Here is a 43234-nt window from a genome sequence, read left to right as displayed (position 1 = left end):
CCCCCGAGGTCGCGGCGACGGACCGCGCGACGACCTTCTCGTCAGGTCGCGGCAGCGCGTCGACGACCTGGACGACGTCGAGGGTCACGAGACCGCAGCACACGAGCACGCACCCATCCTGCCGTGCCGGGGCCCGGGACCGCGCCGCCGTCCACGGTCCGGGGTGTCGCGCTGCGGTTGGATCACGACCAGTTCACAAGACGGTCACGATGTCGCGCGCGGTGTCCGGTTCGCACGCTTGGCCCCCTACTCTCGCAGCATGCGGACCACTCGCCCCCTCGCCGTCGTCGCGACGCTCCTGCTCGGCGGCGCTCTCCTGGCGGGCTGCACCGCGTCCTCGGGCGACATGGCGTCCCTCTCCGAGGACGACGGCGGCGCGGTCTCGGAGGTCGCGGAGGGCGGCGGCACGGACGCCGCCGAGGACGTGGCCTCGGGGATCGCCCCGGGCGACGAGGACGCCGTCGCCGCGGCGGAGCGGGAGATCGTCACCACGGGGTCGGTCACGGTCGTGGCCGACGACCCGGCGGTCGCGGCCGACGCGGTCGCCGACCTCGCGGAGAGCGCGGGCGGCCGGGTCGAGAGCCGGCGGCAGTCCGAGCCCGAGGGCGACGCGCGCGCGTCCGCGGAGCTGACGATCCGGGTGCCGTCGACGCAGACGACCGCCACCGTCGACGCCCTCGACCAGGTGGGTGAGGTGCGCGACCTCTCGATCGAGGCCGTCGACGTGACCGGGACCGCACGCGACCTCGACGCCCGGGTCGACGCCCTGACGACGTCCGTGGAACGGCTGCGCACGCTCATGGGCGACGCCGCCACGACCGCGGACCTGCTCGCCGCGGAGCAGGAGCTGACGACACGACAGGCCGAGCTCGAGTCGCTCCAGTCGCAGCGAGCGGCGCTCACGGACCAGGTCTCGATGTCGACCCTGCACGTCACCGTCGTGGAGGTCGTGCCGACCGAGCGGCTCGCCCCCGGCGGCTTCCTCGGGGGCCTGCAGAACGGCTGGAACGCCCTGCTCTCCACGCTCAACGGGCTCGTCGTCGTCCTCGGTGCACTGCTGCCGTGGCTCGTGGTCGCCGGGGTGGTGCTGCTCGTCGTGCGCTGGGTCCTGCGGCGGTTCCGGCGGCGAGCCCAGGACGGTGGCACGCCGTCGGCCGACGCCGACCGTCCGGGGCCCGACGACGGACCCGACGCCCCCGCCGCGAGCCGCGGGCCGCTCGTCGGGGCATCCACCCATGACTGACCCGACGATCGCCGAGACCCCGTCGACCGGGCGCGTCGCGCGCCTCTGGCACGAGCCGGACGACGGCGAGCCGCGACCGGTCGGGCACCTCGTGACGCGCGTGTGCACGCACTGGGACACCGTCGGGCCGTCCGCCTTCCCGCGGCACGTGAACCCCGAGCCGCGCGTCCAGTGGCGTGCCCACCTGGACGACGCCGACGCGGCCCTGACGGAGGACCTGTACAGCGACGACCCCGAGGCGCCGCCGCTCCCGCGCGAGGACGGCGGCGGCCTCGTCGTGCGGGGGCGCCGGCTGCGGGTCGAGTGGCTCGACGGCGAGGAGGCGGCCGCCGCCTGGGCGCAGCACGGGTGGTGACGGGCGACCGTGTCGGATCACGACCACCTGCCGGGACGACGACGGCCCGCACCCTCGAGGGGTGCGGGCCGTCGCCGCAGGGGTGGAGGTGCGGGGAATCGAACCCCGGTCCGGTGACGCCGATCGAGGACTTCTCCGGGCGCAGTCTGCTGTCGTTTTTCTCGGCCCCCGCACTCACGCAGACAAGATGCGGACGGGCTCAGTCACCTGAAAGTCCCCGCAGCCCCGATGACGAGGACTGCGAGCAGTGGCTCTCTAGATGACGCCAGGATCCGAGTCGAGAGCTAGCTCGGGCTGACGGACTTCGGGGCTCGCTCAGGCGGCGAGGGCGAAGTCGGTGCGCTTGTTATCGGCACCTGTGTTTTGCAGACATCGTTAACGAGATAAGCCTGCATCCTCGGCCCGCTTCTCCTCGAAGCACGACCACCGTCGAAACCGATCACCCCCTGTGGAGTTGTCAATCACTGCGCGGCGCCCGGGCGGACCCGGTCCTCGCTCAGCAGGACAAGCCTACGGGATGAACGTCGGTCGCCGCACCGATATTTCCGCACCTCCCGGACGTGGCCCGGCTCGCGACGCCGACGACTACTTCTTGCGGCTCAGGGCGTCCACGAGCAGACCGCCCGCGATCCCGAGGAGGAACACGTCCTTCGCGAGCCCGGTGCCCTGCTCGGTCGGGCGCACCCCGTCCTCGCGCGTCATGCCCGGGGTCTTCAGGTACATGCCCACGAGCCCCGCCGAGAAGACGCCCAGGCCCACGGCCACGAGCCCGGTCGGGACGAAGGGGGCGACGAGCGCCGCGCCGAGCGCGATCTCCGTGGTCGAGAGCGCCTTGGTGAACTGCTTCGGCTCGACGTCCCCGAGGAACGAGTACGTCCCCGCCGCCATGCCGTGGATCCCCTGCGCGGTCGCCTCGTCCGCGCCGCGCTTGTTCAGGCCGGAGTTGAGGATGTACGCGCCCGCTGCGAGGCGCGGGATGTACTGACGGAGCTTGACCATGGGGCCTCCTGGTTCGTGGTCGTCGTCTCGCCCTCGACCGTACGTCGAGGGCGACGAGGTCACCAGCGGGTGGGCCGTCGTCGGCCCGGAGAGCCCCCGGGGGTCAACGCAGCTCGCGCTGCCGCATGGCGCGCTGCGCCTCGCGGTTGTCCTGCTTCTCGCGCAGGGCCTGCCGCTTGTCGTACTCCTTCTTGCCGCGGGCGAGCGCGATCTCGACCTTCGCCCGCCCGTCGAGGAAGTACAGCGCGAGGGGCACGATCGTGTGGCCCTTCTCGCGCGTCTTGGACTCGAGCCGCAGGATCTCCTCCTTGTGCAGGAGCAGCTTGCGCTTGCGACGCGGGGCGTGGTTGTTCCACGTGCCCTCGGTGTACTCGGGGATGTGGACGTTCTCGAGCCAGGCCTCGCCCCGGTCGACGGCGACGTAGCCGTCGACGAGCGAGGCCCGCCCCATCCGCAACGCCTTGACCTCGGTGCCCGACAGGACTATCCCCGCCTCGTACACGTCCTCGATCACGTAGTCGTGACGTGCCTTGCGGTTGCTGGCGACGACCTTGCGGCCGGTGTCCTTCGCCATCCGTGTCCTACCGTCCTTCGCTGTCGTGTCGTCGCCCGCGGCGCCAGACCTCCGGTCCCGCGCCGCTCGGAGCCAGGTGCCGTCGTCGTGCCGGCGCACCAGCGTACGGGTGCCCGACCACGCCCGGTACCGATTATCCCCCGCGACCGGACGTCGCGGGTCAGACTGCGGCGCGCGACAGGGCCGTGCGCGAGCGGACGCGGGTCAGCCCAGGACCGACATCGGGTCGATGGTGGACCCGTTGACGTACACCTCGAAGTGGAGGTGGCACGCTCCCGAGAGCCCGGTGTTGCCGGAGTAGCCGATGACCTTGCCCTTCTCGACCTTCTGCCCGGAGGAGACCGCGAAACGCGTGAGGTGGTTGTAGCTCGTCATGAGGTTCTTGCCGCCGACCGTGCCGTGGTTGATCAGCACCTGGTTGCCGAAGCCGTTGCGCCACTGGGCGTGGACCACCGTGCCCGGGCCGGCCGCCATGATCGGGGTACCGCAGTAGGCACGCAGGTCGGTCCCGGCGTGCATGCGGTAGTACCCGAGGATCGGGTGCAGCCGCATCCCGTAGCTCGACGTCACGTGCGGCACCGCGGTCGGGTACGACAGGAAGCTCGAGATGCTGCCCCGGTCGCCCCCCGAAGAGGACCCACCGCCCCCTCCGCCGCCACCGCCACCGCCGCCTGACGACCCGCCGCCGCCGGACGACTGCTGCTGCTGCTGGCGCCGCGCCTCCTCCTCGGCGGCCTTGCGGTCGCGCTCCGCCTGCTCGGCGATGATCCCCTTGATCTCCTGCTGAAGAGACTGCTGGGCCGCCTCGTTCTCGGCGACCTTCGCCTCGGCGGCGGCCTTGCGCTCCTCGATCGTCGCCTTCTTCGCCTGCTGGTCGACGATGAGCTGCTCGACCTCGGCCTTGCGGTCCGCCGCGGCCTTGCGCGCCGCCTCCGCGGCGACGAGGTTCTCGTCCGCCTGCTTCTTCAGGTCGGCGACCGTCTCGCGCACCGCCTGCAGGCGCGCCTCACGGTTGCGCGCGACCGACTCCGCCTCGAGGAGGTCCTGGAGCGACCGGGACTGGCTGCGCGCCGCCGTCGACGAGACCGCGTACTCCTCGATGAACTCCTCGGTGCTCTCCGCGCCCGTGACGATGCCGAGGCTGGACACGTCGCCCTGACCGCGGTACGCCTGACGCGCCATCTCCGCGATGCTGGACTTCGCGTCGGCGACCTCGGTCGCGCCGCGCTCGATCTCGGCGCTGATCGCGGCCTCCTGCCCCAGGGCGTCCTCGAGCCGTTGGGCGAGCAGCTCCGCCTCGCGCTGGGTCCGCTCGACCTCGGCCTCGGCTGCGTCCAGCTCGGCCTGGGCGACCGGCAGCCGCGCCTCGATCGCCTGGAGGTCGACGACCGCCTGCGCGAGCTCGGCGTCCGTGTCCTCGAGCTCCGACTGGAGCTGCTCGCGGTTGCCGAGGATCTCGGACTGCCGCCGTTCTGCTGCTGCGCGGCGGTCGTCGATGTCGTCGGCGGAGGCCGACGCGACACCTCCCACGAGGAGCATCGTCGTGGCGATCAGGGCCGCGGTCGCGCGGCGGAGGTCCCGGGTCATCTCACACCCTCGTGTGCCGGTTGAGCGTGACGACCGAGGACACGGCCGCCAGCAGGAACGCGATGCCGACGAGGACGGGCGCGATGCGGAGCACGTCCGACTCGTCGACGTAGGCCACCCACGTCACCGACTGCGACAACCAGTCGGTGACGAGGTACTTCACCCCCACCCACAACCCGCCGACCGCGAGGAGCGCGCCCAGCACGGCCGCGATCGCCCCCTCGAGGAGGAACGGGAGCTGGATGAACAGGTTCGACGCCCCGACGAGCCGCATGATGCCGGTCTCCCGCCGCCGGCTCAGCGCCGACAGCCGGATCGTCGTCGTGATGAGCAGCACCGCGGCGAGGAGCATGACCGCGGCGAGCCCGGCGGCGAGGAGCGACGCTCGGTTGAGCGCGAGGAAGAGCGAGTCGAAGATGCGCCGCTGGTCCTCGACGACCTCGACGCCCGGGCGCCCGGTGACGACGTCGTTGACGACCTCGTAGTTCTCCGGGTTGGTGAGCTTGAGGCGGAAGGACGCCTGCATGTCGTCGACGGTGAGCTGCGTGCCGAGGTAGCCGTCCGGGTACCGCTCCTGGAACGCCGCGAACGCGTCGTCCTTGGACTCGAAGTACACGGTCTGGATCTCGTCGGCGAGCTCGGACTCGAACACGTCCTCGAGCGCGGCGATCTGGTCCGGGGTCGCCTCGCCCGCCGCGCACGTCGGCGACGGAGAGCCGGTCGGGCACAGGAAGACGGACACCTCGACCTTGTCGTACCAGTCGTCCTTGAGCTTGCCGATCTGCGCCTGGAGCAGCATGGACGCGCCGACGAACGTCAGGGACACGAACGTCACGAGCACGACCGAGACGGTCATCGAGACGTTGCGCCGCAGGCCCTGGCCGAGCTCCGCGAGGATGAACTGGAGTCGCACGCCGATCACTCCCCCGCCGTCGCCTCGACGTGGCGGCGCACCGAGCGTCGCGACGGCGGCTCGACCTGCTCCTCCTCGGCGGCCGGCCGGGCCGCGGCCGGTTGCGCTCGCGGGACGGCCGTCGTCGGCGACGACTCCGGTGCGGTGCCCGTCGTGGGGCCGGCCGTGCTGCCGGTCTCGGCGACCGAGGGGTTGCGGTCCGGGTCGGGGATGACCTGTCCCCGGGCCCCGTACGCGCCGTGCGCCTGGTCGCGCACGAGCGTGCCGGTGTCGAGCTCGATGACCCGGCGCCGCATCTGGTTGACGATCTCCTCGTCGTGCGTCGCCATGACGACGGTGGTCCCGGTGCGGTTGATGCGGTCGAGCAGGCGCATGATCCCGAGCGACGTGGTGGGGTCGAGGTTCCCGGTGGGCTCGTCGGCGAGCAGGATCGGCGGCCGGTTCACCATGGCGCGCGCGATGGCGACGCGCTGCTGCTCACCGCCGGAGAGCTCGTGCGGGCGACGCTTCTCCTTGCCGGCGAGGCCCACCATCTCGAGCGTCTCCGGCACCGTGATCGCGATGGTGTGGCGCGGCTTGCCGATCACCTGGAGCGCGAACGCGACGTTCTCGAACACCGTCTTGTTGGGCAGGAGGCGGAAGTCCTGGAAGACGACGCCGATCTGGCGCCGCAGCTTGGGCACGTTCCAGCTCGACAGCGACCCGAGGTCGCGGCCCGCGACGAAGACCTTCCCCCTGGTCGGGCGCTCCTCGCGCAGGACGAGGTGCAGGCATGTCGACTTGCCGGAGCCCGACGCGCCGACGAGGAAGACGAACTCGCCGCGGCGAACCTCCATCGACACGTCGTCGACGGCCGGCCTCGCGCCGCGCGCGTAGACCTTGGTGACGTTCTCGAAGCGGATCACAGCGGCACGTTCCTCGGGTCGGGGGTCGATCCGTGGACGAACGAGGTTCGTCGCACGATCCCGAGGGTAGGCACGCGTCTCCGGCCCGGCGGGGCGGACACGCCGCGCCCGGGCGCATCGACCCGTTGCTCGGATCAACCGCCCGGGTGGGCTCGCGCGGGGTCAGGCGTCCTGCTGCGCCCCACGGCGCCAGCGGATCCCGGCCTCGATGAAGTCGTCGATGTCGCCGTCGAACACCGCCGACGGGTTGCCGACCTCGTGCTCGGTGCGCAGGTCCTTGACCATCTGGTACGGCTGGAGCACGTAGGAGCGCATCTGGTCGCCCCAGCTCGCCTTGATGTCGCCCGCGAGCTCCTTCTTCTTCGCGTTCTCCTCCTCCTGGCGCACGAGCAGCAGGCGGGACTGGAGGACGCGCAGCGCGGCGGCGCGGTTCTGGATCTGCGACTTCTCGTTCTGCATCGACACGACGATGCCGGTGGGGATGTGCGTCATGCGCACCGCGGAGTCCGTCGTGTTGACGGACTGCCCGCCCGGGCCCGAGGAGCGGAAGACGTCGACCTTGATCTCCGACTCCGGGATCTCGATCGAGTCCGTCTGCTCGATGAGCGGGATGACCTCGACGGCCGCGAACGACGTCTGGCGCCGGCCCTGGTTGTCGAACGGCGAGATGCGCACGAGGCGGTGCGTGCCCGCCTCGACCGAGAGGTGGCCGAACGCGTAGGGCGCCTTCACCTCGAACGTGGCCGACTTGAGTCCCGCCTCCTCGGCGTACGACGTGTCGAGCACGGTGGTCGAGTAGCCGTGCCGCTCCGCCCAGCGCAGGTACATGCGCAGGAGCATCTCCGCGAAGTCGGCCGCGTCCACGCCACCCGCGCCCGCGCGGATCGTCACGACGGCCTCACGGGCGTCGTACTCGCCGGCGAGGAGCGTGCGGACCTCGAGCTGGTCGAGGTCCTTGCGGATCGCGCCGACCTCGGTCTCCGCCTCGACGAGGGTGTCCTCGTCCTCCATCTCCTGACCCATCTCGACCAGGGTCTCGACGTCGTCGATGCGCTGGCCGAGCTTCTTGACCCGCTCCAGCTCGGACTGCGCGGCGGAGAGCGCCGACGTCACCTTCTGCGCGGCGTCCGGGTCGTCCCACAGGTCGGGGGCCGATGCCTTCTCCGAGAGGTCCGCGATCTTCGCGCGCAGCACCTCCGGGTCGCTCACGCTCTCGATGGACTCGAGCGTGCTGCGCAGCGCCTTGATCTCGGTCGGAAAGTCGATGGTGGCCACGAGGTTCAAGGTTACGCGACACCGCGCGCGCTCCGCGCCGTCGGGCCGGGAGGCCCGTGCCCGACGGCGCGGCGGCGGTCAGCCCTTCGGCTCGCCCTTCGCGGCGGGCGACCCCGTGCCCGACGGCGCGGGCTCGCCCCCGGCCGCCTGCTGGCGTCCCTCGTCGCGCGCCCTGGCGAGCATGGCCTCCAGGCGCTGGCGACGGCGACGGCGGTCGTCGCGGACGCCGACGATGAGGACCACGACGATCGCGACGAGCAGGAGCTGCGGCCACGGGACGGCCCAGGTCGTCACGGTGACCTCCACCGGCTCGAGCGGTGCGTCGATCTCGTCGTCGTCCACCGTCGTCGGCGTCACGGTGATCGTCGAGCGGACCGGTCCCAGCGGCCACACGTTCGACGTCTCGACACGCGTGCGCTGGGAGCCGCCGGGCAGGACCTCGGGGATCGCCGCGGCCGCGCGGTCCGCCGACACCGCACCGAAGAAGCCGCTCGTCGTGACGCCACCCTCGGCGCCGAGACGCACGTTGCCGTCGTTCACCACGTCGTAGGAGACCGTCAGGTCGCCCGCCGCGAACGGGTTCCACGACGGCGCGTAGGACGCCTTGACGTTCTCGACGGCGAGGAGCGGCTGCACCTCTCCCGTGACCCGCGTCGAGACGCGGAAGCCGACGCGGCTCTCCACGCCGACGCTCGTCCCGCCCTCGCCCTCGTCGGTGCTCTTCACCGTCGCGGCGATGCCGGCGACGTGGTCGCCGGGCGTGGCGTTGTCCGGCACGGTCACGGTGAACGGCACGACGACCGTCGCGTCGGGCGCCACCTCGACCGAGTCCTGGACCTCGATCCAGGTCCCGGCACCCGTCGACTCCCGGTCGGACGGCAGCATGTTGAACCTGCCCTTGGGGTTGATGTACCCGTCCGCCGCCTGGATCGAGAACGTCACGGCGACGTCGCTGAAGTTCGACACGGCGAGGTTCTCGGACGCCGACGCCCCGGGGTCGAGGACCAGCTCGACGCGGGTGCGACCGTCCGGTCCGTCCGCGTCGGCGGGCTTGACCCCCCACGTGATGACGTCCTCGGTGTCGAGCGGCAGGGTGCCGCTGGTCGCGGCGCCCGCCGGCAGCGCGGGCACGAGGGCCGCGACGAGGACTGCGCCGGCCGCGGCGAACCAGCGAGTAGACCGGCGCGGCCGGTGGCTCAGGTGTGGTGCAGGGTTCACGCAGGTGCTCTCTCCGTACGACGGCGGGCCGCCCACCCGATCCGACCTGAAGCCGGACGAGTGGAGCGGCCCGCCGTGGACTGCTCGGTCGACGGTCGACCGTGGCCGACCGTCAGGTCACGAGGACCGGGTGTGCTCAGTCCTCGAAGAGGGAGAGCGTGATCGTCGAGGAGTAGGCGCCCGCGGCGACGTCCTCGGCGGTGCGGAGCGTGAGGCCCGCGTTCGCGGTCCAGGAGCCCTCCGGGTTGACCTCGGCCGAGTCGAAGGCCGACACGAGGAGGTCCTGCTCGGCAAGACCCTCGCCGCCCTCGAGCGCGGGGTCGACGCCCTCGCCCGCCTCGACGAGGCCGCTCTCGCTCTCGCTGACGAGCGACGGCGCCCAGCCGAGGTTCGACGCCGCGATCGTGCCGGCGTCGCCGGTGAAGTCCGAGGCGCTGCCCACGACGTACCAGTACGCGCCCTCGGCAACCTCGGTGCGCGTGTCGGTGACGGTGACGTTCGGCAGGGTGCCCGTGAACTCACGGGTGCCGTCGACGGTCGAGTCCTGCTCGGTGAGCGAGGTCGCGTTCGAGGCGACCGAGAGGGCGAGGTTGCCCGGCTCGACGTTCGACTCGATCTCGACCGAGACGTCGACACCCTGGTCGTCGCCCACCTGGTCTGCGGAGGCAGCGGACGCGAGGGCGACCGTGCCGATGAGCATCGCACCGAGGGCACCCCCGGCGACGAGCTTCTTCGTTGCTCGTGCGTTCATGTTGTAGCTCTCCATCGTTGGAGTTGTTGTCGGACCGGATCACCATAGCGGCGAACCTGGGGTTTTGACAGGTCCCAACCAGAAGTGGCCATCCAAAGTTAAGAAAGTAAACAAAGGCGCGGGAGCATGCTCACGCGTCGTTGCGAACCGTCCCTTCCTGGATGCTCGTCGTCGAACAGCAACAGGTGCTCACCACGCTCTGGCACGTGACTCTGCACGCACGATGATGCCATCACTCCACGCCTGGGTCACCCAGCCGATCATCGCGGGTCGCGCCCGCGCAGCCAGACCGACCGTCGCGGTGCGCCCGTCCGCGGTCGACGCCTCGGTCACGACGACGTCGTGCAAGCCGTCGAGCGCCTCAGGATTGCGCGCGAGGTAGTCCTGGACGTCCGACCGGATCGACGAATCCGTGAGGGTCAGGGCGCCGCTCTCGACCGGCGCGGTCGCGGCACCCGTGTAGAAGGACTCGGGCTCCATCGAGTCCGCTGCGGTGAGGGCGAGCGCGTCCGCGAGCTCGTACAGCCGCTTGCGCTCGAGGTGCACCTGCGTCGCGCTCACCACGACCGTGACCAGCAGCAGCGCGAACGCGACGAAGGCCGCGGTGAGGAGCATGATCCGACCGTCCTCCGACCCGTCCGACGGAGCACGCCGCGGCGACGAGTCGCGACTCGCACGCGTCACGGCCGCCTCGCTGCGTACTCGTCGACGGACGCGACGTGCTGCGCCTCGACCGGGACCGCGAGAGGCACCGCGGCACGGACGAACGACGGGACGAGCGGCAGCGGGACCTCGAACTTCACCCGGGCGACCACCTCGGCCCCGGGCTCGAGACAGGGCGTGGCGGAGCACGAGATCGTCAGCACGTCCCCGCCGGGCCGAAAGCCCTGGTCGTCGAGCGCGAGCCTGACGGCCGCCTCGGCGAGCCGCGCGCCGTCGTCCCCGGACGGCGCGGTGACGAAGGCCCGCGCAGCCTCCCGCGAGGCACCCTCGACCGCGAACGTGGCGGCCTGGAGCCGCCCGGCGGTCAGCACGAGGTAGACCACCGGCACCAGCAGCACGAGCGCCACGCCCAGGAACTCCACGACCGCGCTCCCCTGCTCCGCCCGCGGCCCGCCCCCGGTGAGCCGGACGAGCAGCACCCGCAGCCGACGGATCACGGCGCCTCCTCGAGCGCGTGCCCGTCGACGGTCACCACACCCGCAGGACCGAGAAGACCCACCACGGGGAGGGGCGCCGCGACCGTGACCTCGACGACCGGGAGGCCCTCGACGACGGTCTGCCGCGCCACGACGTCCTGCGCGTAACGCGGCGAGAGCGCGGCCGTGATCAGCTCGCGCGTCCGGACGGCCCCGTCCTGCGGGCCGCGGTCGGCACGGCCGGCGACCCGAGCGCCCTCGGCGGCACAGTCCACCAGCGTCGCCCGCACGTGGACGGCGAGCGCCACCTGGACGACACCGAGGAACAGCACGAGCACCAGAAGGGACACGAGGGTGAAGTCGACGACCGCTGATCCGCGCTCGTGGGCGTCGGACACCGTGCCGGAAGCGTCGCCGTGCGCCACCTCAGGGCGCACCCACGCTCGAGATCGCGTTGCTGAAGGCCTGGGTCAACGCCGGCCCTGCGACGGCCCACAACGCGATGACGAGGCCCGCCGTCATCAGGGTGATGAGCACCCACCCCGGGACGTCGCCCCGTTCCCGGTCTCCGCGCAGCAGGCGTCCGACCGCCTCGCGCCCTGCTCGCCGCGCACCCTGCGTCCTGCTACCCCACCCCTGCATGGTTCCCCCTGGTTCGTCCGTCGTCGGTCGTGTCGTTCTCAAGCTGTGCGGGTGCCGAGAGCACCCCGGGGAGCCCCCCGCTCAGAATCCGAGCCGCAGTGTGGCGAGCGACGGATACACGGCAAAGACCACCGTCACGGGAAGGATGAGGAAGACGACCGGGATCATCATCGCCACCTCCTTCTTGCCACCCGCCTCCATCAGTGCGCGGCGCCCGGACTCGCGCACGTCCTGCGCCTGGGCGCGCAGGACGTCGGCGAGCGGGGTCCCGCGCTCCACCGCGACGGCGACGCCCTCCGCGAAACGGGTCAGGCTCGGCAGACCCGTCCGATCGGCGAGCTGCTCGAGCGCCCGCGCGAGCGGCGTGCCGGCGCGCACGGACGCGAGCGTCGCGCGCAGCTCTTCCGAGAGCTCTCCGTGGGCCGTCGTGGCGACCCGTTCGAGCGCCGCGACCGGGCCCTCGCCGGCGTTCACCGCGAGGGCGAGCAGCTCGGCGACGGTCGGGAACTCCGCGAGCATGCGTTGCTCCCGGCGTCGTACCGCGCGGGTCAGGGCGTGGTCACAGACGAGGACCCCTCCCACCCCGCACAGCAGCGCGAGGAGCGCGAGCAGCACGACGGACGAGCCCCGCGTCGCGGCGAGGACGATCGCGAACGACGTACCCAGGGCGAGCCCGACGACGCCCCACACGAGCTGGCGTGCACGGAACTGCTCGACGGTCTGACGACGGCCCGCGCGCTCGATCCGACGGCGGACGTCGGAGGACGTGGAGCCGAGCCGCTCGAGCGCCCGGCCGGCGTCGGCGAGCACCGGCGCGACCAAGCGCTCGACCGTCGGGAACGGCGTCCAGGTCGGCTGGTCGCGCAGGAGCACCGACGTCGTGTCGTGGGTCCGCAGGTAGGGCGCGAGGCGCTCGTCGAGCCGGATCGCACGACCGCGGACACCGGCCGCGACGAGGAGCACCCCCACCCCACCGAGCGCTCCGATCGCGGCCCCCGTCAGTGAGACGTCCAGCACGTTCATCGGAGCACCCGCTCCTCCTCGGGCAGGCGCCCGATCCGCAGCATGAGCTGGTACGCCGCGGCGGAGCAGGCGGCTCCGACGCCGAGGACGAGCGCCCCGGTCAGCGAGTTGTAGGCCGCCGCCGTCTCGGGCCGCGACGCCAGGAATCCGAGCACCACCCAGGGGCCCGCGACGGCGAGCCGCGCGCCGTTCACCGTCCAGGACTGGCGCGCCTCGAGCTCCCCGCGGGTCCGCGCGTCCTCCCGCAGGAACGCCGACAGGGTGCGCAGGAGTCGCCCCAGGTCCGTCCCGCCCACGTCGCGCGTCAGGCGCAACGACTCCACGATGCGGTCGGCCACGGGGTCCGCGAGCCGGTCCTTGAGCCGGTCCAGACAGTCCCCGAAGCGCCCCGACGCGCGGTAGTCCACCGCGAACCGGGCGAACGGCTCCCGCAGCTCCGCCGGGCCGCGCTCGCCCAGCTGGCCCACGGCCTCGGGCAGCGACAGGCCCGCGCGGACCCCGGAGGCGAGGTGGTCCAGCACCTCGGGCCACACGTCGCGCAGCCGCGCCCTCCGGCGTCGGGCACGAGAGCGCACGAGGAGCACCGGCAGCGACGCGGCGATCGCCCCGAAGCACGCGGCGATCGTCACCGACCCCGCGAGCACCGTCGCGACGAGGAGGACCACGAGCCCCACGCCCGCGCTCGTCGCCACCAGAGCGCCTGGCGTCACGGAGGGCGCACCCGCCTGCACGAGGAGGTCCTGGGTGCGGGCCGCCCAGCCGTCCGCGCGGCGCTCCCGGGGCGGGCCCGGCGTCCAGAAGGACCACCAGACGCAGAACAGGCCGGCACCGAGCAGGAATCCCGCGACCACGCCCACGTCAGCTCGCCCCCGACCACGCCGGGCCTGCCGCGGTGTCCGCGACGAGCGCGCGCCCGGGGTGCAGCACGGCAGCCAGGTCGATCCCCGCACGCGCGAACCGGTCCGCGCCGGGCGGGAACCCGTCCGCCCGCACCAGGCGGTCCCCGTTCCGGACGAAGATCTCCGCGGCCTCCACCACGCCCTGCTCGACCCGCCCCGTGACCCCCAGGACCTCGCGCACCACCCTCCGCCCGTCGACGTCGACGCCGAGGTGGACGACGAGGTCGATCGCGGACGCCACGGTGGGCACCACGAAGCGGTCGGAGACGTTCTCGCCGGCGAGCAGCGGCAGGGTGCACATCTTGGTGATCGCCTCGCGAGCCGAGTTCGCGTGCAGGGTGCACATCCCGGGGACGCCTGCGTTGAGGGCCACGAGGAGGTCGAAGCTCTCCGCCTCACGGACCTCCCCGATGACGATGCGGTCCGGCCGCATGCGCAGCGCCTCCTTGACGAGGCGCCGCAACGGGATCTCGCCGGTACCCTCGAGGCTCGGCTGGCGGCACTGCATGGACACGACGTCCCGCACGGCGAACCGGAGCTCGAACACCTCCTCGCACGTGACGACGCGCTGCGTGGGCGGGACCGAGCCCGCGAGGGCGTTGAGCATCGTCGTCTTGCCCGCCTGGGTCGCGCCCGCGACGAGGATGTTCAGCCCGGCGCGGACCGAGGCGTCGAGGAACGCCGCCGCCTGCGGGGTGAGCGAGCCGAGCCGCACGAGGTCGTCGAGGTGCGACGCACGGACCACGTGCTTGCGGATGTTGACCGCCCACGCGGTGCGCGTGACGTCGGGGATCACCACGTGGAGCCGCTCGCCGCCGGGCAGCGAGGCGTCGACGAACGGGCTCGACAGGTCCAGCCGACGTCCGGACGAGCGCAGCATCTGTTCGACGAGGTCGCGCACCTGCTCCGCGGTGAGGATCGTCGTCGTGAGCTCGGACCGGCCGCCCCGCGCGACGAACACCTGCGAGGGGGCGTTGATCCAGACCTCCTCGATCTCCGGGTCGTCGAGGTACGGCTGGAGCGGTCCGAGTCCGGCGACGGAGTCCACGACCGCCCGGCTCGCCGCCGCCGGGTCGGCGAGCGGTGCGACCGCCCCGAGGGCGCTGCGAGTCTCGTAGTCGGCGACCGCCTCACGCACGAGCTGGTCGACGGCCGCCCGGTCGCGCACGGGGTCCACCTCGCGCCGCCGGACGAGCTCGCGCACCTCGCCCTCGAGCACGCCGACGGCGTGCGTGTCCGTAGACATGTCGAGCATTCCCCCTGCTCTGCTGGCCGGCTGCCCCGCCGGACCGGAAAGACCTGACCGAGAGAGTAGGGCATCCGCGCGTCTCGCGGCAGGGCCCTGTGGACGACGGCGCCGCGCACCCGCGGATCGCGGCGCTCGCCGGGCGGGAACCCGACCGCGGCGTCCCACATCGTGGGCGTGGGCGCGACTAGGGTCGGTGTCCATGACGGCCACGAACGACCTCCCGCCCGGCCGATGGCAGGCCGCCGCCCGCGCTACCGGCCTCCTCGGAGCGGACGGCGCGGTGGCGGCGACGGTCTTCGCCGAGATGACCGCCCTCGCGCACCGCACGGGGGCGATCAACCTGGGGCAGGGCTTCCCGGACGTCGACGGACCGGCGACCGTCAAGCACGCGGCGGTCCGCGCGATCGAGGAGGGCCACAACCAGTACCCGCCGGGTCCGGGCATCCTCGAGCTGCGCAACGCGATCGCGAGCCACCAGTACCGGCACTACGGGCTGGACCCCGACCCGGAGACCGAGGTCCTGGTGACCACGGGCGCGACGGAGGCCCTCGCCGCGACGATCCTCGCGCTGGCCGGACCGGGGGACGACGTCGTCACGCTCGAGCCGTTCTACGACTCCCACGCCGCGTGCATCGCGCTCGCGGGGGCGAACCACGTGACCGTCCCCCTCGTGCCCGGCCCGGACCGCTTCCGCCTCGACCTCGACGCCCTGCGCGCGGCCGTCACCGACCGCACGCGCCTCGTCCTGGTGAACTCGCCCCACAACCCGACGGGCACGGTGCTCGACCTCGACGAGCTCGACGCGATCGCGGCCGTCGCGCGCCGCCACGACGTGGTCGTCGTCACGGACGAGGTCTACGAGCACCTGACGTTCGACGACGCCCGGCACGTGCCGATCGCGACCCTCCCCGGGATGCGGCAGCGCACGATCACGATCTCCTCGGCCGGCAAGACGTTCTCGTTCACCGGCTGGAAGATCGGCTGGCTCCACGGCCCGGAGCCGCTCGTCACCGCGGTGCGCACCGTCAAGCAGTTCCTCACCTACACGTCGGGCGCGCCGTTCCAGCCCGCGATCGCCGACGCGCTGTCCGACGACGAGACCCCGCGCGCGCTGGCCGACTCGCTCGCCGCGCGCCGCGACCTGTTGTGCGAGGGTCTGGTCCGGGCCGGGTTCGACGTCGTCGTGCCGCAGGGCACGTACTTCGTCATCGCCGACGGCGCCCCGCTCGGCTTCGAGGACGGCACCGCCCTGTGCCGCGAGCTGCCCTCCCTCGCGGGCGTCGTCGGCGTCCCCGTGAGCGCGTTCTGCACGCCGGGGTCGACGACGGCCCGCGCGCTGGCCTCTCGCGTGCGGTTCACGTTCGTCAAGCGCGAGGACGTGCTGCACGAGGCCGTCGGCCGACTGGCCCGTCTGGCCACGACGCGGCCGTGAACGGCCGCTGACCTGAACCGCTCCTGACCGCCGCCGGCGACAGCGAGCGCGGATCAGCCGCAGACGCCGGGCTGGAGCTCCTCCTCGACCGGGGCCTCGGGCGTCGTGCCCGGGTCGGTCGTGCCAGGATCCGTCGTACCCGGGTCGGTCGTCCCGGGGTCCGTCGTGCCCGGGTCCGCCCCGGTCGCCGGGTCGGTCGTGCCGTCCGCGGGCGCCGTCGCGTCGTCGCGCGGGTCGACTGGCTCGTGGCCCGGCGCGGGCGCGTCGTCGATGAGCCGCTGCCAGATCGCGTCCGCCTCCGACGTCCACTCGACGCGGTTGCGGTCGCTCGCCGCCTCGACGACGGGCACCTGGGTAAAGACGACCTCCGAGGGCTTGATCGCACGAAGGCTGAACGCGAGGCCCGCGAGCGCCGTCGGGTCGGCGATCGTGGGGTCGGCGCTGATCGAGCCGAGCACGGCCTCGATGACGCCGTAGAGCTGGGGCGAGTTGGTGATGATGTTCTGGGACAGCAGCTCGCGCACGGCCGAGTCGATGAACGCCTGCTGGCGCGTGATGCGCGTGAGGTCGGACCCCATCTCGAGGCCCATGCCCGTGCCGTGCCGGGCACGCAGGAACCCGATGGCCTCGTGGCCGGTGAGCGTGTGCTGGCCCGCCGGGAGGTTCAGCGTGCCGTAGTCCGGGTCCTCGACGACGGGCTCCGGGAAGCACATGGTCACGCCGTCGATCGCGTCGACCACGCCGATGACCCCGGTCATCTTGACGACGACGTGGTTGGTGATGGGCACACCCGTGAGGCTGTAGACGGACGAGATCGTGCAGCCGGCGGCGGCGTCCATGTCGTCGACGCCGCCCGAGCCGATCTGGAACGCCTCGTTGAACATCACGTTGCGCCGGGGCGAGGACATGGAGCCGTCCGGGAGCTTGCACTCCGGCAGGTCGACCAGCGAGTCGCGCGGGATCGAGACGACCTCCATGCGTGTGCGGTCACCGGACACGTGCACGATGAACGTGGTGTCCGACCGCATGCCCTCCTCCTTGCCGGCGATCGCCTCGTTCGCGGCGTCGCGGTAGTCGGTGCCCATGACGAGGATGTTGAGCGCCTTGCCCGCGAACGGGTCGGACGGGTCCTTCGGTGGTTCCTCGGTCGGCATGCCGACGACGTAGTCCGTCGCATCACTCACGGTGATCTTCGACTTGAGGTCGAGGTACACCGCGCCGGCGCCCACCGCGACGAAGACGAGGGCCCCGGTGAGGACGAGCCCGACCGCCCGCGCGACGCGGTGCGAGCGCAGCGCACGCGCGTGGTGCGGGCCGCCGGAGGGCTTGTCCTCCCCGCCCTTCCGGGAGTGCGTCGTCTGCGGCGCTCGGGGCCGCGAGCGCGGGGACGACGAGGCGGGGGCGGTCGTTGGCACGGTCTGAGGGTAAAGGGTGCGGCGTGGATGCGTGCGCTGAACCAGCAGGAGGACGTGTGAAAGGGCGGCGAAGGACGGACCTGCGGGGGCGTCAGCGGTCGTGCACGGCAGCGACCCCGAGGTCCGGCTGGTCGGTGAAGAACCCGTCCATGCCCGCGTCGAGGAAGACGCGGACCTCGCCAGCGAGGTCGCCGTACGCGGCCGGGTCGGCGCTCGAGCGGTGCTCCGCGGGCAGGAACTGGTTCTCCGCGCGGAAGGTCCACCCGTGGACCTCCAGACCCGCGCGGTGCGCGTCACGGATGACCGACGTCGGCGTGCCGAGCGTCCCGTCGGCGCGACGCGGGATCATGACGTTCTTCTCGAGCCCGACCCCGTCGGCGTACCGCGCGATCTCCCGCAGGCCGGTGCGCGTGACGAGGTCGGCGTACGTGCGCGGGTCGCCTGCGGCGACGAGGTCGTAGGGGGCGCCGGAGCTGCTGACGAGCTGCGCGAGGTCGACCTTCGTCAGGCGGTCGAGCTCGCGCAGGTTGCCCGTCTCGAACGACTGCACGGTGACGGGCGCCTTGCGTGAGTCGAGCCCGGCGTCGCGCAGCGCGGCGACGAGCGGCTCCTCGAGCGACAGCCCGACCGAGTCGAAGTAGGTCGGGTGCTTGGTCTCGGGGTACACCCCGACCTGCTTCCCGTCGCACGTCTCGGAGTGCCGGGCGAGGTCGAGGACCTCGGCGAGGGTCGGGACCGGGTAGAGGCCGTCGAACGCCGTGCTCTGCGGGCGGACGGCCGGGATCCGCTCCTTCGCGCGCAGGGTGCGCAGCTCGGCAAGCGTGAAGTCCTCCGTGAACCACCCGGTGACGGTTGTGCCGTCGATCGTCTTCGTCGTGCGGCGGTCGGCGAACTCCGGGTGCTGCGCGACGTTCGTCGTGCCCCCGATCTCGTTCTCGTGCCGGGCGACGAGCACGCCGTCCTGGGTGGCGACGACGTCGGGCTCGATGAAGTCGGCACACTGGAGGATCGCCTGCTCGTACGCGGCGAGCGTGTGCTCGGGGCGGTAGCCGCTCGCGCCGCGGTGCCCGACGACGGTCACGTCGTCGGTCGCGACGCGCTCGCGCCGCAGGTCGACGAGGACCATCTCGGTGTCGTCGGGGGTGCCGGGCACGCGCGCGTCGTTGCCCGGGTAGTTGTTGTCGTTCGCGAGCAGCAGACGGCCGTCGCGGAGCTGGACGACGGTCTCGAACGACTGCACGGGCAGCGAGAACGGGTCGCCGGTGCCGTAGCCGTCGCCCGCGCCGAGGCCATGAGGGTTCGCGATCTTCAGCGCGTCGAGCACGAGCTCCTTCTCAAGGTGCCCCGACCGGTCGCTCTCGCTCAGGTCGACCCGGTACACGCGCTTGGTCACGGACTGCTCGCCGTCGAAGTCGTCGCGCTCGACGAGCAGGAGCTCGTCGCCGCGGACCAGGAACGCGTCGCCCACGACGTTGGCGTCGGTGTCCACGCGGTAGGTCCAGGTGCGGTCGGTGTACCGGCCCGCGCGCGTGTCGAACTGGCGCACGACGCGGTCGCGCGGGTCGTCGCCGACGAGAGCGCCCTCGAGCACCGGGTACAGGTAGCGGCCGTCGCGCGACCCCGCGAGCGCCTCGAACCCGCGGCTCGACCCGACGCGCGGCGTCTCGCCCGGCGCGAGGTAGGGGTTGGCGGGCGACTTCCCGTCGGGGAACGGCACGGGCGGGGCGAGGAGCGCGCCCGTCGCGTCGACGTGCAGCAGGAAGGGCCCGAACTCCTCCCCGATCCAGAAGGTGCCGTCCTTCGCGCGCACGACGGACTCGATGTCGAAGTCGGCGCCCGTGAGGAGCCGCTCGTCGGTGTCCTCGTGGACGATCGGGAAGTCGACGTGGTGGTCCGGGTCGCGCAGCGAGAGGTGCTCGCCCACCTCGATCTCGCCGGCGCCGCCGCGCGCCGTCTCCCAGCGGGGCGTGACGCGGTAGAGGCGCAGGAGGAAGTCGGCCGAGTTGCCCTTCGCGCCGAACCCGTTGTCCGGCTGAGCCCAGAACGTCCCGTCGCCGTTGTCGATCATGGCCGAGAAACCCGGGATCACCTGGCCGTCGAACGGCCCCTGACGGCCGTTGGTGGGGGTCGCGAGCGCGCCGGACGGCGGCCCGTCCTCCAGGTGGTCGGCGGACAGCGTCGCGCGGGCGACGAGCGTGGGGACGACGGCGGTCGTGCGGCCGGGGCCGGCCCCCTCGCCGGGGCGGGCGGCGAGGCCGCTCGGTGCGGCGGCGAGCGCCGTCGCGGAGGGCGTCAGCGCGACGGCGACGGCGGCGGTGAGCGCGGCGGCGACCTTGAGCACGGCTGTGGGTCTCATGGGAACCAGCCAAGCGCCGCCCGGCGACGCGGGGGTTGCGGGCGGGCGACGGGTGGTCGACGAGCGCGTGGCGCGCCGGTGACCGTCAGACCGGCGTGTGCCAGCCGCCCCGACGGAACGCGGGCGTCGCGAGGGCGAGCACGAGGAGCGACGCGACGACCGCGCCGAGCATGACGGTCGCCATCGCGACGGCGTCGCCCCCGAGCACGCCGACGAGCGGGCTCACGAGCCCGGCGACCCCGGACTGGAACGCCCCGATGACGGCCGCGGCGGTGCCTGCGATCTCGCCGTGGCGGGTGAGCGCGAGCGCCGACGCGTTCGCCGGGATCATGCCCTGCATCGACAGGACGAGGAACAGTGCGGCGACGATGCCGACGATGCCGCCCGCGCCGGTCAGGGCGACCACGAGCAACCCCACCGTGAACACTCCTTGCACGACGAGCGCGACACGCAGCAGGCGCATGGGCGCCACGCGACGCACGAGCGCGGCGTTCGCCTGCGCGGAGAGCACGAGGCCGACGCCGTTGACCGCGAACAGCAGCGCGAACTGGCCGTGGCTGAGCCCGTACCCCTCCTGGAGCACGAACGGCGAGCCGACGACGTAGCTCATGAGCACGGCCTGGCCGAGCCCGGGCAGGACGGCGAGCGCGACGAAGTGGCGGTCGCGCAGGAGGCTCGCGTAGCCGCGCAGGACGGTGCGCGCCCCGGCGGGGCGCCGCCGCTCGACCGGGAGCGACTCCGGCATCCAGAGCAGGACGACGGCGGCGAGCGCGAGCCCGGCGGCCGCGAGCACCCAGAACACCGCGTGCCACGAGGCGTGCGCGCCGATGAACGACCCCAGCGACGGCGCGAGGAGGGGCGCGAGCCCGATGACGAGCATGAGCCGCGAGAGGATGCGCGCGGCGTCGGAGCCGGTGAAGCGGTCGCGGATGGCGGCGATCGCGACGACGGACGCGGAGGCGTTGAAGAAGCCCTGGAGTACGCGCAGCCCGATGAGGATCCCGATGTTGGGTGCCATCGCGCACAGGATCGAGGTCACGACGTGCAGCGACAGGCCGACGAGGACGGGCAGGCGGCGACCGTACCGGTCGGAGAGGGGACCGATGACGAGCTGCCCGACGGCCCCGCCGACCAGCATGGCGGAGAGCGTGAGCTGCGCGAGGGAGTCCGGGGCGCCGAGGTCGGCGCCGACCTCGGGCAGCAGCGGGAGGTACATGTCGACCGTGAGCGCGGGGAGCGTGGCGAGCGCGCCGAGGAGCAGCACCCAGCGGGCGGACGATCTCGGTCGGGGCACGGCGGGGTCGACCGAGGAAGAGGGCATGGCGTCCATCGTATCGATTCGATCGTGCGGGACGCGGCGCTCCGGGCGTGAGCCTGCTCTCCCTCACGGCCCGCGCGTGGGTGGCGTGCGGCAGGCTGGAGGCATGTGCGGACGCTATGCCTCCTTCCGGGACGCGCAGGATCTCGCGGACGAGTTCGCGATCGCGGACGTGGCCGACGACGCGCGGCTCCTGCCGCCGTCGTGGAACCTCGCGCCGACGGACCCCGTGCGGATCGTCGTCGAGCGCGCGGCCAAGGACACGGGCGAGGTCCGGCGCTCGCTGCGCCTCGCGCGCTGGGGCCTCGTGCCGTCGTGGTCCAAGGACCCCAAGGGCGGCGCGCGCATGATCAACGCGCGCGCGGAGTCGATCCTCGACAAGCCGGCGTTCGCCAAGCCGTTCGGCGTCCGTCGCTGCCTCGTGCCCGCGGACGGCTACTACGAGTGGCGCGTCCTGCCCGACGGCGCGTCCCCGGCCGGGTCCGCGGGCGCGCCCGCGCGCCGGGGCAAGGTGCCCAAGCAGCCGTACTGGATCGCGCCGGGCGACGGCGAGAGCGCCGCGTTCGCCGGGCTCTACGAGTTCTGGCGCGACCGGACCAAGGCGGACGACGACCCCGACCGCTGGCTCGTCTCGACGACGATCATCACGACGGACGCGGCGCCGTACCTCGCCGAGATCCACGACCGGATGCCGCTCGCCCTGCCCGCCGACGCGTGGGACGCGTGGCTCGACCCGGCGGTCGACGCTCGCGGGGCGGCCGACCTGCTCGGGCTCGGCGGCCCGCACGACGACGTCCCGATGGTCGCGCGCGAGATCTCGACCCTGGTCAACTCCGTGACCAACGACGGGCCCGGCCTGCTCGAGGCCGTCTGACCCGCTCGCTGCGCCGGCAGGCCGTCAGCCGCGGTAGGCCCACTGGAGGCGCACGGGCTCGATCGTGCCGAGCCCCTGCACCTCGGTCTCGGGCTGCGCCGTGAGCGCGAAGCGCTGGTCGCCCGCGAGCAGGCCGGCGGTGTCGCGGTCGACGAGGACCGTCGTCGGCTCGGCGATGTCCACCAGGCGGGCGGCGAGGTTGACGCTCGGACCGAACACGTCGCCGAACCGCGAGAGCACCCGGCCCCACACGAGGCTCACGCGGACGGGCGGGACGTCGACGTCCTCCTCCCGTCCGCCGGCCTCGGCGAGGCCGAGCGCGACGCGCGCCCCGGTGGCGACGTCGTCGGCGACGTAGAGCACCGCGTCGCCGATCGTCTTGACGACGCGACCTCCCGCGGCAGTGATGACGTCGCGCGCGCTCGTCTCGAAGAGCTGGACGAACTCCGCGAGCTCGCTCGACCCCAGCCCGCGCGTGCGCTGCGTGAAGGAGACGATGTCCGCGAACCCGACCGCGCGCGGGAGCGGGAGCTCGTGCTCGTCGACCGCGGTCGCGCGCGCGTCCGAGAACTCGACCGCGAACCTCCCGGCGACCGCCGCGAGCTGGCGGCGCCAGGCGTGCAGGAGCTGCTCCTCGAGGACGGGCGCGAGCTCGGGCAGCCGGTCGAGGACGAGCAGGCGCGCGCTCGTGTCGTCGAGGTCGAACCGGCGCGTCAGGTGCTCGACGAGCGCCTCGACCTGCCAGAGCACGAGCCGCTCGGTCGTGTGCCCGGTGGAGCGGATGAGGGTCGTCAGCGCGCGCTCGTCGAGCCGCTCCGTCTCGGCGAAGGCGAACACGTCCGCGAGCGCCTGCGCGTCCTTCTCGGTGAACGCGTGCTCCTCGCCCTCGGTGAGCGGCAGGCCCAGCGCCTGCCAGTAGGCGCGGACCCGGTCCTCGCCGACGCCGGCGCGCTCGGCGAGCCGCTCGACGGTGAGGGTGCGGGGGCCGCCCAGCAGCGCCTCGTCGAGCACCGCCTCCGTCGCCTCGGTGTCCGGGGCGGGCTCGCCGCCCTCCCCGCCGTTCGGGGACGGGGCGGTGGCGACGGGCTCGTTCTGCTCAGGGTCCACGGGCACCCGGCGATCCTATTCCTCGGCCCGGGCGAGCTCGGCGTTCGCGCGCGAGATCGGCGGTGGCGCGCGAGATCGGCGGTCGTGACCGCCGATGTCGTCCCGGACCGCCGATCTCGGACGCAGGCCGTCACTCGTGCGGGCGCAGGTGGTGGACGTCGCCGCTGTGGTGGACGCTCGTCGTCCCGTCGTCCTCGCGCACCACCAGGCCGCCGTCGGGCGCGAGCCCGGTCGCGAGCCCGACGACGTCGCCGCCCCCGACGCGCTCGACGCGCACGCGCGTCCCGAGCGTGGCGCTCACCTCGGCGCAGTCGGCGTCGAGCCCGGCCGCACGGGCGTCGCCCCCGGCGTCCTGCCAGCGCAGCAGGACCTCGCCGAACGCCTCGTGGAGGGCGACGAGCACGACCTCCCGGTCGGTCGTCGCCGCCCCCGCCAGAGCGAGCGAGGTGGCCGTGGGCACGGGCAGCTCGTCGCGCTCCTGGGAGACGTTGAGCCCGACGCCGACGACGACGCCGCCGTCGGGCAGCACCTCCGCGAGGATGCCGGCGACCTTGCGCAGCGGCGCCTGGTCGCCGCCCTCCGCCGACGCGACGTCCAGCGACCCCGGCGCGACGCCCGGGTCCGGCACGAGCACGTCGTTCGGCCACTTGACGACGGCGTCGACCCCGGCGGTCGCACGCAGGGCGCGGGCGGTGGCGAGCCCGGCGAGGAGCGGGAGCCAGCTGAGCGCGTCGCGCGGCACCTCGGGGCGCAGGAGGAGCGAGCCGAGCAGCGCGGCGCGCGGCGGCGTCGTCCACGGGCGCCCCAGCCGGCCGCGGCCTCCGGGCTGGTGCTCGGCGACGAGGAGCGCCGGCGCCGGCCAGGCACCCGGGTCGGCGGCGACCGCACGGGCGAGCTCGGCGTTCGTCGAGGCCGACTCGGGGACGACCTCGAGCCGGGCGAGCGGCCCCGCGGGCGCCACGAGCAGCTCCCGCAGGAACTCCGCCCGCAGCGGGGGCCGCCCCCCGCCGTCGGGCCCGGTCTCGTCCTCGCGCGCGCTCGCCATGCCCGTCATCCTCCCGCACGCGACCGTCCGGCACGAGGTCGGCGCGGGCGGCCCGGGCGCCCGGCGGCACCGCCCGGGCGCCCGCGTCGGGTTTGTCGACACCCACCAAGACCCGACCCGGCCGTGCTGGTGTCGCCCGCATCGAGTTGGCGCCACCCGCCAACTAGGCTCGGGTCCGTGACGGACTCTGCGACCACCTCGCCCGCGACGCCCGAGGCACCCCCGACAACGCCCGACGCGCCCCACCTCGTGGGCACCGCGGCCAAGCTCGCCGACCTCGACCGTCGCCGCGCCGAGGCGACCGAGGTGCCCGAGGAGGCGGCGCGGACCAAGCAGCACGCGCGCGGCAAGAAGACGGCGCGCGAGCGCATCGAGGCGCTGCTCGACGAGGGCAGCTTCGTCGAGCTCGACGCCTTCGCCAAGCACCGCTCGCACAACTTCGGGCTCGAGAAGAAGCGCCTGGCGGGCGACGGCGTCGTCGTCGGCCACGGCACGATCGACGGCCGCCAGGTGTGCGTGTACTCCCAGGACTTCACCGTGTTCGGCGGGAGCCTCGGCGAGGTGCACGGCCAGAAGATCACCAAGGTGCAGGACCTCGCGCTGCGCACGGGCGTGCCGCTGATCGGCATCTCCGACGGCGGCGGCGCGCGCATCCAGGAGGGCGTCGCGGCGCTCACGCAGTTCGCGGAGATCTTCCGCCGCAACGTCGCGTCGTCGGGCGTGATCCCGCAGATCTCGCTCATCCTCGGCCCGAGCGCGGGCGGCGCGGTGTACTCCCCCGCCCTGACGGACTTCATCGTCATGGCGGACAAGACGTCCAACATGTTCATCACCGGACCGGACGTGATCCGCGCGGTGACGGGCGAGGACGTGGGCTTCGAGGAGCTCGGCGGCGGCCTGACGCACAACGAGAAGTCCGGCGTCGCGCACTACCTCGGCGCCGACGAGGACGACGCGATCGACTACGTGCGCCACCTCGTGTCCTACCTGCCGCAGAACAACCTCTCGGACGCACCGTCGTTCCCGCCCGACGACGTCGAGCTCGACGTCACGGAGGACGACCTCGAGCTCGACGCGCTCGTGCCCGACTCGGACTCGCAGCCGTACGACATGCGCACGGTGATCGAGCACGTGCTCGACGAGGGCGCGTTCCTCGAGGTGCAGCCGCTGTTCGCGAAGAACGTGCTGGTCGGGTTCGGGCACGTCGAGGGCCAGTCGGTCGGCGTCGTCGCGAACCAGCCGCTCGCGATGGCGGGCACGCTCGACATCGACGCCGCGGAGAAGGCGGCCCGGTTCGTGCGCACGTGCGACGCGTTCAACATCCCCGTGCTCACGCTCGTCGACGTCCCGGGCTTCCTGCCGGGCGTCGACCAGGAGCACCAGGGCATCATCCGCCGCGGCGCGAAGCTCATCTACGCGTACGCCGAGGCCACGGTCCCGCTCGTCACCGTCATCACGCGCAAGGCGTACGGCGGGGCGTACATCGTCATGGGCTCCAAGCAGCTCGGCGCCGACGTCAACCTCGCGTGGCCGACGGCGCAGGTCGCCGTCATGGGCGCGGGCGGTGCGGTGAACATCCTCCAGCGGGCGGCGCTCAAGCGCGCGGCGGACGCGGGCGACGACGTCGAGGCGGAGCGCGCCCGGCTCGTCGCCGAGTACGAGGACGCGATCGTCAACCCCTGGGACGCCGCCGAGCGCGGGTACGTCGACGCGGTCATCCGTCCGTCGGAGACGCGCGTGCAGGTCGTGCGCGCGCTGCGGGCGCTGCGCACCAAGCGCGCGACCCTGCCGCCCAAGAAGCACGGCAACATCCCGCTGTGACCGCGAGCGAGCACCAGCGCCCGACGAACCTCGCGAGGAAGGACCACGCATGAGCCACGACGACGCCACGCACGGACCCGTGCCGCTCGGGTCGGTGGACCCGGCGCCGCTGCACGCCGCGGTCGACGCGCTCACGGCGGCGCTGCACGAGTACGTCGAGACGGCCGTCGGGGTGCGGGCCGAGTTCGGCGCGTCCGAGGCCGACGAGGACCCGCGCGTCCTCGCGCTCGAGGGCCGCATCGGGGCGCTCAACGCCCGGCTGTTCGACGAGCTGCACGGTGCGCTCGGCATCCACGCCGACCTCACGACGTCGGTGTGGGACCCGGGCGCCGACGACGAGGTCGACGACGACGCCTCGCCGGCCGACGTGCAGGACGACACCTTCACCCTCGACTACGTCGTCATGACGCACCCCGGCGGGCCGGACCTCGACGACGTCGTCGGGCTCCTGGACCGGTGGGGCCACGAGGCGCGCCAGCGGCTCGTCGAGGCGGGCTACGCCGTCCCCGAGTGGGGCGTGGGGCGCGGGGCTGACGACGACCACGACCACGACGAGGACGACGAGTGAGCACGCCGCGGCCCGACGCCCCGAGCGTCCGCGTCGTGCGCGGCACGCCCGACGAGCTGGAGGTCGCCGCGCTCGTCGCCGGCCTCGCCGCAGCCGCCGCCGCGAGCGGGCTGCCGGACGACGTCGCGCCCGTCGACGAGTGGACCAACCGGGCGCGCGGGCTGCGCGGGACCGGGGACGGCGCGACCGCGAAGAGCTTCGGCGGGCGTTCCGGCCGGCACAACGCCGACTCGTGGCGCTGGAGCCTGCGGTCGTGACCGCGCCGAGCGCGTCGCCCCGCGTGCGCCGCCTGCCTGAGCGGGGCGTGCTCGTCGAGCTCCCCGCCTCCGCCGACGAGGTCGAGGCGGACCCCACCGGCCTCCCGGCGGTGGAGCCCGTGCCGGGCTGGCGTCGCTGGGCCTGGGCCGTGGCGTTCGTGCCGACCGTCGCGCTGCTCGTCTACCAGCGCCTCGCGTCGGGCCGCGGCTGGCCCGTGCCGGACGCCGTCGTGGTGGTAGCGACGCTGGGGCTCCTCGTCACAGCCCTGCTCGCGCTCGTGCGCTACCAGGACGACCGGGTGGTGGCGGGGCTCGCCCGCGGCCGCGACGCGCTGCTCGCCGCACCGGTCCGGGCGACCGGGACGCTCGTGCTCCCCGGTGCCGGTGCCGTGGACTCGGCCACGGGCACCGCCGAGGGCACGGCTGCCGGCGGTGCGCCGGCCTCGGCGACGAGCACCGGGACGGCGGGTCCCTCGGTCGTGCGGGCGACGCTGGTCGTGACCACCGCGTCCGGCGCGAGGACCGCACGCCCGGCGCGCGTCGTCGTGCCCGACGGCACCGCGGGCCCGCGCCCGGGCGACCCGGTCGCCGTCTGGCACGCCGCGGACGACACGGACGCGACGGGCGTGCTCCTGGTGCGCTACCACCGCGCCTGGGCGGACGACCTCGCGGCGGCGCTGCTGGCCCTGGCCGACGACGCTCTCCCCGAGGCCCCGGCCACGGACCCCGCCGAGGACGACCGCGGCGAGAACCCGGAGAATCCGGCAGACCCGCGACCGGCCGCCGAGTAGTCTCGTCCGGGTGAGCGACACCACCACCACACCCGCCGGCGCATCCGCCGGGACCCCCGACCGCACACCCACGCCGATCGACGCCGTCGCCGAGGCCTACGTCACGCGGATCGCCGAGCTCGACCCGATCGCCGCGACCGCGATGGGGCTGTCCGGCTACGACCACCTCGTCTCCGACCTCTCGCCCGCCGGGCACGACGCGCGGGCCGACGCCGACCGCGCGGTGCTGCGCGAGCTCGAGGGCCTGGAGCCGGTCGACGACGTCGACCGGGTCACCCTCGCGGCGATGCGCGAGCGCATCGGCCTCCAGCTCGAGCTGCACGAGGCGGGCGAGCCGCTCGCGAGCCTCAACAACATCGCGTCGCCCGTGCAGGAGCTGCGCGACGTCTTCGACATCATGCCGACCGGCACGGTCGAGGCGTGGGAGAACATCGCCTCGCGCCTCAACGCCCTCCCCACCGCGATCGACGGGTACATGGCGTCGCTCACGGAGGCGGCCTCCCGCGGCAACGTCGCCGCGATCCGCCAGGTGCGGATCGGCGTGCAGCAGTCGCGCGAGCTCGCGGACGCGAAGAGCTCGTTCTTCACGACGTTCGTCGCCGGCCCCGAGGCCGAGGCCGTGCTCGACGACTCCTCGGCGTGCTCCCTCGTGCGCAAGGAGCTCGAGCACGGTGCCGCCGCGGCGCGCGAGGCCTACGGGCGCCTCGCGGACTTCCTCGAGACGACGCTCGCCCCGCAGGCCCCCGAGCAGGACGCGGTGGGCCGCGAGCGCTACGCGCTCTTCTCCCGCACGTTCCTCGGCGCCGAGGTCGACCTGGACGAGACGTACGCGTGGGGGCTCGAGGAGCTCGCGCGCGTCGTCGCCGAGCAGGAGGAGATCGCGGCCCGCATCGCCGGGCCGGGCGCGACCGTCGAGGATGCCGTCGCCGCGCTCGACGCCGACCCGACCCGCACGCTGCACGGGACCGACGCCCTGAAGTCGTGGATGCAGGAGACGTCGGACGCCGCGATCACCGCTCTCAACGGGGTCCACTTCGACATCCCGACGCCGGTGCTCGACCTCGAGTGCATGATCGCGCCGACCCAGACGGGCGGGATCTACTACACACCGCCGAGCGACGACTTCTCCCGGCCGGGCCGCATGTGGTGGTCGGTGCCGTCGGACGTCACGGAGTTCAACACGTGGCGCGAGAAGACGACGGTCTACCACGAGGGCGTCCCCGGCCACCACCTGCAGTGCGGCCAGGCCGTGTACGCGCGCGCGACGCTCAACACGTGGCGCCGGCTCGCGTGCTGGGTCTCGGGCCACGGCGAGGGCTGGGCCCTGTACGCGGAGCGCCTCATGGCGGACCTCGGGTTCCTCGACGACGACGGCGACCGCCTCGGGATGCTGGACGCGCAGCGCATGCGCGCGGCGCGCGTCGTGCTCGACATCGGGGTGCACCTCGGCCTGCCCGCGCCCGAGCAGTGGGGCGGCGGGACCTGGGACGCGGACAAGGCGCTCACGTTCCTGCGCGCGAACGTCAACATGCCCGACTCGTTCGTGCGGTTCGAGCTCGACCGCTACCTCGGCTGGCCGGGCCAGGCGCCGTCGTACAAGGTCGGGCAGCGCCTGTGGGAGGCCACGCGCGACGACGCGCGCGCGGCGGCCACCGCCCGCGGCGAGGAGTTCGACGCCAAGGCCTTCCACGCACGCGCGCTGAACCTCGGCTCGGTGGGCCTGGACGTGCTGCGCGACGCGCTCTCCTCGTGACCCGGTCGTCGGCACGGCCCGGGACGGCCTCGCGCCGGCCCGGGCCGACCGGCGTCGGTCCCGCCCCGAGGACCTGACGCGTGGGCGCCGTCCTCACCGGTTTCGCCATCATCGCCGTGGTCGTCGCGGCCGGGTACGTCACCGCGCGCCTCGGCATCGGCGGCCCCGACGCCAGGACGGCGCTCAACCGCATCGGGTTCTTCGTCGCGAGCCCCGCGCTGCTGTTCACTGTCCTCGCGCGGGCCGACGTCGGCGCGCTCTTCCAGGCGCCGCTCGCCGTCGCGGCGACGGCGGCCGTCGTCACCGCGGGCGTGTTCGTGCTCGTCGACCGGCTGTGGCTCCGGCTCCCCGCCCCCGAGGCGACCATCGGGGCCGTCGGCTCCGGCTACGTGAACGCGAACAACATCGGCCTGCCCGTCGCGGTGTACGTGCTCGGCGACGCGACCGCCGTCGTGCCGGTGATCCTGCTCCAGCTCCTCGTGCTCGCGCCCGTCGCGCTGCTCGTCCTCGACGCGACCACGAGCGGGCGGCTGTCCTGGCGTTTCGTCCTCGCCCAGCCGGTGCGCAACCCGATCATCCTCGGCTCGCTCGCGGGCGCCCTCGTCTCCGTGACCGGCTGGACGCCGCCCGTGGCGGTCATGGCGCCGCTCGACATCCTCGGCGGCGCCGCGATCCCCATGATCCTGCTCGCGTTCGGCATGTCGCTGCACGGCACCAGGCCGCTGCGGCGCGGCGAGCCCCGCGCGGCCGTCGGCGTCGCGAGCGTCGCGAAGCTCCTCGTCATGCCCGTCGTGGCGTTCGTCGTCGCCCGGCTGCTCGGGCTCGACGACGCCGCGGTCGCCTCCGCCGTCACGCTCGCCGCGCTGCCCACCGCCCAGAACGTCTACAACTATGCGGCGCGGTTCGGGCGGGGCGAGATCCTCGCGCGCGACACGATCCTCGTGACGACGCTCGGCTCGCCCGTCGTGCTGCTCGTCGCGGCGCTCCTGGTCGCGTAGCGGGACCGTCGTGCGCCCGGCCCGGCCGGTAGCGCAGGTGCCCGCCGGGTAGTCTGCGCGGGTGCTCCGACTCGTGCTGGCCTCCCGCTCCCCCGCCCGCCTCGCGACGCTGCGCGCGGCCGGCGTCGAACCCCTCGTGCGCGTCTCAGGCGTCGACGAGGACGCGGTCCTGCGGGCGGCCGCCGCGGAGCGCGGCGGGCTCGACCCCGTGGACGCCGTGCTCGTCCTCGCCCGCGCGAAGGCGGAGGAGATCGTGCGCACGCTCGCCGAGGACCGGTCCGGAGCGCCGATCGACGACCCCGCCCTGCTCGTCGGCTGCGACTCGATGCTCGAGCTCGACGGCGAGGTGCTCGGCAAGCCCGCCGACGCCGACGACGCCCGCGCCCGCTGGCGCGCGATGCGCGGCCGGGCCGGCGTCCTGCACACCGGCCACTGGCTCGTCGACCTGCGCGCGCTGCCCGACGGCGGGACGGGCACCGCGACGGGGGCCACGAGCTCGACGACCGTGCACTTCGCCGACCTCACCGACGACGAGATCGACGCGTACGTCGCCACGGGCGAGCCGCTGCACGTCGCGGGCGCGTTCACGGTCGACGGCCTCGGCGGGCCCTACGTCGAGCGCATCGAGGGCGACCACCACGGCGTCGTCGGGATCAGCCTCCCGCTGCTGCGCGCGCTGCTCCGGGAGACCGGGGTCGCCTGGCACGAGCTGCGCTCCTGAGACCGGACGGCCGGCGTCCGTCGTCCGCGCTCCTTGTGGGTGCCGGACAACCCCACGGGACGAGCGAGGCCCAGGAGCGCGCCGCTATGGAGGTTTCCTCCAACCGCCCCGCATGCGCCTTGGCATGTTCTCCAATCTTGTCCGGTACCCGGCCCGGGAGCGTGATCGGCGCGGCGCGCACGCGTTACCGTGAGCCGTGCCCGCGAACCCCACCCGCCCCCTGAGCAAGGTCCTCGTCGCCAACCGTGGCGAGATCGCCGTCCGGATCGTCCGCGCCTGCGCCGACGCCGGCATCGCGTCCGTCGCGGTCTACGCCGACCCCGACCGGCAGGCGCCGCACGTGCACCTCGCCGACGAGGCCTTCGCGCTCGGCGGCTCCCGGGCGGCCGAGACCTACCTCGACATCGCGAAGCTGCTCGACGTCGCGCGCCGCTCCGGCGCGGACGCGGTGCACCCCGGGTACGGCTTCCTCGCGGAGAACGCGGAGTTCGCCCAGGCCGTGCTGGACGCGGGCCTCGTCTGGATCGGCCCGCCGCCGGCCGCGATCGACGCGCTCGGCGACAAGGTGAGCGCGCGCCACATCGCGCAGCGCGCCGGCGCCCCGCTGGTCCCCGGCACGCCCGACCCGGTCGCCGACGCGAGCGAGGTGCACGCGTTCGCCGCCGAGCACGGCCTGCCCATCGCGATCAAGGCGGCGTTCGGCGGCGGCGGTCGCGGGCTCAAGGTCGCGCGCACGGCGGACGAGATCGACGAGCTCTACGAGTCCGCCGTCCGCGAGGCCACCGCGGCGTTCGGTCGCGGCGAGTGCTTCGTCGAGCGCTACCTCGACACCCCCCGGCACGTGGAGACCCAGTGCCTCGCGGACGAGCACGGCACCGTCGTCGTCGTCTCGACGCGCGACTGCTCCCTCCAGCGCCGCCACCAGAAGCTCGTCGAGGAGGCTCCCGCGCCCTACCTCAGCGCTGCCCAGGAGGCCGAGCTGTACAAGGCGTCCGAGGCGATCCTGCGCGAGGCCGGCTACGTCGGCGCGGGCACGTGCGAGTTCCTCGTCGGCGCCGACGGCACCATCTCCTTCCTCGAGGTCAACACGCGCCTCCAGGTCGAGCACCCCGTGTCCGAGGAGGTCACCGGCATCGACCTCGTCCGGGAGCAGCTGCGCATCGCCGCGGGTGAGCCGCTGGGCTACACGTCGACGCAGGTGCGCGGCCACTCGATCGAGTTCCGCATCAACGGCGAGGACCCCGCCGCGAACTTCCTTCCCGCCCCCGGCCGCATCACGCGCCTGCGCTTCCCGTCCGGCCCCGGCGTGCGCGTCGACTCCGGCGTCGCCGAGGGCGACACGATCTCCGGCGCGTTCGACTCCATGATCGCCAAGGTCATCGTCACGGGCGCCACGCGCGAGCAGGCCGTCCAGCGGGCCCGCCGCGCGCTGCGCGAGCTCGAGGTCGAGGGCATCCCGACCGTCGTGCCGTTCCACCGCGCCGTGCTCGACGCCGAGGCGTTCGTCCCCACGGACGACGAGCCGTTCCGGGTGCACACCCGCTGGATCGAGACCGAGTTCGCCGACCAGCTCGCCGCGCTCGCGCCTGCGCCGGCCGCGTCCACCGACGAGGACGAAGAGCCCCTCGCGACCGAGCGCGTCGTCGTGGAGGTGGGCGGCAAGCGCCTCGAGGTCGTCCTCCCGGCCGGCCTCGGCATGGCGGCGGGCCGCGCCCGCACCGCCAACGCCGCCCGCCGACCCGCCCGCCGCAGCGCCGCGAAGGCGAACGGCGGCGCCTCCGGCACCACGCTCGCCTCCCCCATGCAGGGCACGATCGTCAAGGTCGCCGTCGCCGACGGCACCCAGGTCGCCGAGGGCGACCTCGTCGTCGTGCTCGAGGCCATGAAGATGGAGCAGCCCCTCCTCGCCCACCGTGCCGGCACCGTCCGCTCGCTCTCCGCCACCGCCGGCGCGAGCGTCAGCTCCGGCACGGCCATCTGCGAGATCGTCGACTGACCCTCCGCACCACCGTCGGGCTCTGTGCACGACCTGCGAGGTCGGGGCGCCGGGCTGGGCCGGTTTCGCGACCCGCGTGGTCGGGTTGGGTGGCCCGGGTCGGCCCACGTCGTGCAGCCCCTTGCCCGACGACCGTCGCGCCCGCCGCGCTGTCGGCGCACCACGCTCGTGGGTCGTTCGACGAGCCCGCGCTCGCCCTGGCCGTCGGGCTTCCGGCCGCCCGGCGCATGACGGCGAGGCGTACAGCACTGGTCCACGCCGGCCCCCGCCCGGACCGAACGGGACGCCGGACCGGGCCGAGGTTCGTGCGGTGACGGGCAGGACGAGCGGTGGGGTCGGACCGTGTGCGAAGGACGTCAGAGGCGCGCTCGCAGAACTGCCGCCCGACGGACCGAGGTGACGGCGCGCCAGTCCGAGCACACGGTCCGACCTCACCGCGGACCAGACCCTGCGGGCCGTAGACCCGACCCCGACCGCGACGAGGCGAGTGCTAGTCGTGCTGGGCCGCGGCACGGATCGCGCGGCGACCGGAGGGCAGGGCGACGGCGACGGTGATGACGAGGAACATGAGGATCCCGGAGACGACGAGGAGCGACTCCACGGTGAAGCGGTCGGCGAGCGGGCCGAAGACGACCATGCCGAGCGGCATCGAGACGGCCATGACGATGCCGACGAAGCCGAAGACGCGACCCTGACGCTCGGGCTCGACGGTCTCCTGGAGGACGGTCATGGAGGTCGTCGAGAACGGCGGGACGGACAGGCCGAGCAGGAACATGAAGACGAAGAAGACCCACATGTTGGTGGAGAGGCCCATCGCGACGGACAGCACGCCGAACACGAACGTCGAGCCGACGATCATGGCGATGCGGTTCTTGAGCCCGCCCCAGGTCGCCAGGAGCACGCCGCCGAGCAGCATCCCGACGGAGAAGGCGACCTCGTTCACGGTGAGCTTCCAGACCTCCTCGCCGAAGGTCCGCGCGACCATGAGCGGGGTGAGATAGGACGGCGCGACGATGAGCAGGAACACCACGGCGTAGAGGCCGAGGACCCAGCGCACGAACGGGTGGGATCCGAGATAGCGGAAGCCCTCCACGAGGTCGTCGAAGTACCCCGCCCGCTCCCCTGCGGCGGCGTGCGCGAGCGTCGGGACGGGGACGAGCAGGAGCAGCCCGATCCCGACCACGGCGGTGACGACGTCGATGAAGAACACGGAGACGATGGACGTGCTGGCGTAGACGGCCGCCGCGACCGCCGGTGCGAGGAGCATCATCGCGGACTGGATCGACTGGTTGATCCCGTTGACGCGCAGCAGCTTGCTGGTCGGGACGATCTGCGGGAGCAGGGCCGCGACGGCGGGGGTCTGGATCCCGGCGCCCGTGGAGCGGATCGCGAGGGCGGCGTAGATGAGCCAGAGGTCGTCCGCGCCGCCGAGCATGAGCAGCGCGAGCGCGAGGGTCGTCACGGCGATCGTGCCGTCGGCGGCGATGACGAGCGCCTTGCGGTTCACGCGGTCCGCCCACACGCCGCCGAAGATCGAGACGACCGCCTGCGGCAGGAACCCGAAGAGCGTGCTCAGCGCGAGCACGGCACCGGACTTCGTCTCGATCGTCAGGTGCCACATGACGGCGTACTGCACGAGCATCGAGCCGAAGAGGGAGACCGTCTGCCCGGAGAGGAAGATCGCGGTGTCCCGCCGCCACCGGGGCTTGGCGAGCGTGTCGTCGACGGGGGCGTCGGGCTCCGCGCCGTCCGAGACGTCGGCGGTGGGGGCGTCGGTGTTCTCGTACGGCGTATGGCTCACCCGCACATCCTGACGGCCGCCACCCACACGGTCCACGGAATTCGCCGTCGGCGGACGGTCAGTCGGCCGCGGGCACCTCTCCGGCGTGGGCGACGTGCCCGAGCTGGCGCCACACGAGCGCGAGCGTGACGCCCGCGCCGACGAACGCGAACCAGAACGGGGCGGTGATCCCCCACGTCTGGGCGAGGATGCCGCCCAGCGCCTGCCCGACGACGCTGCCGCCGAACACGCAGACCATGTAGACCGAGCCGACGCGACCCTGGAACTCCGTCGGGACGGCGCGCTGGCGGATCGTGTTGGACACGGTGCCCCACACGAACGCGTACGCCCCGAACACGACCATGATCGCGAGCGCGACCCAGCCGGTCGTGGTGAGCGCGAGCGCGAGGTGCATGACGACCTCGAGCGAGAGGCACACGCGCATGATCGTCGAGAGCCGCAGGTGGCGCTCGAGCCACCCGAACGACGCGATGCCGATCACTCCCCCGACGGCCGAGGCCGTCGTGAGGAGGCCGAAACCGACCTCGCCCATGTCGAGGTGGTCCAGCGCGTACTTGACGAGGACGCCCCACGGTGCCGCCCAGGTGACGTTGAAGGCCAGGATGACGAGGGCGAGCGTGCGGACCGGCGCGTTCCCGAGGATCCACCGCACACCCTCGGCGATGTCCTGGCGCACGTGCGTCTGCGTCTCGCGCACCCCACCGGGCTGCATCGTGATGCGGCCCACGAGCACGACGGCGAGTGCGACGCACACGACCTGGACGACGAACGGCCAGACCGTCCCGAGCGCGAACAGGAACGCACCGATGGGCGGACCGAGGAGCTGGTTCGCGGTGAGGAACCCGGCCTGCAGCCGAGCGTTGCCGGTGCCGAGGTCGCGTGGTTCGACGAGCATCGGGAGCAGCGTCTGGGACGCCGAGTCGGCGAACACCTCGGCGACCCCGTAGAGGAACGTCACGGCGAGCACGACGCCGATGCTCACGTGCCCGGTCGCGATCACCACGCACAGTGCGACGACGACGAGCGCCCGCAGCGCGTTCGCGACCATGACGACGACGCGCCGGTCGAGGCGGTCGGCCAGCGCCCCGGCCCAGAGGCCGAACAGGAGCCAGGGCAGCTGCTGCAGGAGCGCCGCGAGCGCGACGAGGAACGCGGAGTCGGTCTGGGACGCGACGAGCAGGGGCGCGGCCGCCAGGGCGATCCCGTCGCCGACGTTGCTGGTCCACGACGACGACAGCAACCAGCGGAAGCCGGTGCCCATGCGCCGGGGCACGACGATCTCTCCGAGCCTGCTCACAAGCGGACCAGCGTACGCCGCCGTACCGTCCACCCGAGCAACCTTTTCCGGTCGGCCGCGTGGGGCGCGGCGCCGAGCGTCGCCCGGGCCTGGCAGCATGGCCCCCGTGACCATCCCCACCGCGCCGCGCGACCCCGGCGAGCCGCCCCCGCGGCTCCCCCGCCACCTGCAGCCGGGCGACGGCTGGGTGGAGTGCGAGTGCGGGAGGCGGCACTGGGGACTGTTCGGCGCGGCCGGGCTGCTGCTCGCGCGGCGCGACGGCGCAGGCCGGCTGACCGACGTCGTGCTCCAGCACCGCGCCCCGTGGTCCGACCAGGGCGGGACGTGGGGAGTGCCGGGCGGCGCCGTCGGGCCTGACGAGACGCCCGCCCAGGGAGCCCTGCGCGAGGCGGAGGAGGAGGCGGGCATCGACCCCGCGCACGTGCGCGTCGTGGGCGAACGCGTGCTCGACCACGGCCCGTGGCGCTACACGACCGTCCTCGCGGAGGTCGCGGACGGCGCGACCGTCGAGGCGCGCGCGACCGACGCCGAGAGCGTCGAGGTCCGGTGGGTCCCGGTCGACGACGTCGCGGGGCTCGACCTGCTGCCCGCCTTCGCCGACGCGTGGCCGACCCTGCGCGCGACGCTCGAGCAGCGGTCACCCGGGGCCTGACGGCCCGCGCGCTCGGGACCTTCGTCACCGATCCGCGCGGGACCCGCCCCGGGACCGGTCCGGCGACGGCGTGCCGGGGCACGATGGCGTCGTGCCCGAGGACACGTCGACCACCTATCGCGCGCTCGCGTCGTCGAGCCGGCTGACCCTGCTGCACGCCCTCCAGGAGCGCGGCCCGATGACGGTCGCCGACCTCTCGCGCGAGGCGGAGCTGTGTCCGAGCGCGACGCGCGAGCACCTCCAACGGCTCGCGGACGCGGGGTTCGTGCGCAGCGCCCCGGAGGTCCGCACCACGCGCGGGCGCCCGCGCATCCTCTACGAGGCCATCGCGGGCGAGGACCCGCCCCGGGACGACGGCGCGGCGCGCCGTCTCGGCGAGTCGCTCGTCCGGGCCGCGCTGACCCGCGCGGTGCTGGGGGACCACGGGCCCGGGCACGACGGCCGAGGGTACGACGCCGCGCAGGGCACGGGCGACGACCTCACCGGGACCGCGCGCGCGGCAGGGCGACGGCTCGTGGACGTGCTCCGCGCCTCCGGCCACGACAGTCCCGAGCCCACGCCCGAGAACCAGCTCGCCGCGCTCGACGACCACCTGCACCAGCTCGGGCTCGACCCCGAGCTCGAGGAGGACCGGCTGCGGTTCCACCTCTACCGGTGCCCGTTCCTCGCGCTCGCCGCCGAGCGCGAGGACGTGGTCTGCGCCGTCCACCTCGGCCTCGTCCAGGGCGTGCTCGCGGGCGTCGGGGGCCCCGTCCGGGCGGAAGCGCTGCTCCCGTTCGTCGAGCCGCACCACTGCGTGCTGCAGCTCTCGCGCGCGAGCTGATTTTTCACGGTCCGCGGCCCGCCGCGGCTCCCGGCCGGCGGGTCATGCTGACGGCGCACCGGGTACGGACCCGGCGTCACGACGACGGTGGTCGTGACCTGCGACGACGGGAGGACGACATGACCGCCCCAGCCACCACCAGGCCCCCCTCGCTGCTGCGGGCGGTGCGGACGCCGTCGACCGTGGACCTGGCGACGTGGGACCCTGAGGACGAGTCCCGCTGGGACCGCCGGTTCGCGTGGCGCACGCTGTGGATCACGACGTACAACCTCACGCTCGCGTTCTGCGCGTGGTACCTCGTGAGCGCGGTCGCACCCCGGCTCAACGACGTCGGCTTCGACCTCACGACGGCGCAGCTCTACTGGCTCACGGCCGTCCCCGGCCTGGCGGGCGGGCTGTTCCGCATGGTCTACATGTTCCTGCCGCCCGTCGTCGGCACCCGCACGCTCGTGGGCGGCACGGCGACGCTCATCCTGCTGCCGATGCTCGGCTGGACGTTCGCGGTCCGGGACGCGAGCACGCCCTACTCGGTGCTCCTGCTCCTCGCGGTCGCCGCGGGCATCGGCGGCGGCGCGTTCTCGGGTTTCATGCCCTCGACGAGCTACTTCTTCCCCAAGCGCATGGCGGGGACGGCGCTCGGCCTCCAGGCCGGGATCGGCAACTTCGGCGTGAGCCTCATCCAGTTCCTCACGCCGTGGGTCGTGGGCTTCGGCCTCCTGGGCACGGCGGTGCTCACGCCCCAGCAGACGGCGACCGGCAGCCACCTGTGGCTGCACAACGCCGGGCTCGTGCTCGTGCCGTGGGCCGTGCTCGGGGCGGTGCTCGCCGGCCTCTACCTGCGCCGCGTCCCGGTGAGCGCGAACCTCCGCGAGCAGCTCGACATCTTCGGCAACAAGCACACGTGGATCATGACGGCGATCTACCTCATGACCTTCGGGGCGTTCAGCGGCTTCGCGGCGCAGCTCGGCCTGCTCATCGTCGCGCAGTACGGCGGGTTCGAGAACGCGCCCGACCCGCTGCGCTACGCGTTCCTCGGCCCCCTGCTCGGGTCGGCCGCGCGCGCCGGGTTCGGGCCGCTGTGCGACCGGTTCGGCGGCGCGGTCTGGACACTCGTCGCCGGGATCGGCATGACCGTCTCGACCGTGTTCTCGCTCTTCTTCCTCGACCCGCACGACGTCGGCCAGTTTGGCTGGTTCCTCGCCGGGATGCTCGCGGTGTTCACCTTCGCGGGCATCGGCAACGCCGGGACGTTCAAGCAGATGCCGATGATCTTCCCGCGCCGCCAGGCGGGCGGGGTGATCGGCTGGACCGCCTCGATCGCCGCGTTCGGCCCGTTCCTCGTCGGCATCGGCCTCTCGCTCGTCCCCGCGCGGTCGTTCTTCGTCGGGTGCGCCGTGTTCTTCGCCGTGTGCACGTGGCTGACGTGGCACTACTACGCCCGGCCGGGCGCCCCGAACCCCTCCTGACCGAGCCGACGACGTCGCCCCCGCCGCCGATCCTGACAAGTCGACCCTGAGAACCGAGGAGCTGTCGTGCCCCCACTCGACGAGCGCACCCCCCGCGACCCGGCGGACGCCCTGCTGCGGCTGGGCAGCCGCCTGCGACGCGGGCAGGTGTCGGACGACCTGCGGCAGGTGTTCCTGACCGGCGGGCGCCAGGGCGACGTGTTCTACCGCGACCGCTGGTCCCACGACAAGGTCGTGCGCTCCACCCACGGCGTGAACTGCACCGGGTCCTGCTCCTGGAAGGTCTACGTCAAGGACGGCATCATCACCTGGGAGACCCAGCAGACCGACTACCCCTCCGTCGGCCCCGACTCCCCCGAGTACGAACCCCGCGGCTGCCCCCGCGGCGCCGCGTTCTCCTGGTACACCTACTCCCCCACCCGCGTGCGCTACCCCTACGTCCGCGGCACCCTGCTCGACCTGTACCGGCAGGCGAAGGACGACGTGGGCGGGGACCCGGTGCTCGCGTGGGGGAAGGTCACCTCCGACCCCGACGCGGCCCGCGCCTACAAGAGCGCGCGCGGCAAGGGCGGGCTCGTGCGCGCGACCTGGGACGAGGCCGCCGAGATCGTCGCCGCCGCCCACGTGCACACCATCAAGACCTACGGCCCCGACCGCGTCGCCGGCTTCTCCCCGATCCCGGCGATGTCGATGGTGTCGCACGGGGTGGGGTCGCGGTTCGTCCAGCTCCTGGGCGGGAGCATGCTGTCGTTCTACGACTGGTACGCCGACCTGCCCGTCGCCTCCCCGCAGGTGTTCGGCGACCAGACGGACGTCCCCGAGTCCGCCGACTGGTGGAACTCCACCTACTGCATCATGTGGGGCTCCAACGTCCCGGTCACCCGCACCCCCGACGCCCACTTCATGACCGAGGCCCGCTACCGCGGGCAGAAGGTCATCGTGGTGTCCCCCGACTACGCGGACAACACCAAGTTCGCCGACGAGTGGCTCGCCCCGCACCCCGGCACCGACGGCGCCCTCGCCCAGGCCATGGGGCACGTCATCCTCAGCGAGTTCCACGTGCGCGACCGCGCGCCCCGGTTCCTCGACTACATGGCGCGGTTCACCGACGCGCCGTACCTCGTGACGCTCGAGCGGCGCGGCGACGCGTACGTGCCGGGGCGCTTCCTCACGGCGGACCGGCTCGCGGGCACGCCCGCGGCCGACCAGGCCGGCACCGCGAACGCGGCGTCGAAGACGGTGATCCTGTCCCGCGCGGGCGACGTCGTCGTCCCCAACGGGTCGCTCGGCCACCGCTACGGCGACCCCGGGCGGTGGAACCTCGACCTCGAGGGCGTCGAGCCGGCGCTCTCGGTCGCGGACCTGACGGGCGGGACGTCGGACGGGCCGGTCTCCGTCGACCTCCCGCGCTTCGACCTCGCCCCCGAGGAGGGCGCCGAGCACCAGGGCGGCGCGGGCTCGGTGCGGCGCGGCGTGCCGACGCACCGCGTGGGCGAGCACCTCGTCACGACGGTCTACGACCTGCTGCTCGCGCAGTACGGCGTGGACCGCCCCGACCTGGAGCTGCCGGGCGAGTGGCCGACGGGCTACGACGACCCCGCGACCCCGGGCACCCCCGCCTGGCAGGAGGAGATCACCGGCGTGCCCGCCGCCGCGGCGGCGCGCATCGGGCGGGAGTTCGCGCAGAACGCGCTCGACTCGGGCGGCCGGTCGATGATCATCATGGGCGCAGGCACCAACCACTGGTTCCACTCCGACACGATCTACCGCACGTTCCTCGCCCTCGTGACCATGACCGGCTGCCAGGGCGTGAACGGCGGCGGGTGGGCGCACTACGTGGGGCAGGAGAAGGTCCGCCCGATCACCGGCTTCCAGCAGTACGCCAACGCGCTCGACTGGGTCCGGCCTCCGCGCCTCATGATCAGCACGGCGTTCTGGTACCTCGCGACGGACCAGTGGCGCTACGACGGCCTGCCCGCGGACGCGCTCGCGTCCTCGCTGGCCACCGGGAAGTTCTCGGGCCGCACGACGGCGGACACGCTGGTGGAGTCCGTCCGTCGCGGCTGGACGCCGAGCTACCCGACGTTCGACCGCAACCCCCTCGACCTGGTGGACCAGGCGGAGGCGGCGGGCAAGGACCCGGTGCGCCACGTCGTCGACCAGCTCTCCTCCGGCGAGCTCGACTACGCGTGCGCCGATCCCGACGACCCGGCGAACTTCCCGCGCGTCCTCACCGTCTGGCGCGCGAACCTGCTCGGGTCGTCGGGCAAGGGCAACGAGTACTTCCTCAAGCACCTGCTCGGGACCGACGCCGCGGTGCGCGCCCCCGAGTCCGGGCCGGACCGCCGACCGCGGGACATCGCGTGGCACGACGAGGCGCCCCGGGGGAAGCTCGACCTGCTCGTCACCGCCGACTTCCGGATGACGTCGACGACGCTGTTCTCCGACGTCGTGCTGCCGGCCGCGACCTGGTACGAGAAGCACGACCTGTCCTCGACGGACATGCACCCGTTCGTGCACTCGTTCAACCCGGCGATCAGTCCCCCGTGGCAGACGCGCACGGACTTCGACATCTTCCACACGATCGCCCGGCGCATCTCGGAGATGTCGGTGACGCACCTGGGCGTGCGCAAGGACGTCGTGGCCGTCCCCCTCGCGCACGACACGCCCGACGCCATGGCCACGCCCCACGGCGAGGTCCTGCCGCAGGACGAGCTCGTGCCCGGGGTGACCATGTCGAAGCTCGTCGTCGTCGAGCGCGACTACCCGGCGTTCGCCGACCGGCTCGCCGCCCTGGGCCCGCTCACCCAGAAGGTGGGCATGGTCACCAAGGGCGTCGCGTTCGACCCGACGCCGGAGGTCGAGCGACTCGCCGTCGCGAACGGCGTCGTCGCCGACGGACCGACGGCGGGGCGCCCGCGCCTGGACCGGGACACCCACGTGTGCGAGATGATCCTCGCGCTCTCGGGGACGACGAACGGCCGGCTCGCGGTGCAGGGGTTCGAGGACCTGGAGCGTCGCACCGGGCGGCGCCTGGCCGACCTCGCGCGGGACGAGCAGGGCAAGCGGATCACATTCCCGGACGTGCAGTCGCGCCCGACGGCGGTCATCACCTCTCCCGAGTGGTCCGGCTCCGAGCACGGCGGACGGCGCTACAGCGCGTTCGTCATCAACGTGGAGCGGCTCAAGCCGTGGCACACGCTCACCGGCCGTCAGCACTTCTTCCTCGACCACGACTGGATGACCGAGCTCGGCGAGCAGCTCCCCGTCTACCGACCGCCGCTCGACATGCACCGTCTCTTCGGCGACTCGCGCGTCGGCGACACGTCCCCGACGGGGGCACAGGGGTCGGAGGGCTACGCGGAGGTCGCGGTGCGGTACCTGACCCCGCACTCGAAGTGGTCGATCCACTCGGAGTACCAGGACAACCTCTTCATGCTGTCGCTCTCGCGCGGCGGCCCCACGATCTGGATGAGCCCGCAGGACGCGGAGAAGATCGGCGTCGCGGACAACGACTGGATCGAGTCCTACAACCGCAACGGCGTCGTGGTCGCGCGCGCCGTCGTCTCGCACCGCATGCCCGAGGGCACGGTCTTCATGTACCACGCGAAGGACCGGACCGTGGACGTGCCGCGGTCGGAGACGTCCGGGCTGCGGGGCGGCATCCACAACTCCCTGACCCGCGTGCTGCTCAAGCCGACCCACCTCATCGGCGGCTACGCGCAGCTCTCGTACGGCTTCAACTACATCGGCCCGACGGGCAACCAGCGTGACGAGGTCACGGTGATCCGTCGTCGTTCTCAGGAGGTGACCTACTGATGAAGGTCATGGCGCAGATGTCGATGGTGATGAACCTGGACAAGTGCATCGGGTGTCACACGTGCTCGGTCACGTGCAAGCAGGCCTGGACGAACCGCACCGGGGTCGAGTACGTGTGGTTCAACAACGTCGAGACCCGCCCCGGCCTGGGG

The 43234-nt window shown here is 73.4% G+C and carries 38 protein-coding genes, 1 other RNA gene and 1 pseudogene; 17 read left to right on the top strand and 23 right to left on the bottom strand.

What is annotated here, in order from left to right:
- Window positions 1-259 precede the first annotated feature (259 nt).
- Together FB00_RS16765 and FB00_RS16760 are read left to right on the top strand one after the other, a co-directional pair.
- Window positions 260-1243, top strand: a complete 984-nt coding sequence (locus FB00_RS16765; protein WP_052877739.1) for a DUF4349 domain-containing protein — start codon at window positions 260-262, stop codon at window positions 1241-1243.
- Window positions 1236-1598, top strand: a complete 363-nt coding sequence (locus FB00_RS16760; RefSeq protein WP_047234047.1) for a hypothetical protein — start codon at window positions 1236-1238, stop codon at window positions 1596-1598. The genes FB00_RS16765 and FB00_RS16760 overlap by 8 nt, the downstream gene beginning before the upstream one ends.
- Window positions 1599-1678: 80 nt before the next feature.
- On the opposite strand, the gene ssrA is transcribed toward FB00_RS16760, so the two are convergent.
- From ssrA to FB00_RS16685, 16 genes are all read right to left on the bottom strand, one after another.
- Window positions 1679-2045, bottom strand: a transfer-messenger RNA (tmRNA) gene (gene ssrA, locus FB00_RS21770).
- 138 nt (window positions 2046-2183) lie between these two features.
- The gene (locus FB00_RS16755) at window positions 2184-2597 is read right to left on the bottom strand and encodes a hypothetical protein (protein WP_047234046.1); all 414 of its coding nucleotides are present in this window, start codon (window positions 2595-2597) and stop codon (window positions 2184-2186) included.
- A 103-nt stretch (window positions 2598-2700) separates the two neighbouring features.
- Window positions 2701-3171: an SsrA-binding protein SmpB gene (gene smpB, locus FB00_RS16750; protein ID WP_047234045.1), complete on the bottom strand. Its 471-nt coding sequence runs from the start codon at window positions 3169-3171 to the stop codon at window positions 2701-2703.
- Between the two features lie 204 nt (window positions 3172-3375).
- Window positions 3376-4758 (bottom strand): M23 family metallopeptidase, encoded by a 1383-nt coding sequence (locus FB00_RS23030; protein ID WP_047234044.1) that lies wholly within the window; start codon window positions 4756-4758, stop codon window positions 3376-3378.
- A gap of 1 nt (window position 4759) precedes the next feature.
- A complete protein-coding gene (gene ftsX, locus FB00_RS16740) occupies window positions 4760-5671 on the bottom strand; it encodes a permease-like cell division protein FtsX (RefSeq protein ID WP_047234060.1) in 912 nt (303 codons plus the stop codon).
- 5 nt (window positions 5672-5676) lie between these two features.
- Entirely contained in the window at window positions 5677-6576 is a 900-nt protein-coding gene (ftsE, locus tag FB00_RS16735) for a cell division ATP-binding protein FtsE (protein ID WP_082141429.1), read from the bottom strand.
- A gap of 162 nt (window positions 6577-6738) precedes the next feature.
- Window positions 6739-7851, bottom strand: coding sequence for a peptide chain release factor 2 (prfB, locus tag FB00_RS16730; RefSeq protein ID WP_047234043.1), 1113 nt, complete (start codon window positions 7849-7851; stop codon window positions 6739-6741).
- 78 nt (window positions 7852-7929) lie between these two features.
- Window positions 7930-9069, bottom strand: coding sequence for a DUF916 domain-containing protein (locus tag FB00_RS16725; protein WP_197088839.1), 1140 nt, complete (start codon window positions 9067-9069; stop codon window positions 7930-7932).
- A 136-nt stretch (window positions 9070-9205) separates the two neighbouring features.
- Window positions 9206-9820, bottom strand: coding sequence for a hypothetical protein (locus FB00_RS16720; protein ID WP_047234057.1), 615 nt, complete (start codon window positions 9818-9820; stop codon window positions 9206-9208).
- Between the two features lie 189 nt (window positions 9821-10009).
- Window positions 10010-10435: a hypothetical protein gene (locus FB00_RS16715; RefSeq protein WP_047234056.1), complete on the bottom strand. Its 426-nt coding sequence runs from the start codon at window positions 10433-10435 to the stop codon at window positions 10010-10012.
- 65 nt (window positions 10436-10500) lie between these two features.
- On the bottom strand, window positions 10501-10980 hold the full coding sequence (locus FB00_RS16710; protein ID WP_313664144.1) for a pilus assembly protein: 480 nt from the start codon (window positions 10978-10980) through the stop codon (window positions 10501-10503).
- Window positions 10977-11357, bottom strand: coding sequence for a TadE/TadG family type IV pilus assembly protein (locus FB00_RS16705; protein WP_082141431.1), 381 nt, complete (start codon window positions 11355-11357; stop codon window positions 10977-10979). The genes FB00_RS16710 and FB00_RS16705 overlap by 4 nt, the downstream gene beginning before the upstream one ends.
- Before the next feature lie 28 nt (window positions 11358-11385).
- Complete coding sequence (locus FB00_RS22875; protein ID WP_047234041.1) at window positions 11386-11601, bottom strand: hypothetical protein; 216 nt, start codon at window positions 11599-11601, stop codon at window positions 11386-11388.
- 81 nt (window positions 11602-11682) lie between these two features.
- Window positions 11683-12624 carry a type II secretion system F family protein gene (locus FB00_RS16695; RefSeq protein WP_047234040.1) on the bottom strand — a complete coding sequence of 314 codons (942 nt, stop codon included), beginning with the start codon at window positions 12622-12624 and terminating at the stop codon, window positions 11683-11685.
- Window positions 12621-13481 carry a type II secretion system F family protein gene (locus tag FB00_RS16690; protein WP_047234039.1) on the bottom strand — a complete coding sequence of 287 codons (861 nt, stop codon included), beginning with the start codon at window positions 13479-13481 and terminating at the stop codon, window positions 12621-12623. The genes FB00_RS16695 and FB00_RS16690 overlap by 4 nt, the downstream gene beginning before the upstream one ends.
- 1 nt (window position 13482) lies before the next feature.
- Entirely contained in the window at window positions 13483-14769 is a 1287-nt protein-coding gene (locus tag FB00_RS16685) for a CpaF family protein (RefSeq protein WP_156186436.1), read from the bottom strand.
- 202 nt (window positions 14770-14971) lie between these two features.
- Between FB00_RS16685 and FB00_RS16680 the strand changes: the two genes are divergently transcribed.
- Complete coding sequence (locus FB00_RS16680; protein WP_047234037.1) at window positions 14972-16204, top strand: pyridoxal phosphate-dependent aminotransferase; 1233 nt, start codon at window positions 14972-14974, stop codon at window positions 16202-16204.
- A gap of 53 nt (window positions 16205-16257) precedes the next feature.
- Here the strand turns inward: FB00_RS16680 and FB00_RS16675 are convergent, their stop codons facing one another.
- From FB00_RS16675 to FB00_RS16665, 3 genes are all read right to left on the bottom strand, one after another.
- On the bottom strand, window positions 16258-17619 hold the full coding sequence (locus tag FB00_RS16675) for an LCP family protein (protein ID WP_082141428.1): 1362 nt from the start codon (window positions 17617-17619) through the stop codon (window positions 16258-16260).
- A gap of 91 nt (window positions 17620-17710) precedes the next feature.
- On the bottom strand, window positions 17711-19975 hold the full coding sequence (locus tag FB00_RS16670) for an esterase-like activity of phytase family protein (RefSeq protein ID WP_047234036.1): 2265 nt from the start codon (window positions 19973-19975) through the stop codon (window positions 17711-17713).
- An 85-nt stretch (window positions 19976-20060) separates the two neighbouring features.
- The gene (locus FB00_RS16665; RefSeq protein ID WP_047234053.1) at window positions 20061-21296 is read right to left on the bottom strand and encodes a multidrug effflux MFS transporter; all 1236 of its coding nucleotides are present in this window, start codon (window positions 21294-21296) and stop codon (window positions 20061-20063) included.
- 103 nt (window positions 21297-21399) lie between these two features.
- On the opposite strand from FB00_RS16665, the gene FB00_RS16660 reads away from it, so the two are divergent.
- Window positions 21400-22167, top strand: a complete 768-nt coding sequence (locus FB00_RS16660; protein WP_047234035.1) for an SOS response-associated peptidase — start codon at window positions 21400-21402, stop codon at window positions 22165-22167.
- Between the two features lie 24 nt (window positions 22168-22191).
- Here the strand turns inward: FB00_RS16660 and FB00_RS16655 are convergent, their stop codons facing one another.
- Together FB00_RS16655 and FB00_RS16650 are read right to left on the bottom strand one after the other, a co-directional pair.
- Window positions 22192-23280: an adenylate/guanylate cyclase domain-containing protein gene (locus tag FB00_RS16655; RefSeq protein ID WP_047234034.1), complete on the bottom strand. Its 1089-nt coding sequence runs from the start codon at window positions 23278-23280 to the stop codon at window positions 22192-22194.
- 124 nt (window positions 23281-23404) lie between these two features.
- Entirely contained in the window at window positions 23405-24319 is a 915-nt protein-coding gene (locus FB00_RS16650) for a biotin--[acetyl-CoA-carboxylase] ligase (RefSeq protein ID WP_047234033.1), read from the bottom strand.
- A gap of 177 nt (window positions 24320-24496) precedes the next feature.
- Between FB00_RS16650 and FB00_RS16645 the strand changes: the two genes are divergently transcribed.
- The 8 genes from FB00_RS16645 (at window position 24497) to FB00_RS16610 (ending at window position 33224) form a co-directional block, all read left to right on the top strand.
- Window positions 24497-26140 carry an acyl-CoA carboxylase subunit beta gene (locus FB00_RS16645; protein WP_082141427.1) on the top strand — a complete coding sequence of 548 codons (1644 nt, stop codon included), beginning with the start codon at window positions 24497-24499 and terminating at the stop codon, window positions 26138-26140.
- 49 nt (window positions 26141-26189) lie between these two features.
- Window positions 26190-26708, top strand: a complete 519-nt coding sequence (locus tag FB00_RS16640; protein ID WP_047234032.1) for a hypothetical protein — start codon at window positions 26190-26192, stop codon at window positions 26706-26708.
- Entirely contained in the window at window positions 26705-26965 is a 261-nt protein-coding gene (locus FB00_RS16635; protein WP_047234031.1) for an acyl-CoA carboxylase epsilon subunit, read from the top strand. The genes FB00_RS16640 and FB00_RS16635 overlap by 4 nt, the downstream gene beginning before the upstream one ends.
- Window positions 26962-27756, top strand: coding sequence for a hypothetical protein (locus tag FB00_RS16630; RefSeq protein WP_156186434.1), 795 nt, complete (start codon window positions 26962-26964; stop codon window positions 27754-27756). Before FB00_RS16635 ends, FB00_RS16630 begins: the two co-directional genes overlap by 4 nt.
- 10 nt (window positions 27757-27766) lie before the next feature.
- The gene (locus tag FB00_RS16625; protein ID WP_047234029.1) at window positions 27767-29509 is read left to right on the top strand and encodes a DUF885 domain-containing protein; all 1743 of its coding nucleotides are present in this window, start codon (window positions 27767-27769) and stop codon (window positions 29507-29509) included.
- Window positions 29510-29589: 80 nt separating this feature from the next.
- The gene (locus FB00_RS16620; protein WP_047234028.1) at window positions 29590-30507 is read left to right on the top strand and encodes an AEC family transporter; all 918 of its coding nucleotides are present in this window, start codon (window positions 29590-29592) and stop codon (window positions 30505-30507) included.
- Window positions 30508-30568: 61 nt separating this feature from the next.
- Window positions 30569-31228, top strand: coding sequence for a Maf family protein (locus FB00_RS16615; RefSeq protein ID WP_047234027.1), 660 nt, complete (start codon window positions 30569-30571; stop codon window positions 31226-31228).
- A 220-nt stretch (window positions 31229-31448) separates the two neighbouring features.
- Entirely contained in the window at window positions 31449-33224 is a 1776-nt protein-coding gene (locus tag FB00_RS16610; RefSeq protein ID WP_047234051.1) for an acetyl/propionyl/methylcrotonyl-CoA carboxylase subunit alpha, read from the top strand.
- A 490-nt stretch (window positions 33225-33714) separates the two neighbouring features.
- Here the strand turns inward: FB00_RS16610 and FB00_RS16605 are convergent, their stop codons facing one another.
- The gene (locus tag FB00_RS16605) at window positions 33715-35025 is read right to left on the bottom strand and encodes an MFS transporter (RefSeq protein WP_052877738.1); all 1311 of its coding nucleotides are present in this window, start codon (window positions 35023-35025) and stop codon (window positions 33715-33717) included.
- A 58-nt stretch (window positions 35026-35083) separates the two neighbouring features.
- Entirely contained in the window at window positions 35084-36286 is a 1203-nt protein-coding gene (locus FB00_RS16600) for an MFS transporter (protein WP_047234026.1), read from the bottom strand.
- A gap of 133 nt (window positions 36287-36419) precedes the next feature.
- Between FB00_RS16600 and FB00_RS16595 the strand changes: the two genes are divergently transcribed.
- The 5 genes and pseudogenes from FB00_RS16595 to FB00_RS22145 all read left to right on the top strand — a co-directional run.
- A complete protein-coding gene (locus FB00_RS16595; RefSeq protein ID WP_082141426.1) occupies window positions 36420-36974 on the top strand; it encodes an NUDIX hydrolase in 555 nt (184 codons plus the stop codon).
- Between the two features lie 91 nt (window positions 36975-37065).
- A complete protein-coding gene (locus tag FB00_RS16590) occupies window positions 37066-37797 on the top strand; it encodes a helix-turn-helix transcriptional regulator (RefSeq protein ID WP_047234025.1) in 732 nt (243 codons plus the stop codon).
- Window positions 37798-37916: 119 nt separating this feature from the next.
- Window positions 37917-39263 carry an MFS transporter gene (locus tag FB00_RS16585; RefSeq protein ID WP_231581907.1) on the top strand — a complete coding sequence of 449 codons (1347 nt, stop codon included), beginning with the start codon at window positions 37917-37919 and terminating at the stop codon, window positions 39261-39263.
- 66 nt (window positions 39264-39329) lie between these two features.
- The gene (locus FB00_RS16580; protein ID WP_047234024.1) at window positions 39330-43082 is read left to right on the top strand and encodes a nitrate reductase subunit alpha; all 3753 of its coding nucleotides are present in this window, start codon (window positions 39330-39332) and stop codon (window positions 43080-43082) included.
- Window positions 43082-43234, top strand: a pseudogene (locus tag FB00_RS22145) (respiratory nitrate reductase subunit beta); the annotation flags it as partial. The gene FB00_RS16580 and the pseudogene FB00_RS22145, both read left to right, overlap by 1 nt.

This window comes from Cellulosimicrobium funkei (assembly GCF_001019615.1).
Lineage (GTDB): Bacteria > Actinomycetota > Actinomycetes > Actinomycetales > Cellulomonadaceae > Cellulosimicrobium > Cellulosimicrobium cellulans_E.
This window is presented reverse-complemented; position numbering and strand designations above follow the sequence as displayed.

Excerpts from the sequence above, each read along its gene's own strand:
- FB00_RS16720 (WP_047234057.1), bottom strand. The coding sequence starts at position 9,820 with ATGAACGCACGAGCAACGAAGAAGCTCGTCGCCGGGGGTGCCCTCGGT.
- smpB (WP_047234045.1), bottom strand. The coding sequence starts at position 3,171 with ATGGCGAAGGACACCGGCCGCAAGGTCGTCGCCAGCAACCGCAAGGCA.
- FB00_RS16660 (WP_047234035.1), top strand. The coding sequence starts at position 21,400 with ATGTGCGGACGCTATGCCTCCTTCCGGGACGCGCAGGATCTCGCGGAC.
- FB00_RS16685 (WP_156186436.1), bottom strand. The coding sequence starts at position 14,769 with ATGTCTACGGACACGCACGCCGTCGGCGTGCTCGAGGGCGAGGTGCGC.
- FB00_RS16595 (WP_082141426.1), top strand. The coding sequence starts at position 36,420 with ATGGCCCCCGTGACCATCCCCACCGCGCCGCGCGACCCCGGCGAGCCG.
- FB00_RS16585 (WP_231581907.1), top strand. The coding sequence starts at position 37,917 with ATGACCGCCCCAGCCACCACCAGGCCCCCCTCGCTGCTGCGGGCGGTG.
- FB00_RS22875 (WP_047234041.1), bottom strand. The coding sequence starts at position 11,601 with ATGCAGGGGTGGGGTAGCAGGACGCAGGGTGCGCGGCGAGCAGGGCGC.
- FB00_RS16665 (WP_047234053.1), bottom strand. The coding sequence starts at position 21,296 with ATGCCCTCTTCCTCGGTCGACCCCGCCGTGCCCCGACCGAGATCGTCC.
- FB00_RS16650 (WP_047234033.1), bottom strand. The coding sequence starts at position 24,319 with ATGGCGAGCGCGCGCGAGGACGAGACCGGGCCCGACGGCGGGGGGCGG.
- FB00_RS16680 (WP_047234037.1), top strand. The coding sequence starts at position 14,972 with ATGACGGCCACGAACGACCTCCCGCCCGGCCGATGGCAGGCCGCCGCC.
- FB00_RS16670 (WP_047234036.1), bottom strand. The coding sequence starts at position 19,975 with ATGAGACCCACAGCCGTGCTCAAGGTCGCCGCCGCGCTCACCGCCGCC.
- FB00_RS16760 (WP_047234047.1), top strand. The coding sequence starts at position 1,236 with ATGACTGACCCGACGATCGCCGAGACCCCGTCGACCGGGCGCGTCGCG.
- FB00_RS16600 (WP_047234026.1), bottom strand. The coding sequence starts at position 36,286 with ATGGGCACCGGCTTCCGCTGGTTGCTGTCGTCGTCGTGGACCAGCAAC.
- FB00_RS16695 (WP_047234040.1), bottom strand. The coding sequence starts at position 12,624 with ATGAACGTGCTGGACGTCTCACTGACGGGGGCCGCGATCGGAGCGCTC.
- FB00_RS16640 (WP_047234032.1), top strand. The coding sequence starts at position 26,190 with ATGAGCCACGACGACGCCACGCACGGACCCGTGCCGCTCGGGTCGGTG.
- FB00_RS16765 (WP_052877739.1), top strand. The coding sequence starts at position 260 with ATGCGGACCACTCGCCCCCTCGCCGTCGTCGCGACGCTCCTGCTCGGC.
- FB00_RS23030 (WP_047234044.1), bottom strand. The coding sequence starts at position 4,758 with ATGACCCGGGACCTCCGCCGCGCGACCGCGGCCCTGATCGCCACGACG.
- FB00_RS16715 (WP_047234056.1), bottom strand. The coding sequence starts at position 10,435 with ATGCTCCTCACCGCGGCCTTCGTCGCGTTCGCGCTGCTGCTGGTCACG.
- FB00_RS16755 (WP_047234046.1), bottom strand. The coding sequence starts at position 2,597 with ATGGTCAAGCTCCGTCAGTACATCCCGCGCCTCGCAGCGGGCGCGTAC.